The following is a 57,671-nucleotide window of genomic DNA, read 5'->3' on the forward strand; positions in this document are numbered from 1 at the left end:
CTCACGTGTGTTGCGACACAGAATACAAGCGCTTCTATGACATCAAATACAAAGAAGTCAACAGGAACCAGCACAAACGCGCACTCGCACTTACTGCCCGTAAATTTGCTAGATTGGTCTACAGTATGCTGAAGACTAATCAGCTATACAAAGCTCCTGTTTCAAAGTAGTAAATACTACTTTAGGAGTTAACGCCCTGTTTTTTTGAAACAGTACGGCAGGGCTTAGGCGGTCGTTCTTTCTTTTTTGAAAAATAACCAAAAAGAAAGGGACTTTTCAAGATTTTTCATCTTGACATATCACCGCTAGACTATTTCTAAATCTTATTTAAAAGCCTTTTTAACATTGCTTGATAATCTGCCAACTGCGATTGCGAAAATCCATGTGAGAGCCATTGCAAGAAGTAGCAAGGTGAAGGTTTCGCGTCTGCTGTAAAGCTGTATATCGTAATGTCTGAAAAGCAAAATAATTATCATGTGATGAACTAAAATTATATTCCAACTGATTCCGGAAATGTAGGTTATCCACTTGTAGGATTTCTTTTCAGGTGATATATCCACATCTCTGATAGCTATAAACATTGCAAGTGACCAGATGGCACATACAACCTCGAAGGCTTTTGCTGGAAGCACATCCACAAAGGCTGTGTAGCCTGCGATTAACAGGTATATAAATATTACCACTGAAATAACAGTGCCGATGATTCTAAATGATTTTGAGATTTCCTTGTGACCAACTAAATCATAGAGCAGCATTCCTATATAGAAGTACAAAAGTACAAATAATGGATTGTGCTCTACCTGAATTGGGAATGGATTATTTATAAATAACAGACATCCGCTCCAAATAATCAGCAGTGCTAAAAGGATATATTTAAATTTTTGCATAAGCTTTGCCAATAATGGGAAAAGCAGATAACAAAGTACTATGCAGGACATGAACCACTCGCCTATAAGGTAAAAGCCAAGGCCTCCGCTCATTTCCTGAACAAGTGCATCCACACCAAGTATCGTAAATACGAACATATACATTGGTGAGGTTGAGCCTGCTGCAACGTTATTTACTGCAAAGTAGGCAAGAAACATTATCGTATATGCGATATAAAATGGGATATATAATCCTTTGAAACGTCTACGGTAATAATCCTTTAAAGGCAGCTGGCTTTCCTTATTGTACATAAGTGCATAGCCTGAAATTATAAATAAAAACAAGCTGGCTGGGCGTGCCCAAAGATTTGCGAAATAATTAAGAGATGGCATCAGAGGATCTGTTCCCTGAGCCAGATTAATATATTCGATACAGAAATGATATAAAAAAATAAAAATGACACCGATATCGCGGAGGATATCAAGGCCGATGATTCTTTTTTTCATGTATACTCTCCTAGGATTATTGTTCTAGTTAAGTATATATAAAATTCAATTTGTTAGCAACTTTGTAAAGACACCTCATCCGCCCCTAAGGGGCACCTTCCCCTCAAGGGGAAGGCTTTTTGTTTATACTGTTTCTACGTTACGAGTTGCAATTACGTCTACGCCAGTGCCACAGACATCTTTTACTACTACATCACCGATGTGGATTGGTGCATGCATTACTGCTGCATCTATTTCTCGCATTACGGCGTTGATTTTATCCTTTGGAATGTTGCTTGCAGTTTTTACTGATACACGTGGTTTATCTCCACCAAGTATAATTGCTGTTGAAGTAACTGTTCGCTCTGGATGGGTTACCTCGTTTCTAGCATATTTATCACCAATGCCGCAGGTGTTTCCTGTTACTGAAACCACCTCACCGTTTTCTAATTCTACTGTTATCTGACATCCCATTGGGCAGCCGATACAGGTTAACTCTCTCTTTTCCATTATCTTCGCCCTCCTTTTACTCGTTCTCAATCTTTACTGTGATTTTCTTTAATCCTGGCTTTTCGGCAAGCTTGTCCTTAAGAAGGATTACCTGCTCCATTTCGCCTGGTGCCATGATTCGTTTTTTGTTATGCATTACTCTTTCATCATCGAAGTAAACGCTTACGTAGGAATCCTTGAATACTGCTCCTACTCTGAATCTTACTGTGAGCTTGTCGTCCATTCTATCTACATCGATTGTAGATGGAACTGTGTAGCGGGCACCTTCTGTTGCAACAATTTCGATTTCATTTGAAGAGCCTTCTGCAAGCTCGCCCTTGATAAATTTGGCAGCATTCTTACCTGCTCTATCCGCTTCCTCTGAAACGTAATCAACAAGGTCATGTACGTGAAGTACGTTGCCGCAGGCAAATACGCCTGGGATATTAGTTTCAAGGGATTCGTTTACAACTGGGCCGCTTGTGATTGGGCTCATCTCTACCCCTGCATTTCTTGAAAGCTCGTTTTCTGGAATGAGTCCACAAGAAAGAAGCAAAGTATCACAGGTGTATCTTTCTTCCGTTCCTGGAATTGGCTTTCCGTGATTATCAACCTGAGCAATGGTAACAGCTGTAAGATGCTCCTTGCCCTCGATATCTACAACAGTGTGGCTAAGCTTAAGTGGAATGCCAAAGTCATCCAGACACTGTACGATATTTCTCTTTAATCCACCTGAGTATGGCATAAGCTCAGCAACAACCTTTACCTTTGCTCCCTCAAGTGTCATACGACGAGCCATGATAAGTCCGATATCACCAGAGCCCAGGATTACCACCTCGCGGCCTGGCATGTAGCCTTCGATATTAACAAGGCGCTGGGCTGTACCTGCAGAAAAGATTCCTGCTGGTCTGTAGCCTGGAATGTTTAAGGCTCCTCTTGGACGCTCACGGCATCCCATGGCAAGGATAACTGCGCCAGCCTTGATCTGATACATTCCGTCCTCACGGCTCATAGCTGTTACAACTCTATCCTCAGAGATGTCCATTACCATTGTGTTTAATTTATATTCGATTTTTGCATCCAATACTTTTTCAATAAAACGATATGCATATTCTGGACCTGTAAGCTCCTCCTTGAAGGTGTGAAGACCAAATCCGTTATGAATGCACTGATTTAGGATTCCTCCTAATTCCTTGTCTCTTTCTAAAATAAGAATCTTTTCAACACCAGCATTTCTTGCTGATACTGCGGCTGCGAGACCTGCTGGGCCGCCGCCTACGATTACGATATCATAATTTGTCATTAGTTGTTGCCTCCCTTCTGATTCTTGGTGCGTTCCATTACGATATTTGAACGTCCACCACTCTTTGTAATCTCCTCATAAGGAAGACCTAATTCTCTGTGGAGAATTTCCATTGTCTTTGGAGAGCAGAAGCCTGCCTGACATCTTCCCATACCAGCACGTGTTCTTCTCTTTACACCGTCAAGAGAACGTGCGCCAAGTGGTCTGTGGATAGCGTCTAAAATTTCTCCCTCTGAAATTGATTCACATCTACAAATAATATTTCCATAAGCTGGATTTTTCTTAATTAATTCATTTCTTTCTTCAACTGAAAGGTCTGCTGGGTTCATTACGTCCTTTCTTGTGCTAATCCAATTAGCCTTTTTTGAAAGCCCCATCATATCCTTCAACATATTTCCTACCATCTCACCGATTGCTGGAGAAGATGTTAGGCCTGGAGATTCGATAGCTGCGCAGTCGATGAAGTGTGGTGCTCCTTCTACCTCGCCAATGATGAATTCGTGTCTTGCCTCGTGAGCACGAAGTCCTGCAAATGATGTGATAACCTTTCTCATAGGAAGATTCTTTACGTGGTCATTTGCCTTTGCGATTAAATCTCCAATACCCTCTGCTGTTGTATTTGTTCCTTCCTTGTCGTCAATATCAATAGCAGTTGGTCCAACAATAAGGTTGCCATGAACAGTAGGTGATACAAGTACGCCCTTACCAAGATTTGTTGGCTGTGGGAAGATTGTATGTGATACATGAGTGCCAACCTCTTTATCAAGCAAGCAGTAATCACCTCGTCTTGGGATGATTTCGATTTTATCATCGTCCTTGCTTACCATGTTGTGGATTACTCCCGAATAAACACCTGCTGCATTAACAACATATTTTGTTACATACTCGCCATTGTTGGTGCGAATATGCCATAACCCTTTTTCATCTTTTTTAACGTCTTCGACCTTAGTATTAAATCTGAAATCAACACCGTTCACGTTAGCATTTTCAGCCATTGCAATGTTTAGCTTGAATGGGCAGATAATGCCACCTGTTGGTGCAAGTAAAGCTCCTTCAACATTATCAGAAAGGTTTGGCTCAAGTTCCAAAGCCTCCTCGCGAGTTAGGATTTTCATATCCTTAACGCCGTTTTTGATTCCTCTGTCGTAAAGGTCCTGCAGTCCTGATAATGCTTCCTTGTGAATGCATACAACCATGGAACCATTTCTTTTGAATGGGATGTCCAAATCTCGGCAGAGGTCATCCATCATTTCATTTCCACGTACATTCAATTTTGCCATCAATGATCCTGCAGCTGCGTCAAAGCCTGCATGTACAATTGCTGAATTAGCCTTTGATGTTCCTTCGCAAACATCCTCACATTTTTCTAGAACACAGACATTTGCTTCATATCTTGAAAGCTCTCTTGCTATTGCGCTGCCAGAAACGCCTGCGCCTATGATTATGACATCATACAACATAATTTAATCTCCTAACTTTAAAAATTATTAAGAAAAAAGGAGTCAGAAATTAGACGCATCTCATCATGCGTTCAATACCGACTCCAATCCTCAGTGTATACAATAGTTTAGTTTTAAAATGGTTCCAGTATTGAATACTGAAATACTTATATAGGTTGATAAAAAATGGTTAACTTTTTAGCCAAACATCTGAGCTGCTGCAAGTGCATTGTAAAGAAGTGATGCAACAACACCGCCGCAGATAGGTGCTACAGCTGGAATCCATCCATAGCTCCAGTTTCCATCTTTCTTACCAAAGTTAGGTGCAAGGCATAGATAAGCAAGACGAGGAGCTGTATCTCTTGCTGCGTTCATTGCGTATCCTGTAAGACCGCCAAATGAAGCACCGCAAGCTACGATTACACCATATACAAGAATCCAAACTGTTCTGTCTTCGCCGGCTGGAATAAGTGCAAGTGTAAACACAAGCACGAATGTAGCGCAAAACTCAGAAGCAAAGTTCTTAACCTGATTTGGAATAGATGGTGCTGTACAGAAGCATCCGCGTACTACTGCATCATCAGCTGTCTCTCTAATATGATCGCCATAAAGGAAAATAAGGATGGCTGCACCTATGAAACCGCCAAGCATCTGAGCAACAATCTGTCCTGGAACTGTGCTCCAGTCACCAGATCTGATTGCAAGACCGATTGTAACTGCTGGGTTAAATGCTGAAGGGCATCCTGTAAAATTGCTCATTGCAAAGGCAGGAACCATAACTGCCATTCCCCAACCGATAAGGATGTGAACTGCTCCGCCGCCCTTGAAACCAGATTTATTCAAGGAAACGTTACAGCAAACACCGTCTCCAAGTAAGACAAGTAAAATAGTACCAATAAATTCTCCCAAATATACTGACATATACATTTACCCCCTGATATTTAGTTTTTTTATTAACTACGCGCCCTCATCAGTCACCTTCGGTGACAGCTTCCCCCAAAAGGGGAAGCCTATTACTCCTTAGCCCATCCGCGGGTTGCGGCTACAGCTTGTGACCAGCCTTTGATGCACTTGTTACGTGTCTCATCTGGCATCTCTGGTTTGAATTCTTTATCAACTGCCCAGTTCTTAATAACGTCTTCTTTGCTCTTCCAGTAGCCTACTGCAAGACCTGCCAAGTATGCAGCACCCATAGCTGTTGTTTCTACGCAGCTTGGACGAAGTACGTTAGTGTTGATAATGTCTGACTGGAACTGCATCAAGAAGTTGTTGTTTGATGCACCACCGTCAACCTTAAGTGATGTAAGATGCTTTCCAGAGTCAAGCTCCATAGCATGAAGTACATCATAGGTTTGATATGCAAGTGATTCAAGTGTTGCTCTGATGATGTGATATTTGTTAACACCACGAGTAAGACCTGTGATTGCTCCACGTGCGTATGGATCCCAATATGGAGCACCAAGACCTGTAAATGCAGGTACAACGTAGCATCCGTTTGTATCCTTAACACGAGTTGCGAAGTATTCTGAATCTGGTGAAGAATCAACAATCTTTAATTCATCACGAAGCCACTGGATAGCAGCACCAGCAACGTATACAGAACCTTCAAGTGCGTATGTAACCTTACCATCTAATCCCCAAGCGATAGTTGTAAGAAGGTCGTTCTTAGAGAAGATTGGCTTGTCACCTGTGTTCATAAGCATGAAGCAACCTGTTCCGTATGTGTTCTTTGCCTCGCCTTCGTTGTAGCAGGTCTGTCCGAAAAGGGCTGCCTGCTGATCACCAGCTGCGCCAGCGATGCGAATTGGGCCACCGAAGAACTCTGGGTCAGACTCACCATAGATGCAGCTAGAAGGCTTAGCTTCTGGAAGCATGCTCTTTGGAATATCAAGAATCTGGCAAAGCTCATCATCCCACTCAAGCGTATTAATGTTAAATAACAATGTTCTTGAAGCGTTAGAGTAATCTGTAACGTGTACCTTGCCCTTTGTAAGCTTGTAGATTAACCATGAATCTACAGTACCGAAGCAAAGCTCACCTTTTTCCGCTCTTTCTCTAGCACCTTCAACGTTGTCCAGAATCCAACGGATCTTTGTTCCTGAGAAGTATGGATCAAACTTAAGACCAGTCTTCTGCTGGAATTTTTCAACGATTCCTGGAATCTTTCCCTTCATCTGCTCAGCAAAATCTGCTGTACGACGGCACTGCCAAACAATAGCGTGATGTATTGGCTGTCCTGTTGCTCTGTCCCAAACGATAACAGTCTCACGCTGGTTTGTGATACCGATTGCTGCGATATCTTCTGCTGTAGCGCCAACCTTCTGCATAGCTGCACGTGCTACAGAAAGCTGTGTCTGCCAAATTTCGTTTGCATCATGCTCAACCCAACCTGGCTGTGGGAAGTACTGAGTGAATTCCTTCTGTGCAACAGAGCACATCTCGCCTTTTTCGTTGAAAAGGATACATCTGTTACTTGTTGTTCCGGCATCCAATGCCATTACGTATTTTGCCATTATTACTCCTCCTTCTTTGCCCTATGGCTATTTCAAGTTATATGGAGTTAGGGAACGCAACTAAAGCTGCCATACATCCTCGTTAGTGGTTGATACGGCCAGCACCCCATTATTTAGTGCATTCATTACATCATCTCTATCACTGATAAGCCCTCCTGCCAAAACGGGAACGCGGCTAACTGCATTCACCTTTTTGATTATCTTTGGAAGCACTATTCCAGGTAGGATTTCGATGACATCTGGCTGAGATATTCCATGACGATCCTGCTTTTCTATATTTACAAGAGCCATGCTGTCAATTACGAAATATCTAAGCACTGTGTATAAACCTAACTCCTTTGCCCTTCCGATGAGGTTCCCCTTTGTGGTTATAATTCCATCCGCCTTGGTATTATTCTTAATAAAGTCGACTGAGATTTCTTTTGTATTATTCAGACCTGTTATAAGGTCTAAATGTACCATTGCGATTTTCCCTGAATCCTTAATTCGTCCCACGATATTTGGTATCGTGCAAACGTCCCCATATAATATAAAGATTATTTCACAATCTGTTTCAATGGCTTTTTCTAATCCTTTGTCGTCCTTTATGGCTGCAATTACTGGATTAGCCTCCAGCTTTTCGATGAAAGCTCTATGCATTATTTATACTCCTTTAAGATACCCCTATCTCCTAACTATAGGCACAAAAAAAGAACATGCCTATAGACCAAAGAGCTCATCTCTTTCTCACAGCCACATTCTCATCTCTCACGGGCATTTATTAACTTTTGTAAATACATAATACCCCAAACATGGGTAAATTTCAACATATTCTTTTTACAAATTAGTCGTTTTCTGTACACATTCACTATTTTTGTAATCTTTCAATAAATATATGACAAGCATTAACTACAGTTTGCACAAAAAAACTCCCCACTTATGTAGGGAGTAATATGCCTCATATTTTATTTCTGCGCATCAGTAATTGCGCGGTATAAATCCTCGTATTCCTCAAATGCGGGAATATCAGGATATGCCTTTTTAATCTCATCTGTGCTTCTAAATAAGAAGCCAGCCTTTGAATTTTCAATCATGCCAAGATCGTTATAGCTATCACCGCTAGCAATTGTTTCAAAGCCACAAGACTGAAGTGCCTTTACTGTAGTAAGCTTACTCTTATCACAGCGCATTCTATAGCCTGTAATCTTACCATCTGCAGAAACCTCCAGCTCATTGCAGAAGATGGCAGGATAGCCAAGCTTTTTCATTAGTGGCATTGCAAACTGTGAAAATGTATCGCTAAGAATTATTACCTGGCCATTAGCTCTTAGCTTATCTAAAAATTCCTTTGCGCCTGGAAGCGGATTAATCTTTTCGATTGTAGCCTGAATTTCCTTTAAGCCAAGGCCATGCTCATTCAAAATATCAATACGATACTTCATAAGCTTATCGTAATCTGGCTCGTCTCTTGTAGTCTTCTTAAGCTCAGGAATGCCTGCGGCCTCCGCAAATTCGATCCAGATTTCTGGAACTAAAACTCCCTCTAAATCTAAACAAGTAATATACATAACATCTCCAAGTCCGCATTAATTACGTAGACAATCATTATTTCACTACGCTCATCTAACATGATTCGCTTTAGTAAAATAATAATTGTCTACTATTAATGCTCATCTAAAATTTACAGTTACCAAAATACTTCCTAGAAGAAACGGATGACGCTTTTTACGCCGCCGAGGGCTGCTTTACGCTCGGCGAATTCAGCTTCTGTCATTTCTTCGGTGATGAAGGCTGTTTCATCATCAAGGTCTAAATCTGTATAATGTACGTTTTCGAATTCGTTTTCTATATTAGACTGAAGTGCTGATGTGCGGACGAAATATTTAAAGCGTTGCTCATTTGGATTTGCAAGCTCTATTTTTTCGTTTGCCCAACCAATTCTTACATGCTTATCTGTATTTCTTGCAAGGAATACTAAGTCACCTACAACTGCTGATGCTGTAGGAAGCGCACCTGCTCCGGCGCCGTAGTAGAGAGATTCTCCAAGCATATTGCCGATAACAGCAACTGCGTTCATAACCCCTGAAACATGGTAAAGCATCTGCTCTGGCTTAACCAAGAATGGCGCTACCCTACATGAATAGGTATCGCCCTTTTTAGCGCTTCTTGCTACCAGCTTGATGCTATAGCCCATAGATTTAGCATATTTAAAATCTGTAGCTGTGATTTTACTAATGCCCTCTGTTGGGATGTCTTTATAATCAACATTCTTTCCAGTGACGATTGATGTAAGTATAGCAATCTTGCGGCAGCTGTCATGACCTTCCACATCAGCTGTAGGGTCTTTTTCAGCGTAACCTAGGGATTGTGCTTCTGATAGGATTTGGTCGTAATCACTTCCAAACTGTTCCATATTAGTAAGCATGTAATTGGTTGTACCGTTACAGATAGCATCTATTTCCTCGATAACATCACCTGTAAGGCAAGCTGTAAGTGTACGAATAATAGGAATACCACCGCCAACAGCTGCTTCAAATACGAAATTAGTACCGTTATCCTTAGCAACCTTCATCAGCTCGGCGCCCTTATCTGCTACAAGTGCCTTGTTTGATGTGGTAACCGATTTACCAGACTCAAGCATTGCTTTCACAAAAGTAAATGCAGGCTCAACGCCACCCATTGTCTCAACAACCAGCTTTACATCCTTATCTTTTGCGATAACCTTATAATCCTTAACAAAGCAATCCTTGTGTGGGTCATCAGGGAAATCTCTTAAGTCTAAGATGTATTTTAAATCCAACTCTTCACCAAGTCGCTCTTTAATTATGTCCTTGTTGGTATCTAAAACCTTTGCTACACCGGAACCAATAGTTCCATATCCCATAATTGCTACTTTCATGTTGTCACTCCCTTGCTAAAATTTTTACGTAATGAACACCTTCCACATTTTCTATTGCACTAACCAATTCAGCATAATCAACTCCTGTTTCAGGAATCTTAACTGATAATGTCAATGAAGCTGAGCCTCCAATGGGAACACTTTGGTGTATTGTCAAAATGTTAACCTTGAAATGAGCGATTTCATCAAGAACTCTGGATAGAATTCCAGGCTCATCCAGCAATTGAATAACCACATTGACAGTTTTACCCTTTGTGTCCTCATGAAAAGGATCAATATCATCTTTGTACTTATAGAAAGAACTGCGACTAATCCCAACTAATTCAGTTGCTTCCTGGACAGAGCATTTCTTTTCTTCTATAAGCTTTTTGGCTGCAACAACCTTTAATAGTACATCAGGTACAGCTTTTTCCTTTAATACATAATATGTTGTTTTATCCGCCATAATCCCTCCGTAGGTGTCTTTCCCACAAATACATTTGTATTTGTTCAGAAGATAATACCATTTATTGAATTTTAAAGCAAGTTAATCTGCATCCATTTCTCCACGATCTGGACAGCCAAGCGATAGCCACTTAAGATATGCATTCATAAATGGGGTAACTTTACCATCTAATACTGCATCTGCATTACCAGTTTCCTCGCCTGTACGTAAGTCTTTAACCATGGTGTAAGGCTGAAGTACGTAGGAGCGAATCTGATTGCCCCAACCGATTTCTGAAACCTCTCCACGGATTCCGCTTGCCTTTGCTGCATTTTCTTCCTGTTTTAGTAGAAGAAGCTTTGTCTTCAGCATTTGCATAGCTTTGTCTTTATTTTGATGCTGGCTTCGCTCGTTCTGACAAGTAACCACAATTCCTGTAGGGAAATGTGTAATACGAATAGCAGAGCTTGTTTTATTGATATGCTGACCACCAGCACCTGATGAACGATAAGTATCTATACGAATATCCTCATCCTTTATTTCTACATCAACATCCTCTTTGATATCTGGCATTACATCACATGATGCAAAGGAAGTTTGTCTCTTGCCCTGAGCATTAAATGGAGAAATTCGAACCAGACGATGAATACCTTTTTCAGACTTGAAAAAGCCATAGGCATTTTCGCCATTAATCTGGAAGGTTACAGATTTGATTCCTGCTTCATCACCTTCAAGATAATCCAATTCCTCTACCTCAAAGCCCTCATCGGATGCCCAGCGACTATACATTCTATAAAGCATTTGTACCCAGTCGCAGGCCTCTACTCCGCCTGCCCCTGAATGCAGGGTAACGATTGCATTATCGCCGTCATATTCGCCTGACAAAAGAGTCTTCATTCGAAGCTTATCTAACGAATCTTCAAATTCTTCAAGCAAAAGACCAACTGTATCTACAATTTCTTGGTCCTCTTCCTCATTGCCAAGCTCTATATAATCTTCTATTTCCTTATATAATTCTTCAATTTTATCAATTACAGCCACGTCGTCCTTCATGGACTTAAGTTCCTTCATTTTGGCGGTAGATGTGGTTGCATCTGTCCAAAAATCAGGAGCTTCCATTTCACGCTCTAGTTCTTCTATACGTGCTTTTTTGGCTGCGACGTCAAAGTGAATCCCTCACTTCCGTCATAGAATTCTTTTGCGACAATAGTCGCTGTTTGAACTGATCAAGTTCTATCACGAAATCACCTCTTTCCTCGCCTGTTATGTTCTCAAGCTACCCTAGTCTTTGGCTCGCCTGTTACGCTCTCAAGCCTTAGTATTACACGCTCGACTAGATGTCTCGCTTAGTAATACTAATGCTTGATAGCTACAGGCTACTTATAATACTTAGAGCTTGATAGCTACAGGCTATTTATACATGCTTAGATGCTTGGTAGCTACAGGCTATTTATACACACTTAATTACTTGATTACTGCGGGCTATTTTATATGTATACGTTTTAAAGATGGACTATTGTTTTGACAATACCTCGAGTGCCTTTTGGATTTGGTTGTCGAGGGTTACGTCGTATTTGTCCTCTGGGCCGCCCTGGAATTCATATTCTAATTCGATGTCTGGGGCGATGCCTTTACCGTGGATGCACTCACCACTAGGAGTATAATAGGTCTGTGTTGTAAGCTTTACAGCTGAACCATCACTAAGTGGAATGGTTGATTGAACAATTCCCTTACCGAAGGTATTGGTTCCAATAATTGTTCCATATTTGAAATCTCTTATGGCGCCTGTAAAGATTTCTGCTGCAGAAGCAGTGTTCTCATTTACAAGTACTGTCATAGGAATTGATTTATAGCTTGAACCTTTAGAGGTGTAATCCTCACGGTTGCCATCTTTATCCATTGTGTAAACAACAGTTCCTTCTGGAAGCAGGTAATCAAGCATGTCGACCACAGAATCAACTAAACCTCCGCCGTTATTTCTCATATCAAAAATTACAGACTTCATTCCTTGATTTTCGAGGTCCTTATAGGCTTCAACGAAATCATCATAGGTGTGTTCTGTAAACTGAGAAACTGCAATATAGCCAACATTACCTTCTAGCATTTGGTGCTCAACAGTAGGTGTAGCAATGGATGCTCTGGTGCAGGTAAGCTCCATCTCCTTGCCATCTCTGAAAATAACAAGCTTTACATCTGTTCCTTCTTCACCACGGATGTGCTGAACAAATTCATCCAGATCCTCATCTACTGCAAGATTACCGTCCGCTGATACAATGCTATCTCCTGCAACAAGTCCTACCTTTTCAGCTGGTGTATTAGCATACACCTTTGTAATAGTAACCTCGCCTGACTTTATATCCTTTTGAAGTAACGCACCAATTCCGGCGTAGTTACCTGTCAAGGTCTGCATTAAATCCTTGTACTCTTCTTCAGTGTAGTAAGCAGAATATGGATCATCCAGGCTTTCAACAAGACCGGCATAAATGCCATCTACCATAGCCTGCTTATCGATATCTTTATAATAGTAATTATTTAGAATATAAATCAATGTCTCTAGCTTGCTGGCAGATTTACCTGAGATTAAATTCTGGCCCTCTGGTAATTTGTCTTCGTTAATAGCTTCGATAACATCTGCCGAAGCATCATCTATCTGTCCAGTTTTTTGAGTAGCAACTACAAATAATATAGCCACAACTACCACAGCGCCAAGCAGCATACCAATGATTAAGCTTAAAATAATTGGGCCCTTTTTGGCTTTTGGCTGAATCTCTGATGTAACGTTCAAGTCTAATTCTTCGTTCATTTTTATGCCTCTCTATTTCTCTATAATAGTGACAAAGTGCCAAAGCATACGCCAAGGCACTTACAAATCTCATATATTATACTAAACTCTAAGATGTTTATGCAATGTCACTCTAGATCCAATCCATCCAATGCCGATACCGAGTACAAGTGATATTGGAACCAGGGTTCTGAATATAGTTTCAATTGGAATGAAGGTTACCATGTTACTTAAGAAATTAAATTCGCTGGCAGCATAGCTGATAACCTTTCCGTATATAAAATAAAGCAATATAAGCGGAATAGCAGAACCGATTAAACCAATGAAGATACCTTCAACAACGAATGGCTGTCTAACGAATGCATCTTTTGCTCCAATAAGCTTCATGATAGCTATTTCCTCACGGCGAACAGAAATACCCACCATTACTGTATTACTAATAAGGAACACAGAAACTGCAAGAAGTATAACGACAATCGCCATTGATACGATAGTAATCGCTTTATTAATATCAGTAAGTGTCTTTGCGGCAACCTCTGATTTATTAACCTGTCTAACTCCATCCAATCCCTCAAGGAAGGATACTAAGGTAGACTGCATAGAAACGTCACTAAGATAAATTTCGTAGTTTGCTGAATTAGCAAGTGGATTATCATCTGCGAAGCCAGCAGCTAAGGCTGGATTGTCTCCGAAATATTCCTTTTGATAATCCTCCCAGGCCTGTTCTGCTGAAATGTAATCGTAGCTAGAAACCTCTGGTCTTTTGGAAATTTCTTTTCCTATTTCTTCGATACGAGCCTTTGTGGTTCCTTCATTGAAGAAAACAGTAACAGCAACTCCCTCTTCAGCTGTCTTTACCATGGATTGAAAATTAGTTCCTAATGAATAAAAAATACCAAATAAGAATATACATGCAGTCATGGTAGCTATTGATGCAAGGGAAAACATTTTGTTTCTCCATACATTCTTAAGTCCCTGACCTATGTTGTATAAATGTGTACTAATCTTCATAGTCATCACCTCCAACGTCGCTGACTACCACGCCTTTTTTAATGGTGATAACCCTTTTATTCATTGCTCTGACGATTTCCATATTGTGAGTAACTACAAGTACTGTAGTGCCTCTTTGATTGATTTCGTCAAGAAGCTTCATAATTTCCCAAGTATTATCGCTATCAAGATTTCCTGTAGGCTCATCTGCCAAAATAATCTTTGGCTCATTAACCAGCGCCCTTGCTATAGCTACACGCTGCTGCTCTCCACCTGATAACTGACTAGGGCGAGATTTATATTTAGCTGCCAATCCTACCAAAGAAAGGATTGTAGGAACCTTCTTTTTGATATCTCTATTAGAAGACTCAACTACCTTCATTGCGAACGCAACATTTTCATAAACATTGCGGTCTGGAAGCAATCTAAAGTTTTGGAATACAACTCCAACATTTCTTCTGTACATTGGAATCTTTTTGTGTGTTACCTTCTTTAAATCCTGTCCATTAATATATATTTTGCCTTTTGTAGGCTCTAGTTCCTTAAGTAATAATCTAATAAGTGTTGATTTACCAGAACCACTGTCACCAACGATAAAAACAAACTCGCCCGGATCAATATGAATAGTCACATCTTCTAAGGCTGGCTTGCCAACCTCGTATGACTTACTAACGTGATCTAATCGTATCATTAAAACTTCTCATCCTCCATGTATTTCATGTACTTAACAACCATGAGTGCGATTTTAAATGTAATAGCATCCTCAAAGACTCTCAAATCAAGTCCAGTACTCTTCTCCAGCTTATCAAGACGATAAACTAAAGTGTTACGGTGTATGTATAGCTGTCTTGATGTTTCTGAAACGTTAAGACTGTTTTCGAAGAACTTTGCAATAGTAGTAAGTGTCTCTTCGTCGAAATCATCAGGAGACTTATTATCAAAAATCTCAGATATAAACATTTTGCAAAGAGGAATAGGAAGCTGATAAATAAGACGTCCTATACCAAGTGCTGAGTAAGCAATGATTTTCTTGTCGCTAAAGAAGATTTTACCAACATCCATTGCCATATTAGCTTCTTTATATGAACGAGAAACTTCTTTTATTTCTCCTACAACTGTTCCATAAGAAACTCTAATATTCTTAGAATCTTTATCATGGAAGGCATCGATAATAACTGCTGCAATCTTTTCAACATCATCATAGGTGTCGTTTTCGCCTAATTCCTTAACGACGATGATATTATGCTCATCAACTGCAGTAACAAAATCCTTTGTCTTGCCACCAAATACTGAACGCACTCTATCAAGCTCATCCCCGTCCTTATCTGGACCAACTTCTACGATCATAACTACTCTTCGAGCATTGATATCCACATGAAGCTTCTTTGAGCGATTATAGATATCCACAAGAAGTAAGTTATCTAATAGAAGGTTCTTGATGAAGTTATCCTTATCAAATCTTTCCTTATAGGCAATCATAAGCTCCTGAACATGAAGAGCTGCAATTTTACCTACAGTCGAAGCTTCCTCGTTATCACCATGGGCAAGAATAACAAACTCCAACTGGGAATCATCAAACACTTTGAAGAAATGATATCCAAGTGCGACCTGGCTATCTGCCTCGGATGCTGCAAAAACTGCAACTGCATCGGAAAGCTGAGCTGTATCATTAAATGTAGATGCACATACTACACCTTCTGAATCAGTAATAGCTAAGTCTATTTTCGTAAGCTGATGTAAACCTTCTATTGTGTTTTGCATGATTTGATTAGAAATCATATAGATTACCTCCTAGTTTTATAGGCAATATTAACAATGCTTATACTGTTTTTTGCATACAAATTCACATAACCTATGCCCATTTTAATATAAATAACCAAAAAAGGAAATAGTAAACTTATATTTATTTATGCAAATTCACAAGTCACAATATATTTAGATAATCGTGAAGATTTTGTGAAATAATCTCCAATAAAAGATATTGTCTGATAATACACGCAAATTTTCGTTTGCTGATTCTCACTTTTAAAGTCAAGCAAATTTAGCAATTTGCCCACTTTTGTCTAATTGGAACAAAACATTCGTTTTTATAAATTGTGGATAACTCCGCCTCAACGTTCACATTTTTTGTGGATAAAGTGGATAAACGGTTTACAAGTCCTATTTTACGCACAAGTTTTATACACTATTGTTGAAAAAATATTTCATTTCCACACTTCTGTAAATTATACCCATTTTTAACTATCAGTTTTTTTGTGCACTTTTCTACTAAATTGTCGTAGACTATTTCATATTATTTTCTGACAATTTATCATACTTTATACTAGATATTACTAAATGCCCATTGTATCTTTTCTCAATCGTTTTCGTAACGTTTACGAAAAATCAATGTAAAAACACCCCAATCGTAAAAATGGCGCCGCACTCAGCGACGCCATTGATAAGCTTATATTAGAATATTCTTCTGATAGAAAGAATCTGCTTATAGTTAACATTTGAATATGTGATACCAGTTCTCTTGTTAGATGCATGAAGTAATGTTCCATTACCAGCGTAAATACCAACGTGACCAGAATAGCATACGATATCACCTGGCTGCATTTCGTCATAAGAAACACCATAACCTACGCTACGCATTGCGCTAGATGAATGAGGAAGACCAACACCAAATGCTGAGTAAACGCTCATTACGAAACCAGAACAATCAGTACCACCTGTAAGTGAAGAACCTCCGTATACGTATGGGTTACCAACGAACTGTGCACCATAGTTAACAACTGAGCTTCCGTTTGAACCAGAAGGAGCTGAATAATGCTTTCCTTCTGAGCTGCCTGATGACTTTGAAGAAGACTTTGCAGATGCTGTTGCCTTTTCTGCTGCTGCTCTAGCTGCCTTCTTATCAGCCTCTTCCTTAGCAAGACGAGCTTCCTCGTGTGCCTTAGACTCAGCTACTGTGAATTCTGTAGAAATATCTACATAATCTGTACTGATGTAACCATCGCCTGCGTCACAAGAAACCTTAACCCAGCCTGAATCTACCATTGACTCATCGATGATTGTAAGATCATCGCCAAGTGGAAGTAAATCAATAACTGAAGAATCTGTGCTGGCTTCTTCTCTAACATATAATGTCTGAGTGTTAACTGTAGCAACTCTTCGTGACATTTCCTTAGCAAGCTCTTCATTACCCTGCACTACGAATTCGCTCTTAACGTATCCTGTTACATCACCAGATGTGATGCAAACCCAAGTACCATCTTCAGCCTCAACTGTTTCTGAAACTGTACCTGCAGATTTGTTATAAAGCTTTCCAACGTATTCGCTATCAGCTGATGCGCTTTCGCGGATGTAAACGTAATTATCAACCTGAGCGATTGCGATATTAGCGTATGGATTTTCTGCTGTAGCAACCCACTCTGATTCATTTTCTGCTAACTGTGTTTCAGCTGCGATAGCTGTTGCGTTAGCAAGCATATCATTAACTGAAAGCTGTGCGCCTGCAAATGCTGTGTAGTTGGTAGTCTCAAGGACACCTGTTGCACTAGAAAGAGCACTGACACCTGATGTAGCTCCTGCTGCATCTGAGCAAAGTGAAAGGCTAGATGCAACAACGCAAGCAGCAAGCGTATAACTAACAGTCTTTGTAATCTTTGAATTCATTTTGTAAAAAAACCTCCGAATTTGTTACAAACTTATTACAACTGTTGTAATTATATATTTTAACAGTATATATGTCAAGCTTTGAATTTTCCTTGCTTTTTTAACAAGGATTCCCCCATTGAGATTTGTAACAATTTAGTAAACTTATTGCATTTAAAAATATTTTTGTATCGATGTAATAGCATTAGCACCATCGGCTGTTGCTGTAATCACCTGTCTCAAAGATTTTACGCGAACATCTCCAGCAACATAAATGCCCTTTGCAGATGTAGCGCAGTTCTCATCGGCAATTATATAACCGCTGTCATCCATATCAACTAAACCCGAAACAAATTCTGTGTTAGGAACTGTTCCTACAGCGATAAATATTCCTTCAACCTTTAACTCAGTTTTTTCTTCAGTGACTTTGTTTTTGATTGAAAGAGAATCAACCACTGTCTCACCATTTATGGATTCCACTACAGTGTTATATATTATTTCAATATTGTCTGCAGCCTTAACCTGTTCCTGCAAAACCTTGGCACCTCTGAATTCATCTCTTCTATGAATCAGATATACCTTCTTGCAGAATCTGGAAAGATAAATAGCATCTTCAAGTGCTACATCTCCTCCACCTACAACAGCAACTGTTTTTTCCTTAAAGAAAGCACCATCGCATGTAGCGCAGTAAGAAACACCCATGCCAGATAATTCTTCCTCACCAGGGCAGCCAAGCCTCTTATTAGAAGTGCCTGTTGCTATAATCACATTCTTGCAGGTGAAGGTCTGCTTTTTGGTAATAAGCTCCTTTGTATCTCCATTATCTACAATAGAAGAAACTCTTCCTCTAGCAAACTCAACCCCAAGCTTATCGCAGTGATTTTTCATAGCATCTGCAAGCTCCTGACCTGATGCTCCAGGAAAGCCTGGGTAATTATCTATTTCATAGGTGTTAAGAATCTGTCCGCCGCTGAGTGAGCTGGTATTTAAAACAAGGACATTTAGCCCTGCACGCTTTCCGTAGATTCCTGCAGTAAGCCCTGCTGGGCCGGCTCCTATAATTATTACATCATAAATCATAACCATTCTCCGAGAATATTATTTGATAGCTATTGCCTCAGCCTCTAATAACACATCCTTTGGGATGCGGGCAACTTCGATGCAAGAACGAGCAGGGAATGGTTCTGGGAAGTATTTCGCATATACTTCGTTAATAGCTGCAAAATCATTCATGTTCTTAATAAATACTGTAGTCTTGACAACATTAGCCATAGATGTTCCAGCAGCCTCTAAAAGTGAGCTCATGCTCTTGAATACTCTGTCTGCCTGTGCTGCTGCACCTTCTGGAATCTCTCCAGTGGCAGGATCAACTGGAATAATACCAGATGTGTAAACCATACCATTAACTTCAATGGCCTGTGAATATGGGCCAATTGCCGCAGGTGCTGATGTTGTTGAAATAACATTTTTCATAAGTGTACCCTCCTAAAGCTTTCTAATTTTACCATCGTTAAGAGAAATAAGTCTTTCTTTATAAAGTCTTCCGATTGCTCTTTTGAAAGCAGCCTTTGAAAGTCCTGTCTCTCTTTTTATAACTTCTGGAGATGCCTTTTCAGAGAAAGGTAATACTCCAGCATAGCTATCTAATAAATCGAGAATAGCCTTTGCATCATCCTCCATTTGAATGTATGCCTTATCACGAATAGTAACATCACATTTACCATCTTCCTTGATACCTGTGATTCTTACCATTAGTACATCACCAATTTTAAATTTGCTAACATCCTCATGTCTTGGAATCATAGCTGAGTATTTATCCTCAAGTGCTACGAAGGTACCAAAATCATGTCCGAATTCGTAGATTCTGGCCTCTACCTCATCACCTACCTGATATGGTGGCTTTTTAGAAAGCATTTCATAAAGGCCCTTCATGCTGGCACATAGTCTTTCACTTTTATCGATATATACTCTGACTAATATTTCATCGCCCTCTGATGGCTGCTTTGTCATTTCCTTGAAAGGAAGGAATAAATCCTTTTCAAGCCCCCAGTCCAAAAAGGCACCTACCTTATTGAGCTGGCTGACAGTAAGCACGCCCATCTGCCCAAGCATAAGCTTTGGTGTAGATGTGGTAGCAATGAGTCTGTCCTTAGAATCCTTGTATACGAATACATTTATTTCATCTCCGATAGAAGCATTTTCTGGGACCTGCTTTTTAGGAAGCAATACCCTTTCTTCTCCATCTGATAGATATACTCCGAATTCTACCTTTTTTTGTATTTTAAGCTTTTGAATTTCACCTAATTTCATTATTTGTACTCCACTATTGTAAATACTTCATCATCCTTTTTAAGGACAACCTGATAACCTGTTTCTAATTTTACCAAATATACATCTAATTCATCAAATAATAATGCAGCTTTTTTATAGCTGATATCAATGCTTGAGAATCCTTCCTCTGGCAAAAATCTACGTGTCACATCTATATAGAAAGAATTATTCATGTGGCCGTTTGTGTCGATATAATTCTCTCCTACTGTAAATGTCCCAACCTTTTCTCCTTCTTCATTGTAATGAAGCTTAGGCCGTCTAAATTCGAAAGCAGGTCTATCTGGATCTTCAGGATAAGCTGCTATCATCTTTTCATTAATACGAGCGGGACGTAAATTTTTGATATCCATTAATACCCAAAGAGAATCAGCGTAAACCAAAACCTCTCCGGCCTCATCACATATTGTATAAATACGTCTGGCCATCATGCCTCTGACCTGATATGGATATGTGGTAATCTTAATTTTTTCCAAATACTTTGGCAATCTATTGATATGTATTTCGTAGCTTGTAACAAACCAACCTCTATCCAACGGAGCAAGATAGTTAACTCCAACTCCCGCATCATCAGAATGGAAGCAACTACAATCCTGCATATAATTAACAAGACTAAAATATGTCAGATTAAGATTTGAATCTACCTCACTATAGCTAACTCGGTCTGCGTATTGATACATATCATAACTCCTATGTCATATTGCATTTATATATGAAAAAAGACCTAAGCACATTCATGCTTAGGTCTAGCTGGCCCACAAGGATTCGAACCTTGAAATGACGGAGTCAGAGTCCGTTGCCTTACCATTTGGCGATGGGCCAATGTGTCTTGTTTGTTACCGCTTTGCCGCGTCAACGAATGTTATTATAAGGCCTACTTTTGAAAAACGCAAGCACTTTTTTGAAATTTTTTTAAAAAATTAAAAGAGCGCCGTTTAAAATATCGTACTTAACCTCGTCATCCCACGTAATTTGGGCGTTTCCAGCAGTTTTGTCTGCTACAACTTTTGAAAAATTTTCTATCATTTCAACTGGAACTACAGATGAAATTACAACATCTGCTCCAAAATCTGTATTAAGAATTGGCAAATTATTTTCCCTAAGCACATATTCAATTTTGCCATATCCGTTATAGTCGGTTTTAATTGTACATGGTCTTCCATCTTTTGGTTCTAAAATTTTACATTCTTTGAGACCTTCCTGTACCGCCTGCTGATATGCTCTGACAAGTCCACCTGTACCAAGAAGAACGCCACCAAAATATCTGGTGACAACTACTACACAGTTATGGATGTTTTCTCTGAGCAATACGTCTAGCATTGGACGTCCTGCAGTCTGGGCTGGCTCGCCATCATCATTACATCTGGTGATTTCGTTGTTTTCTCCTATTACAAATGCAGAGCAATTATGTCTGGCATCCCAATATTCCTTTTTTATTGCGGCAATAAATGTAATTGCCTCTTCTTCTGTTTTGGCAGGTGAGACATGGGCGATAAATCTGGATTTCTTCTCCTCGATTTCTCCTACGCCACCTTCATATATTATTTTAAAGCTCTTATTTTCCATAGGTTTATTATAATTGATAATTTTGGTATAATGAAGTCTAAATTGGAGGTTATTATGAATTACGGAAAAGAAAACGCGGCTAAGCAATCCGCTAAACTAGCTGGACGTAAGAAGCGAAAACGCCACAGTGCCAGTCTTGCTATTATTCGTTTGGCACTTATTTGCATCGTTTCTGTGTTCCTAGGCGGTGGCATATTTGCTTACCTCTATGCAAGAAATTTGATAAACCAGTTACCAGATGTATCTACTATAGATATTTCACCAACTGGCTATATGAGTAAAGTTTATGATTCAGATGGAAATGAAATCGAAACCCTGGCTTCAACAGGTGCCAATAGAACCTATGTTACTCTTGATCAAATTCCAGAAGATTTGCAGCATGCTTTTGTTGCAATCGAAGATTCTCGTTTTTACGAGCACAATGGTATAGACCCACAGGGTATCTTACGAGCTGCTATGGACGGTGTTTTAAATGGCTTTCATTTTTCACAGGGTGCCAGCACACTTACCCAGCAGTTACTAAAGAACAATTATTTCACCACCTGGACATCTGAACACACCAAGATGGACAGTATCAATCGAAAGATTCAGGAGCAATACCTGGCAGTTCAATTAGAGAAGATTGTTCCAAAATCTACTATATTGGAAAACTACCTTAACAGTATCAACTTGGGACAAAACACTTTAGGTGTTGAGGCAGCTGCTGAAAGATACTTTAATAAATCAGTTTCAGATTTAACTCTTTCAGAGAGCGCAGTAATTGCAGGAATCACACAGAATCCATCACGCTACAACCCAATTACTCACCCTGAAGATAATGCAAAACGTCGTAAAAAAGTTCTTGGTGATATGTTAGACCAGGGCTACATATCTGAAAGCCAATACGAAGAAGCTTTGGCAGATGATGTTTACGATAGAATACAGGTGCTTAACACAGCACTTGCTACAACATCTACTTCTTATTTTGTAGATGCACTTACAGATGAAGTTGTAAATGATTTGGAAGAGCGCTTAGGCTACAGCGAGTCCGAGGCTTACTCCTTCCTTTATTCAGGTGGTTTATCAATTTATTCCACACAGGATTCAGCAATCCAAAATATTGTTCAAGAAGAAATTAACAACACAGCTAATTACAAAAACATCGAGAAGATTTCCTTCTCTTACAGATTAACTCTTAACAAGGCTGATGGCTCAACAGCAAATTATTCAGACATCACAATGTTGAATTACATTAAGGCCAGCAGCTCACGTTCTAATCTGGAATATGACACTGAAGAAGAGGCTGCAGCTGCCATTGAGGAATATAAAGCTGCTGTTATGGAAGAGGGAGACACCGTTGCCGGTGAATCAGTCACATATACTCTTCAGCCACAGGCTGCTATGACAATCATGGATCAGACAACAGGACATGTAGTTGCTATGGTAGGTGGTAGAGGCGATAAAACGGCCGCTAAGACACTTAATCGTGCTACAGGTATTACAAGACAGCCTGGTTCTACTTTCAAGATTATTGCCTGCTATGCAGCCGCACTTGATGCTGGTGGCATGACACTTGCTTCAGTTGAAAATGATATGCCAACTACATACGCTGATGGCACATCACTTAAAAACTACAACAATAAATACCTTGGCTGGACCAACATCAGAACAGCCATTACTAATTCAATTAACGTTGTTACTGTAGAGGTTATTCAGGATATCGGCACAGGCCTTGGTTATCAATATGCCAAGGATTTAGGTATTACTACATTATCTGATAAAGATAACAATGCAGCCCTTGCTCTTGGTGGTATCACAAAGGGTGTTACAAACCTTGATTTGACTGCTGCCTATGCCACAATCGCAAATGGCGGTGAATACAATCAGCCAATCTTCTATACTACTGTTGTAGATCATCAGGGAAATATAATTCTTGATAACAGAGAAAACGCTTCTAGACAGGTATTAAAGCCTACAACAGCATGGTTACTTACAAGTGCCATGAAGGATGTTATGACATCTGGTACAGGTACTGCTGCTAATTTTGATGGCATGACCGTTGCTGGTAAGTCTGGTACAACTACTAAAAACAAAGACACTGTATTTGCCGGCTTCACACCATACTATACAGGCGTCATTTGGGGTGGATATGATGACAATACACCTCAAAGCTATACAACTTACTCTAAGGTGATTTGGAAGGCCGTTATGAGCCGAATTCACCAAGGATTAGCCCAAAAGGATTTCACAATGCCTAGCGACATAGTTGCTTGTCAGGTATGTAGAAAATCTGGAAAGCTTGCAATTAATGGAGTATGTGACCACGACCCTAGAGGTTCAATGGTTTACACTGAATATTTTGAAAAGGGTACTGAGCCTACTGAGACTTGCGATAAGCATTATTTAGGATATGTTTGTACTCAGTCCCACATGTTTGCTAATTCAACCTGCCCTAACTATGGCGGCGTATTCATTGTAGATGGCGCCCCTGGTTCAGAAGATGAGCCATTCTCAGTTAATGCGGCAACCTTCGGACAATATTGTCCACTTCATCCTGGCGAACCTCTTCCTAACTCAGGACAGATTGGTGGCGGTGAATCCGCGGAAGGCGAAGGCAAGATTGAAGTTATCGGTGGTGACTAATATTAGGTATAAAAACCCCCCGTAGGTAACAAGCTATAATAAAACCCTGCTTCACATTTTAGTGATGCAGGGTTTTTATTATGCTTGTGACCGTAACGAGGTGTTTTTTAATTTCATTAGACCTCGAAGATCATATCGCCGTAGCTTGGCATTGGCCAAGAATCCTTGTCTACAATCATTTCAAGAGCATCTACTGGAGCACGAAGGGCTTCCATAGCCTTTACTACTTCGTCGTGATAGTAGTTAGCCTTCTCACAGCTAGAAGCTTTCATGGTGTATGCCTTCTCGTTTGTTTCCTTGAGATTTACGAGGGCTTCCTTTGTTTCCTTAAGATAGTTAGATACCTTAATTAAAAGCTCCTTCTGAGTGCTTACATCGGCCTCAGGGCAGGCATCTGCAATTGTGCCTATAGAAAGTCCAAGTTCTGTAGCATAGCTTATTACAGCAGGAATAATCTGCTTAGAAGCCATATCTATCATTGTACGAGCCTCGATATTGATTGACTTAATATACTGCTCGTATTCGATTTCTGCACGTGATTCAAGCTCTACCCTTGAGAATACCTTAAACTTCTCAAACATAGAAACTGTAGCATCTGTAGTAAGTGCTGGAATAGCCTCAACAAATGAATTGATACTTGGTAAGCCTCTCTTTTTAGCTTCCTCAATCCACTCATCTCCGTAGCCGTTTCCGTTAAATACGATACGCTGATGAGCTGTTGCAAGCTTCTTAATCATATCATGAACTGCAACATCGAAATCTGCTGCCTTTTCAAGCTCATCACATGCTTCGCAAAGAGCTTCTGCCATGATTGTATTAAGAACTACGTTTGGCTCTCCAACTGAATCCTGTGAACCTACCATTCTGAATTCAAACTTATTTCCTGTGAAAGCAAAAGGTGATGTACGGTTTCTATCTGTAGCATCTTTTCTGAAATCTGGAAGAGTTCTAACACCTGTATCAAGCTTTTCGCCCTTCTTTGATTTTGTAGCTGTTCCTGTAGAAATAAGCTGTGTTAAAACGTCCTGTAGCTGCTCGCCAAGGTAAACAGAGATAATAACTGGAGGTGCTTCATTACCACCAAGTCTTTGGTCATTTCCAACATCTGATGCTGACTCACGAAGCAAATCAGCGTGAAGGTCTACTGCCTTAAGAACAAGGCAAAGTACCAATAAGAACTGTATATTCTCATGTGGTGATTTGCCTGGCTCAAATAGGTTGATTCCATCATCTGTTACAAGTGACCAGTTGTCGTGCTTTCCTGAACCATTTACACCAGCAAATGGCTTTTCATGAAGAAGGCACTGTAAACCATGACGGTTAGCAACCTTTCTAAGAGTCTCCATAATAATCTGATTATGGTCAACTGCAACATTACACTGTGCATAGATTGGAGCTAGCTCGTGCTGTGCAGGAGCAACCTCGTTATGCTGTGTCTTTGATGATACACCAAGCTTCCAGAGCTCTATGTTTACGTCACGCATATAGGCCTCAATACGCTCTGGAATAGCACCGAAGTAATGGTCGTCCATCTCCTGTCCTTTAGGAGGCATAGCGCCAAATAATGTGCGTCCTGTGTACATCAAATCTTTTCTTGCGAGATACATTTCACGATCAATCAGGAAGTATTCCTGCTCGGCACCAACTGAAGGAGTAACGCGCTTTGATGTGGTATTTCCAAATAATCTAAGTAAACGAATAGCCTGCTCAGATAAAACCTCCATTGAACGAAGCAATGGTGTCTTCTGATCAAGAGCTTCACCGGTGTACGAACAGAAAGCTGTTGGGATACAGAGTGTGGCACCTGCAGCATCCTGTCTAACAAATGCTGGAGATGTTGGGTCCCATGCTGTATAGCCTCTAGCCTCAAATGTGGCTCTAAGTCCGCCTGAAGGGAATGAAGAAGCATCTGGTTCACCCTTTATAAGCTCCTTACCAGAAAAGCTCATTAGAACCTTTCCGCTTGGAAGTGGTGCTGAAATAAATGAATCATGCTTTTCAGCAGTAATGCCTGTAAGTGGCTGGAACCAGTGTGTGTAGTGGGTTGCTCCCTTTTCAATGGCCCACTCCTTCATTTCGTGTGCAATAACATCAGCAGTCTCTAAATCAAGCTCTTCACCTGCAAGGATTGTCTGCTTCAGTTTCTGATAAGTCTTCTTTGGGAGACGCTCCTGCATAACGCTGTCGTTGAATACATTCTCTCCAAAGATATCTGCCACATTAAAAAATTCTTCCATGTATTGTAGTATCCTTTCCCATAACATATATAAAGAAAGACAATCAGCAAGATTTCCCACCGATTGTCTTTCCATAGTTCAACTAAAAGCTAAACCGACAAATCGGCTTAGGCCTTTCCAACTGAACCAAAAAGTTCCATCTTTTCTTTAACTGTAGCCTTGATAGCATCTGTACCAGGAGCAAGAAGCTTACGTGGATCAAATCCCTTACCTTCAAGATCCTTACCTGCCTCAATGTACTTACGTGTTGCATCAGCAAATGAAAGCTGGCACTCTGTATTAACGTTAATCTTTGAAACACCAAGCTCGATAGCTTTCTTAATCATATCAGCTGGGATACCTGTACCACCGTGAAGAACGAGTGGCATAGCACCTGTCTTCTGCTGAATAGCATCAAGTGTCTCAAATGAAAGTCCCTGCCAGTTTTCTGGGTACTTACCGTGGATGTTACCGATACCAGCTGCAAGCATATCTACGCCAAGATCAGCGATTGTCTTGCACTCGTTAGGATCAGCACACTCGCCCATACCTACAACGCCGTCTTCCTCGCCGCCGATTGAACCAACTTCGCACTCGATTGAAAGTCCAAGACCATGAGCTACGTTAACAAGCTCTGTAGACTTTGCAAGGTTCTCCTCGAATGGATAGTGTGAACCATCAAACATGATTGATGTGAAACCAGCCTTAATGCACTTGTAGCATCCTTCGTATGTACCGTGATCAAGGTGAAGTGCTACAGGAACTGTAATACCAAGCTCCTCATCCATAGCGCGAACCATAGCTGCAACTGTACCAAAACCTGTCATGTACTTACCAGCACCCTCAGAAACACCAAGGATTACAGGAGAGTTAAGCTCCTGAGCTGTAAGAAGAATGGCCTTTGTCCACTCAAGGTTGTTAATGTTAAACTGACCAACTGCATAGTGGCCTGCTTTTGCTTTATCAAGCATTTCTTTTGCAGAAACTAACATAAATTATTCCTCCATATATGCGTATTAGGTTCTGTAATTAGAACCCCATCTAACCGAAATTTTAACATAATGAATATTTCTATTCAATAGCTATTTCTAAGGCTCCCTTTTCATCAATGATGGAAACCGCCTTGTGATTACCGCCAAATTCACCATCTAAGGTCCATGGCACCTCTTCACTACAGGTGAGCTTTATATTTGAAGTTTGGAATGAATATACCATGTCTGAATCAGGGATAATGCCTGTCATGAAGCCGATTATCTCGTTTAATTCCATAGGGTTTTTAGGCATTCTGATGAGAGTAACTTCGAAAACTCCATCATTTAAACCTATATCTCCTCTGATGATTCCCTGGAAACCACCTACGGATTTTGAATTGGTAATCATTCCATAAATAAATTCATCATAAACAACATTGCCATCATATTCCACCTGCATTCTGAAGGATGGAATATCCCTAAGTTGCTTTGCTCCTTCGATGATATAAGCTGCGTGTCCTAAAACATTTTTCATATCCTGTGGTGTAGCATAGGAAACTTCTGTAAAAATACCAAATGCAGCTACATAAACAAATGAATCCGAATTAAAATTTCCTATATCACATGGGAAAAGATTATCGGATACACTTATATGAGCTGCATTCAACATATTCTTATCGATACCAAGAGAATTACCGAAATCGTTAGTCGAACCAGCTGGTATATACCCTATAGGCTTTCTTTGGTCTACAGGTAATTGCATCATTCCTGTAACCACCTCGTCTAAGGTACCATCACCACCAGAGCAAACGATTCTATCAAATTCCTTAGCTCTTTCAATTGTCTGTACGGTAGCATCTCCGCCAGATTGTGTTATATGTACACTAACCTGGTAGCCTGCCTTAACCATAATGTCTAGGATGTCAGCAAGATGTTCTTTTATTTGTCCCTTTCCTGAGCGTGGGTTAACTATAAATAATAATCTCTTTGACATATTATCCTCTTATATAAATTATTTTGTAAGGAAATCAGAAAGTTCAGCTACTGCCTTCTCTTCATCATCACCACTTGCATCAATAACCACTGTAGAACCAGATGCTAAAACTAAACTCATCATTCCCATGATACTTTTGGCATTAACCTTTTTCTCATCCATTTCGAAATAGATTGAGCTAGCGAACTGATTAGCTAACTGCACCAAATGTGCGATTGGTGTAGCTTCCATTGAATTTGACATCTGGATTGTAACTTGTTTTTGCATGACTTCCTCCTGAAAAACTAAAACCTATGCTGGCCTATCTGTATTCATCTGCTATTTTTGCCAGCTTTTTCAATCGATGATTCACTCCCGATTTTCCAATAGGTGGGTCCAAATACTGACCTAAAGAACCTAGGGGCGTATCCGGATACTCCAACCTGACTGCTGCAATCTCCTGAAGGGGCTGTGGAAGATTATCCAAGCCAAGCCTTTCTTCTATTAGGTTGATATCCTCTATCTGCCTAACCGCTGCGCTAACAGTCTTTCCTATATTGGCCGTTTCGCAATTTACCTTGCGATTAATAGTGCCTCGCACTTCTTTTACTACGCGAATGTTTTCAAGCTCCATTACGGAATGGGCCGCTTCCATTACCCTAAGAATTTCGACTATCTGTGCGCCTTCCTTAAGGTATACAACGTATTTGCCAGTACGGCAAACGTATTTGGCCTCAACCTCAAATACATTCATGGCCTTTACAAGCTGTACAGCCTGTGATTCCTGATTGCAGACTATTTCGAAATGATATCCCTTATTAGGATCTGAAATAGAACCTGCCACCAAAAATGCCCCGCGAATAAATGAACGCTTACAGCATGGTTGCTGAATAAGCAAATCATTTACCTTTGAACAGTCTTTATTTAGCTTAACCATTTTTATGGTCTCTAAATAGACATCAGCCGAAAGTGCTGTGACATCTTTCCCTATATTACGTGTTTTATTTAATAAAGTAAAGACTTTTCTTAATAATGCATCATCTGAAATACTTTTGTGTATATCATTACCTAGCATTAGAAAAATCCCAGCGAGCTCTGCTATAACACAATGTCGGCTCTTTGGGATTATTGAAAAAAGTTCTTCTTTGACATCTTTTGAAAACGACAATTACTTTCCTCTCAACGCATCCTTCCCAATATCTCGATGCTCTATTTTAAGTCCGTAAGACTCGTCACTGTTAAGTGCATTAAAGATTTCATCAGCCAGGCAAACACTTCTGTGCTTACCACCTGTACAGCCTACTGCTATTACCAGCTGATTCTTTCCTTCTTTTATGTAATTAGGTATTAAGAATTTAATTAAATCGGTGGTCTTCTCAAGGAATATCTGAGCCTCATCATATTTGAGTACAAAATCCTTGATAGGCTGATCATTTCCTGTAAATGGACGAAGATCTGTATCATAGTATGGATTTGGTAAAAATCTAACGTCGAATACTAAATCAGCATCCTCTGGAATGCCATATTTGAAGCCAAAGGAAATGATTGTTACAAATAAGCTCTTATAATCTACATCATCTACGAAAATTTTCTCAAGCTCTGCTTTTAGCTCTCTGGTAAGAAGATGTGTAGTATCTATAACATAATCAGCTTCGTCTCTAAGGAAGCCGATTGACTCTCTTTCTTTAACAATACCTGCAGCGATTCTCTCACGACCTGATAATGGATGATTACGTCTAGTCTCCTTATATCTTTTAATAAGGACATCATCCTCAGCATCAAGAAAAAGTATAGAAAATTTCTTGTTATCGTTATCCAATTCCTGCAAAATATCCGGCAAAAGCTTCATGGATCTGCCGTTACGAACATCAATACCCACTACAATTTTCTCATCAAATGCGCCGTTTTCAGCCAACTCCACTACGCTCTTGAGCAATTGTATAGGCAAATTATCCACACAGTAATATCCCATATCTTCTAGCATTTTAAATGCAGTACTTTTGCCTGCTCCTGACATTCCTGTGAGAATTAATAAGTTCAATTGATGTCCCTCCCTATAATTCTTACCTCTGGGGTAAGATGAACTCCGAATTTATTGAAGACAATATCGTCTACATTATGCATAAGCTTAAGCACATCTGCTGCAGTGGCATTGTCCTTATTTATTACAAAGCCGCAATGCTTTTCTGAAACCTGTGCTCCGCCTACACTATAGCCTCTAAGGCCCGCATCGTCAATAAGCTTTCCAGCAAAATACCCCTCTGGACGCTTAAAGGTTGAACCAGCGCTTGGAAAATTCAAAGGCTGCTTTGCCACACGCTGGCTTCTGATTTCATCTATTTTAGCCTTTATTTCGGTCTTATCGCCTGGCTGAAGCTTAAGGACAACCTGTGTTACATAGCCGCCCTTCTCCATAAGTGCTGAATGTCTATAAGACAAATCAAGCTCTTCTGGATTTAGCACCTGTTCTTTTAAATCAGCTGTTAATACTGTGACTGATTCAAGAACATCCTTTATTTCGCCACCGTAGGCCCCTGCATTCATATAAACAGCTCCGCCCAAGGTGCCTGGAATTCCTGATGCAAACTCTAGACCTGTAAGACCAGCATCTGCTGCAGCATTTGCAACTGTAGATAACAGTGCTCCTGCTCCAACAACAATAGTGTCACCACTGACTGTGATTTCACCTGATTTCTTGCCTAGTGCAACAACAACGCCCTCAATTCCTGCATCTGAAACCAAAAGATTACTGCCATTACCAATAACAGTAAAAGGCACATCCTCCTCTTTTAAAAAGCGGAGGATGCCTGTAATATCACTATAATCTGGCTCTACATATATATCTGCAGGGCCACCAATCCTAAAGGTGGTATGTGCCTTCATTGGCTCGTTGCAAAGAACAACGGACTGTGGAAAGCTTTCAGCTAATTTCTTTGCAATTGCTGCGTATTTCTCATTAAGCATACTTAATAAACGCCTCGTATCCTAATAATGCTTCGTATAAATCAACCTTTGAAATGATTTCACATGGTGCATGCATTGAAAGAACTGCAACACCTGAATCAATAACCTGCATGTTGTAGTTGCCCATAATGTAAGCGATTGTTCCGCCGCCACCCTGGTCTACCTTACCAAGCTCTGCTGTCTGCCAGCAAACGTTATCCTTGTCCATGATAGCGCGAACTTCACCAACGTACTCTGCGCATGCATCATTTGAACCGCTCTTTCCTCTAGCGCCTGTGTATTTGTTGAATACAAGACCACGTCCAAGGTAAGCTGCATTGTTCTTTTCAAATGCTGAAGCATAGTTTGGATCAAGTGCTGCAGAAACATCTGATGAAAGAACCTTTGAATTTGTAAGAGCGCGACGGAGCTTAAGCTCTGAATAGTCTCCTACACAGTTGTAAAGTTCAGCTAAAGTATTCTCGAAGAACTTAGACTGCATACCTGTTGCACCTACTGAACCGATTTCTTCCTTATCAACAAGAAGTGCACAAGCTGTCTTGTTAAGCTTCTTTGTTGTGTTTGCAAGTGCCATAAATGAAGGGTATGCACATACTCTATCATCGTGACCGTAGCCTAAAATCATAGAGCGGTCAAAACCGAAATCACGTGCTGGTCCTGCTGGAACAACTTCGATTTCTGCAGAGATGAAATCCTCTTCCTCAATATCGTACTTATCCTTGAGAAGCTTAAGGATGTTCTTCTTAACAGATTCCTTTTCCTTCTCACCCTTCTTATCGAAGCCAGGAATGCTTCCAACGATTACGTTAAGGTCCTCGCCTTCAACAACCTTAGCACCCTTTTTATCCATCTGGTCTGCTGCAAGGTGGATAAGAAGATCAGAAATACCAAATACAGGATCTGACTCATCTTCACCAACGTTTACATTAACAACCTCGCCAGTCTTCTTTACAAGAACGCCATGAAGGGCAAGTGGAATAGTAACCCACTGATACTTCTTAATTCCACCATAGTAATGTGTATCAAGAAGTGCCATATCTGTATCTTCGTAAAGTGGATTCTGCTTTAAATCCATTCTTGGGCTATCAATATGAGCGCCAAGGATATTTAAACCATTTTCAAGTGGCTCTGTTCCGATGTTGAACATTGCAAGCATCTTGCCCTTATTTACAGCATATACTCTATCGCCTGCCTTAAGCTTTTTGCCCTTAGCAATTACATCATTTAAATCTAAATAACCAGCTTCCTTAGCCTTTTCAACGAAGAATTCTACACATTCTCTTTCAGTCTTGCACTGTGAAAGGAACTGTCTGTATTCCTCACCAAATTCCATAACCTTTTTTACATCTTTTTCAGATGTATACTTGCTCCATGCGTTTTTACGTTCCATAAATCTAAAACTCTCCTGTTAACCATTTATATTATTTTGAACTCGTCTATATAGCTCCTCTGCCGCATTATATCCCATCTTCTTCTGACGATGGTTAACTGCTGCAGCTTCGCAAATGATAGCGAGATTTCGTCCTGGTCTGATAGGTAATGAATGACATGTAACATCGATACCAAGGATATTCATGTATTCATCTGTCATACCTAAGCGGTCATATTCTTTTTCCTTTGACCAATCTTCAAGCTTGATTACTAAATCAATTCTCTGCTCGTCCTTTACAGCCTCAACACCATAAAGAGACTTAACATCGATAATACCAATACCTCTAAGCTCAATCAAGTACTGAGTGATAGAAGGTGCTCTACCATATAATCTTTCGTTGTTTGGACGACGGATTTCAACCACATCGTCAGATACAAGTCTGTGGCCTCTTCTGATAAGCTCAAGTGCTGCCTCAGATTTACCAATACCTGACTCACCTGTGATAAGAAGACCTTCACCGTAAACATCCACCAAAACACCGTGAATTGTTGTATATGGGGCGAAATCCATGTTAAGAGAATAAATGAGTGCTGACATAAACTCTGATGTAGCACGATCAGTACCAAGTACAGGGATGCCTGCCTTGGCAGCTTCTTGTAATATAACATCCTCTGGCTTTTCGTCTCTACAATAAATCACACAAGGAATATCATAAGAGAAAAGCTTTGCAAAACTCTCCGCTTTTTCTTCATCAGTCTTTTTTGACAAATATGCAGTTTCAACGTTTCCGATTACCTGAATACGGCTTGGCTCGAAATGTTCATAGAAACCGTGTAGCTGAAGAGCAGGTCTGTTAACATCAGCAACTGTGACCTTTTTCTCCTCCAAGTTTAAGTCTGGAGTGTAATTTGTAAGATTAAATCTTTCTTTTACTGTATCCACTGTGACAAATTTGTTTGCTGCCATAAAAACCTCCTCTTTCTATTAAAATCTTTACCTATTGTACTTCATTTTCCGTTGAATTAATAGGGTGAAAGTAATTGTATACATTTTCTGCTGCCTCTTTTGACATAGCCTCAGTGTCCATTAAATCTTCGATTGAGGCCTGCGCCATTTTTTCTGCAGAAACATATTTTTTCATAAGGGCTTTTCTACGTTTTGGGCCGATTCCAGGAATATCATCTAAGAAGCTGTGTACCTGGCCTTTGCTGCGAAGACTTCTGTGATATTCGATGGCGAATCTATGGGCCTCATCCTGAAGCCTGGTGATAAGCTGAAAACCCTCGGAATGAGTATCTATTGGAAGCTCCATATCCTTGTAATAAAGGCCTCTGGTTCTATGGTGGTCATCCTTTACCATACCTGCGATTGGGATATGAAGGCCTAATTCTGCCATAACCTGCTGTGCAATATGCACCTGACCCTTGCCACCATCCATCATGATAATGTCAGGGAATTTGGTGAAGCTGTCCTCTATCACCCCACCGTTTTCCTCTAGCTCCTCGATACCGTGCGAAAAACGCCTTGTAAGGACCTCATGCATAGATGCATAATCATTTGGACCTTCTACAGTTTTAATCTTGAATTTGCGGTAATCTGAGCGTTTAGGCTTGCCTTTCTCAAAGACAACCATCGAGCCTACCGACTGGAAGCCAGAAATATTGGAAATATCGTAAGCCTCCATTCTACTTGCCCCTGGCAGATTAAGAAGGTCGGCGATTTCCTTCATGGCGCCGATTGTTCTGCCTTCTTCTTTTTTGATTTTCTCTCTATCCTGGTCAAGCACCATCTGAGCATTTTTAGCGGCAAGCTCTACAAGCTTGTGCTTGGTGCCGGCCTTTGGTGCCTTTAGATATACTCTGGCTCCCTTTTTGCTGGTAAGCCAGGTCTCTATCAGATTGGCTTCTGCCATATCAAATTGAACAAATATTTCTCTTGGAATGAAAGGTGTTCCCGTGTAGTAATCCTTCAGGAAATATTCCAGTAAATCCTCATCTGTATCATCTACTCGGACATTAATAAAGAAATGCTCGCGACCTATCATCTTGCCACCACGGATAAAGAACACCTGAACTACCGCATCCTCCTTGCCCTTTGCCATAGCAATGATATCTCTGTCCTCGCCATCCAGCTGTGTGGCCTTTTGTCGTCCTGCACAGGCCTTTACAGATTCAATCAAATCCCTGTAGATGGCAGCCTTTTCAAAATCCATATCCTCAGATGCTTTTAGCATCTTTTCCTTAAGGTCTTTTATGGTGTCGAAATAATCTCCGTTTAAAAAGTCGATTACCTTATCTACGTTTTTACGATACTCCTCCTGTGGCACATTTCCCTGACAAGGACCAAGACATTGACCGATGTGATAATTAAGGCATGGTCTGGTTTTTCCAAAATTCTCTGGAAGCTTTTGATTGCAGGTACGAATTTTATAAAGCTTTCGAACCAAATCGATGGTATCGTGAACAGCACCTGCCGATGTGAATGGGCCAAAAAATTTGCTGCCATTCTTTTTCATCCTTCTGGAAAACAGCACCCTAGGATAGGCTTCTGTGACGGTGACCTCAATGTATGGGTAGGTCTTGTCATCACGTAGCATTGTGTTGTATTTAGGACGATATTCCTTAATTAAATTACATTCTAAAATAAGAGCCTCAAGCTCAGAATCTGTGACAATAAATTCGAAGTAATCGATATTTGCCACCATCTGCTTTTTCTTGAGTCCCTCATCGTGACTAGGCTGAAAATACTGTCGCACTCTATGGCGAAGGGACAGCGCTTTTCCTACATATATGATTTCATCGTTTTTCCCGTGCATTAGATAAACTCCCGGTTGGTCCGGGAGTTTACTAAGATCTTCTTCAGTTACCATAAATTACTCATCAAAAATGTTATCAGTTACTACATTGTTTGGATCATCTAGAAGACTGCTACCAGCTTCAAAGAAATCTGATTTATCATCCTTCTTTTCATCAGGCTCAGGGATTCCCTTAATCTCTCTAAAGATTTTCATGAATTCCTTACCTGTAATTGTTTCGTGTTCAAACAGATAATCTGAAATCTTATCTAAGCTTTCCATATTCTCTGTAAGAAGTTCTTTTGCCTTTGCGTAAGCATCTGTAATCATAGCAAGAACTTCGTCATCAATCTGAGCTGCTGTGTTCTCACCACAGATAAGGGATGCTCTGCCGTCCAAATACTGGCTCTCAACAGTAGCAAGCCCCATCATACCGAACTTATCTGACATACCAAAGCGAGTAACCATTGCTCTGGCAATCTTTGTAGCCTGCTCGATATCATTAGCTGCGCCTGATGTGTATGTGCCGAACTTGATATCCTCGGCAGCACGTCCACCCATGTAAGTCACTATCTTGGCAATAAGCTCGTCCTTTGTTTCAAGGAACTTCTCCTCCTCTGGAGTCTGAAGTGTGTAACCAAGCGCACCCATGGTACGTGGAACAATTGTAATCTTCTGAACTGGCTCTGCATCCTTCTGAAGAGCTGATACAAGAGCGTGACCAACCTCGTGATAAGAAACGATTTTGCGTTCCTTTTCACTCATGGCTCTGTCCTTCTTTTCCTTGCCACCTACGGCAACAAGCTCGAAGGCTTCAAATAAATCCTTCTGTGTAACGTATTTTCTCTTTGCCTTAACAGCGAGGATAGCTGCTTCGTTAATGATATTGGCAAGGTCTGAACCTACAAGGCCAACTGATGCAAGTGCAAGTGCATCCAAATCAACAGATTCATCCATCTTAACATCCTTTGAATGTACCTTAAGGATTTCAAGACGGCCCTTCTGATCCGGCTTATCAACGATGATACGTCTATCGAAACGACCTGGTCTAAGAAGTGCCTTATCAAGTACTTCTGGTCTGTTTGTAGCTGCAAGAATAAGAAGACCCTTATTAGAATCAAATCCGTCCATCTCTGAAAGGAGCTGATTAAGTGTCTGCTCACGCTCATCGTTTCCGCCGCCGTAATGAGCATCACGGCTCTTACCGATGGCATCAATCTCATCGATGAATACGATACAAGGTGCTACCTTCTGTGCCTCCTTGAAAAGGTCACGTACACGTGATGCACCAACACCAACGAACATCTCTACGAAATCTGAACCTGCAAGTGAGAAGAATGGAACTCCTGCCTCACCAGCAACTGCCTTTGCAAGAAGTGTCTTACCTGTTCCTGGAGGGCCTACTAAAAGAGCACCCTTTGGAAGCTTAGCACCGATTTCAGTGTATTTCTTAGGATTGTGCAAGAAATCTACCATCTCCTGAACAGATTCCTTTGCCTCATCCTGACCTGCTACATCCTTGAAGGTGATACCTGTAGAACGCTCCATGTTGTAAAGCTTGGCATTTGATTTGCCAACACCCATAGGGCCGCCGCCCATCTTTTTCATGAAGAAGCCTAAAAGTACCCAAAGCAATACCAGTGGCAATACAAATGACAAAATATTATAAATTATCGCTGCTGTAGAATCTGAAATTGTTCCATCGATATCCACCTTGTGGGATTTTAAAAGTGGAAGCAATTCATCATCTCTAATGTATGCAGTGTATAGCTTTGTCTGCTGTGTTTGGCCAGCGCTTTCATAAAACTGCTTTAATTTCTTTTCTTCCTCTTTGGACAAGCCATAGGTTTCGCCCTCATTCAAAGTGATATTTATCACATCATCCTTGAAATTAACCTCTGCAACCTTATCCTCCTCAACCAAAGTTAAGAATTCAGTGTATGTAATCTCCTGATTAGGCGAGGTTCTAGCCCCCTTATACATCATACTGGTAAAAAATAACGCTACCAATACTAATATTCCTAATGTATAAAAAGGCTGACGATTATTCTTCTTGTCTCCACCATTTTGATTATTATTATTTTCGTTCACATCTGCCTCCGATTAAACTAAAATTTCATATTCTAATTTATCATAAATGGCCGAAAAAGTAATGGTTTTAATAAAAATTTTATACATATAAATAAAGATTCCTGCTTTCTAGAAAAACAAGAATCTTTATTATTAAAAACTTAGTAATTTACTTTGATAATATCTCGGTGTCATTGGTGAACTCTGTACCAGAAACCTCTTCAAATTTATGAAGTAAATCCTCGATGGTAAGATTTTTCTTTTCCTCACCACTAATATTTAGGATTACTCGGCCTTCATTCATCATAATAAGTCGATTTCCATAATTAATGGCATCACGCATATTGTGGGTTACCATCATAGCTGTAAGGTTGTGCTCTTTAATCAACATGTCTGTAATTTCAAGCACCTTTGCTGCAGTCTTTGGATCAAGAGCGGCGGTATGCTCATCCAAAAGCAATAGCTTTGGCTTTTGAATGGTAGCCATAAGAAGAGTCAATGCCTGTCTTTGTCCACCAGAAAGCAAACCTACCTTGGCAGTGAGTCTATCCTCAAGGCCCAAATCAAGCTCTTTTAGCATCTCGTGGTATTTAGCCCTCTCACTCTTTGTCACGCCCCAGCCTAAGCCTCTAAGCTTACCTCTTCGGGCTGCTAAGGCCATATTTTCATCTATCTGCATATTTGCAGCGGTTCCTGTCATTGGATCCTGGAATACTCGGCCCAAATATTTTGCACGCTTGTGTTCCGGAAGACCTGTAACATCTATTCCATCGATTTCGATTTTTCCACCATCTACAGGCCAAACTCCTGCAACTGCGTTAAGGAATGTGGATTTACCTGCACCATTTCCACCAATTACTGTGCAAAACTCGCCTTCTTGAAGGTTAAGGGTGGCGCCGTTCAGTGCAACCTTTTCATTTATTGTACCTGGATTGAAGGTCTTTTGTAGGTTGAAAGCATTAAGCATTGTTCTGACCTCCTCTCTTTGCAGCCTTTTTAAAGGAGCTGTTTACTTTGCCCTTCAGATATGGAACTGCAAGGAATATAGCAACGATAATAGCTGTAAATAGTTTCATGTCGTTTGCTGGCATCTTCAGCCATAGTACGATTGCTATAAAGATGTAATAAAGGATTCCGCCCAATACTACAAAACCTAGTGACAAGGCGAAATTGGATTTTTTCTTAAATAAAGCTTGGCACAATACATCACCAATGATGATAGATGCAAGGCCAATTACAATCGCGCCTCGGCCCATATTAACATCAGCGTTACCATTGAACTGTGCAAATAACGCGCCTGAAAAAGCAACGATTGCATTTGATATAACAAGTCCAAAGGCCTTCATCACATTGACGCTGATACCCTGAGCTTTTGCCATCGCTGGATTTGTACCAGTAGCTCTAAGGGCACTACCCATTTCTGTTCCAAAATACCAATACATGACAGCAATTATAATGACAGCAATCACAAGAACTGTAATCAGCGCATCATTCTTATATCTTAGGGATACGGCTAAGTTGTATTTATCAACCGATATTGGTGTGTTTGGTTGATTGTTCGCTATTCGCAAGTTTATAGAATATAAGGCAAGCTGAGTCAAAATACCTGCCAAAATATCAGGTATGCCAAAAACAGTGTGTAGCACACCTGTAATCAGCCCTGCCAATGCCCCTGCAATAAAGGCTAATAGTAATGCCAAGCCCCATGAGTGACCTGATATAATTACCATCGCAGCAACCGCTCCTCCAGTAGCGAAGGAACCATCCACCGACAAATCTGCGAAATTCAATAATTTAAATGTAATGTAAATTCCTAATGCCATAATTCCGTAAATAATTCCCTGTGCAACGGTACCCGGCATTCCTGCTATTAATGTTTCAATCCCCATTTTAAACTCCAAAGAGCAAGGCCGAAGCGACCTTGCCCCAATTATTTTTATTTTCTAGTTAGTCCATTTCAATTGCTACATAATCATCTGGCAATGTAATGCCAAGCGCTTCAGCAATCTTTGGATTATATTCCTTTGTAAATTCAGTAGCATATTGAATATCAAATGTAGCTGGATCCTTTCCATTTACAAGGATTTCGTAAGCCATAAGGCCTGCGTTATATCCTATATCGTAATAAGAAATGGAAAGTGTAGCTAAACCACATCCTTTACAAATTCCTTCTTCACCTGCGATAATTGGTACCTTCGCTGTTACTGCTATGTTGTTGATTGTCTCGGCTGCATTTGCTGCAACATTATCTGTAGGTACATAAAGTACATCGCTAGAACCACATGCTGACTGTACTACTGTTCCTACATCTGCTGAATCAGCAAATGTGTAATCTGTTACATGGTATCCATAGCCTTCAAGATATTCAGTAATCTTCTTAGCCTGATATAATGAATTCTTCTCACCTGAGCAATAAATCAAGCCTACTTCCTTAGCATCTGGGAATAAATCATGTAACATTTCTGCCTGTCCATCCAGCGGAGCCAAATCAGATGTACCTGTTACGTTTACACCTGTTGCTCCATTCCAATCCTCAATGTCTAGTGCTGTTGCATAATCAGTGATTGATGTTGCAACTATTGGAATAGAATTTGTTGCTGTTTCGCTGGCCTGAAGTGCTGGTGTAGCATTTGCCATAATCAAATCAACATTATCTGATACGAATGTATTTGCAATTGTTGCACATGTTGCGTTATCGCCTGAAGCATTTTCTAATGTGATGTTAACGTTGGCGCCCAGCTTCTCCTCTAATGCATCAGTAAAACCTTCTGTTGCTGTATCGAGAGCAGGATGCTGTACCAGCTGAATAATACCTACATTATAGACTTTTGCATCATCATTTGTTTCGGTAGTCTCTTCTGTGCTCGCTGTAGCAGCTTCTTTTTCTTTCGCGGCGTCTGTTCCGCATGCCACAAGTGACATCGCAAGTGTCAAAGCTATAATCGAATTTATTACTTTCTTCATAGCGACCCCTCCTAGTTTATTTAATGTGTACACTTTAGCACTTTTATCTGCTAAAGTCAAACAGTATTATTTAAGGAGTCCGAAGACTCCTTAGTTTATAAATGATGTATGTATTCTCCATTAAACTTTTTATCAAGCTTATTACAGCAATAGTATAGTCCCGGCACTAAAAAGATTACGGCAAATAGCCATGCCACCGGGCTGGCCCAAATCGCCCCCTTGAAGCCAATCATAGGAACGAAGGTAAATGCGACCAAAATTCTGGCTATCATTTCCATTACACCTGAATATATAGCGAAGGTTGAAAATCCCATTCCCTGTATAGCAAACCTGAAGATATTTACTCCAGCAAGCAGGGTGTAGGTTATACCATTTGCTAGTAAAAACATCATAGCTTGTTCAATTACAATATCTGTTGAGGTAAATAATCGCAATATATATCTACCAGCAAAAACTAGTACCACAAAAATAAATATAGCATAGATTGTTCCGATAAGTTGTGCTGTCCATACACCCTTTTTAACTCTTGGAATATTTTTCGCACCCACATTTTGACCTGCGTAAGTTGCCATGGTACCACCAAGAGCATCAAAAGGGCATACCACAAACATCGAAACCTTTGCACCAGCTGTCATTGATGCTACTGCTATTGTACCCAGGCCATTTACAGCTGTCTGCAATATAACCGAACCAATTGCGGTAATGGAATACTGTAACCCAAATGGAATTCCCATAGATATTAATACCTGACTATGATGCTTTCCAAGCTTCAAATCTTCCTTCTTTAATTTTAGAATTGGGAATTTTTTCTTCATGTAAATCAAACAACTGCAGCCAGCTATGAACTGAGAGATAACTGTTGCAAGGGCTGGTCCATCAACGCTCATTCCCAATAGTATAATAAAAACAATATCTAAAACTACATTTATTCCTGCTGCCATTATAAGGAAATATGTAGGTGTCTTGCTGTCTCCCAAGGAACGCATTATTCCGGCAGTGAGATTATATAAAAAGGTAACTGGTATACCAAAAAATATAATAGATATATAGGAATATGCTAAATCTAAAATATCAGTTGGAGTCTGCATAATAATAAGTATTTGATAGCAGAAAATACTCACAACAGTTGTTATAACAACAGCAAAGATTGCAGACATCACAATAGAATTTCCCACAAATTTACGCATGGAGTCATAAGATTCTGCTCCAAATCTTTGTGCAACTGGTATGGCAAAGCCTGAACATATACCCATGCAAAAACCGTTAATTAAAAAGTTTATGGACCCAGTTGATCCAACAGCAGCAAGCGCACTGTCTCCCAAAGTTTGCCCAACAATTATTGTATCCACCAAATTATACATCTGCTGAAACAGTAATCCTGCAAGCATAGGAATAGAAAAGCCAAGAATTAAGCCTAGAGGATTCCCCTCTGTCATTTTCTTTGTTTTATCAGCTGCCATAATATACCCTCATAATCTTTCTTCTTATGTCCTAATATTACATCAGATTTTATAATAATGATAGTGTAATATTTTTAGATTATACTAAATTATTTTGGGATAATGTATAAACTCAAAAAAAGAGCTAAGACAAATGTCTTAGCTCTAATCAGCTATAATTAAACTAACTCAAGAACAACTTCCATAGCTGCATCGCCCTTACGTGGTCCGATCTTTACGATACGTGTGTAACCACCCTTGCGATCAACATACTTTGGAGCGATCTCATCAAATACGAAGTTAGCCATGTCAACCTTATGTGTTTCGCTCTTCTTTGCACCCTTAGCTGTAGGTGTGTAAAGAACCTGCATCATCTGACGACGAGCGTGAAGTCTTGAAGGAGAATCCTTCTTAATCTTCTTATCTACTGTATCATATACAGTAACCTTCTTGCCATCAACTACTTCCTTAACTCTCTTACCATCTTTGTCCTTACGAGCAACCTTAGCCTGAACTGTAACTTCTTCGAAGTTATCCTTTTCCTTAACGCCAAGTGTAATGATGTGCTCTGCAAGCTTTCTTACTTCCTTAGCCTTAGCTTCAGTTGTAACGATCTTGCCGTGATAAAGAAGCTCAGTTACCTGATTTCTTAAAAGAGCCTTTCTCTGTGATGATGTTCTGCTTAATTTTCTGTACTTTGCCATTTTGCTTTCCTCCTTAAAACATGCCGCAGGTGCTCATCGGTCTTACCCCGCAACTCTGGTGATGGAAAGTATACACGGATGTGCTCATCGGTCTTATCTTCCATGCATTATTTCCTGGTTATAACTTAAAAACTAGTCTTCAAGCATTCTGAGTGAAAGACCAAGTTCACTAAGTTTCTGTTCTACTTCTTCCATAGACTTGCGACCAAGGTTACGTACCTTCATCATATCCTCTGGGGACTTATCGCAAAGTTCTGCTACTGTATTGATACCAGCTCTCTTTAAGCAGTTGTATGAACGAACTGAAAGCTCAAGCTCATCAATGCTCATTTCAAGAGTCTTACCTGTTGTATCATCAGGCTTATCAGCGATAACGCTGAGATCCTGTGCAGCATCTGAAAGATTAACAAAAAGATTTAAATGCTCGCTGAGTACCTTTGCTGCCATTGATACAGCCTCATCAGGACCCATTGTGCCGTTTGTATATACATCAAGTGTAAGCTTATCATAATCAGTAACCTGGCCTACACGTGTGTCTTCAACAGTCATATTTACACGCTCAACTGGTGTGTAAATTGAATCTACAGCAATCTTACCAATTGGTGTGTCAGGTGTCTTGTTCTTATCAGCAGATACATATCCACGATTCTTTGTGATTGTAAGCTCCATGTAAAGCTTGCAGTCATTTCCACCATTAAGATGAGCGATAACAAGATCTGGATTGATAATCTCAATATCAGAATCAACCTGAATATCAGCTGCTGTAACTACGCCTTCACCCTCGAACTCAATGTATGCTGTCTTTGGCTCATCAGAACTACTATTGTTTCTAATAGCCAACTCCTTAATATTCATAACGATTTCAGTAACATCTTCCTTAACTCCAGGAATAGCACTGAACTCATGAAGGACGCCTTCAATCTTAATCTGGCTAACTGCAGCACCTGGCAGAGACGAAAGCATAATTCTACGAAGTGAATTACCAAGTGTTATACCATATCCTCTTTCAAGAGGTTCAACAACGAATCTGCCGTATTTTTTGTCCTCAGAAATCTCTGCGATTTCAATATTTGGGTTTTCAAAATTTAACACTACATTGCCTCCTTAAAATATTTAATAGACTCTAAAAAACAGAATATTTGACAATATTCTGTATCTTTGCTTACTGCCGCATAGTAAAATTGTAACAAATCGCACTTATACAAGCAAGCTTGTATAAGTGCTTTTTGTAAACTTTCACTAAATTTTATTATTTTGAATATAACTCGACGATAAGCATCTCGTCTACAGGAACATCAATCTGCTCTCTATTAGGAAGCTCTTTAACTGTACCCTTAAGGTTCTCAGCATCAACCTCAACCCACTCAGGAGTTGTTCTACCAGCTGTAACCTCTGTAATATCCTTAAATCTCTGAATGCTCTTTGACTTCTCGCGAACTTCGATAACGTCTCCAGCCTTCACAAGATATGAAGGAATATTTACTGGCTTACCGTTTACAAGGAACATCTTGTGATCTACAACCTGACGAGCTTCTCTTCTTGTACGAGCGAATCCCATACGGAATACTACGTTATCAAGACGGCTCTCAAGCATAGTCATAAGGTTTTCACCTGTCATGCCCTTCATACGATCTGCCTTCTCATAATAATTACGGAAAGGCTTCTCAAGTACGCCATAGATAAACTTAGCCTTCTGCTTCTCCTGAAGCTGAAGAGCGTACTCAGACTTCTTTCCTCTTCCTCTATTCTTTTGTCTGTGTGACTTCTTATCATATCCTAAAAATGTAGGATCTAAATCAAGAGATCTACATCTTTTAAGAACTGGTGTCTTATTAACTGCCATTAGATTTCCCTCCTAATTAGACTCTTCTACGCTTTGGTGGACGACATCCGTTATGTGGAACTGGAGTAACATCCTTGATTGTAAGAACCTGAACGCCGTTTGCATCGATTGCTCTGATTGCAGCTTCACGTCCTGAACCTGGTCCCTTTACGAATACATCTACACTCTTTAAACCGTGAACTAATGCAGCCTTAACTGCAGTCTCAGCTGCCATCTGAGCAGCATAAGGAGTAGATTTCCTTGAACCTCTAAATCCTAGACCACCAGCACTTGCCCATGAAAGAGCATTACCCTGAGCATCTGTAATAGTAACGATAGTATTATTGAAAGATGCCTGAACATGTACCTGTCCGTGTTCAACGTTTTTCTTTACACGCTTTTTTGTTGTCTTCTTTGCAACTTTAGCCATAATTAAACTAACCTACTTTCTTTCTATTAAATATAATTACTTCTTCTTATTTGCTACTGTACGCTTTGGACCCTTGCGAGTACGAGCGTTTGTCTTAGTCTTCTGTCCACGAACAGGAAGACCCTTTCTATGACGGATTCCTCTATAGCATCCGATTTCCTGAAGTCTCTTGATATCAAGGGCAACTTCTCTTCTAAGATCACCTTCTACAGTCATTGTCTCATCGATAACTGTGCTGATTTTCTTTACTTCATCGTCAGTTAAATCCTTAACACGTGTGCTAGGATCAACACCAGCTGCCTCAAGAATCTTGTTTGAGCTTACTCTACCAATTCCGTATATGTAAGTTAAACCAATTTCAATTCTCTTGTCTCTTGGTAAATCTACACCTGCAATACGAGCCATGTGTGTTTACACCTCCATAAAAATTCTACTTTAATTAATAACGATACGAGTAATACAGCTCCGATCGCTCGGCCTGAAATGTGTGTATCCCCATATCTGGAACATATTGGCCTCGGTATGATAGGCCTATTTATTATGAACAGCCTAAATTAGATACTCTTTAGACTGCAGCCGCACATAATAAAATGCTTCATAAACAATGTCAAATTAACCCTGACGCTGCTTATGCTTTGGGTTTTCGCAGATAATACGAATGCTACCCTTTCTTTTGATGACCTTGCACTTCTCGCACATAGGCTTTACAGAAGATCTTACTTTCACAATGTTCCTCCTTTCCATGCCCTTTTTTCAAAGGTTGTGGTCAATCTTATTTGAACATTCTAAAAACGTCCGCTTAATAGTATAGCGACCGTTTTAATGTATGTCAACACATTTTTTATTTATCTCTCCAAATAATTCTTCCCTTAGAAAGATCATATGGACTCATTTCAATTGTTACCTTATCACCAGGTAATATTCTAATGTAGTTCTGTCTAAGCTTACCACTGATGTGAGCAAGAATCTGATGACCATTTTCAAGCTCTACCTTAAACATTGCGTTTGGAAGCTTCTCAACAACTACTCCTTCTACTTCGATAACATCTGCCTTAGACATTTCCGTTCCTCCTATTATAACTTTTAAGAATTCTTTTAATTTTGACATCATCTAGTGTTTCAAGGGAACCAACCTCTTCAAGCACTTCTGATGGAATATTTTTTATAAGCTGTAAATGAATTTTCTTTTTCTTTTTAGGCTTTGATATTGTTTTTGTAGTGCCATTGGCAAGGAAAAGATATATATCTTCTTCTGTTAGGACTACATAAACTTGATTCTTATCATGCCCAGCTTTAGATTTTGCTAAAATCAAATCCATTTATTTCCCTCCGGGTTAGCAAGTTCTGTTGGTGTTAGAGTAAGAATCTCTGGAGCACCATCTGTAATTACGATTGTGTTTTCATAATGTGCTGAAAGCGACTCATCCATCGTAACAACAGTCCATTCATCATCCATCCATGCAACATCAGGACTACCTGCATTTATCATAGGCTCAACAGCTAAAGTCATGCCAGCCTTAAGCAAAGGTCCTCTTCTAAATGGACGCTTAAAATTAGGAATTTCTGGTGCTTCATGAAGACTTGTTCCAATTCCATGGCCAACCAAATCTCTTACAACACCATATCCAAAACTCTCTGCATAAGAACCAATAGCACCTGATATATCGTAAAGACGATTTCCAGCAGTTGCATATTTCATGCCTTGGAAAAAAGATTGGCGAGTTCTTTCTATAAGAAGCTTTGCCTCCTTACTTATCTCTCCAACAGGTACTGTTCTTGCTGCATCTGAATGATACCCTTTGTATAAAACCCCTGTATCAAGACTAACGATGTCTCCGTTTACCAGTATATGGTCATCTGTTGGAATACCATGAACTACCTCATCATTAACAGAAACACATACACTTGCTGGATATCCATATAATCCCTTGAAGTTTGGCTCACAACCAAAGCTCCTTATTACTTCTTCGCCAAGCTTATCCACATCTAATGTGGACATACCTTCGTGAATCTCTTTAGCGAGTGTCTCATGGACTTGAGCAAGGATTTTACCAGCTTCTCGCATTAATTGAATTTCTTCTTCAGTTTTAATAGTAATAACTTCTGACATCTTAAGCTCCTAATATAGAAGTGATATCCTCAAATACCTTTTCCATCTCTTGTGTACCATCAACAGATTTAAGAATACCCTTTTTGCTGTAGTACTCAATTAATGGCTGTGTCTGATCATGATAAACATCAAGTCTCTTCTTAACTGTTTCTGGCTTATCATCATCTCTTAACACAAGTTGGCTACCACATGTATCACAAACGCCTTCCTTCTTAGGTGGAATAGAAACGATATGATAAGTAGCACCGCAATTTAAGCATGCTCTACGACCTGACATTCTGTTGATGATATTCTCATCAGGAACATCTACATCTATAGCATAATCCATAGCCTGGCCAATCTTTGTTAAAGCTGCATCAAGTGCTTCTGCCTGTGGAATTGTTCTTGGGAATCCATCTAATACAAATCCGTTTTTTGCATCATCTTGTGCAATGCGGTCCATTACAAGATCACATGTAAGTTCATCTGGAACAAGCAAACCTTGATCCATGTATTCCTTTGCTTTCTTGCCAAGCTCTGTACCGTTTTTAATGTTAGCGCGGAATATATCACCTGTAGAAATGTGAGGGATAGAATACTTTGAAGCTATCTGCTTAGCCTGAGTTCCTTTGCCTGCACCAGGTGCACCTAACATAATAATCTTCATAAATAAACCCTCCTGCGTGTTAATTTAAATAAAGATATATTTAAGCACATTAAGAGATACGCAATATGCGTATCTCTCTAAAGTGCTAATGATTATTAGTCATTTAAAAATCCCTTGTAATTACGTACCATCATCTGAGATTCAACCTGCTTTATTGTCTCAACGATAACACCAACAATAATGATGATTGATGTACCACCAAATGAAACACTTGCTCCAAGTAAACCATTAAAGATGATTGGAAGTAAAGCCACTATTGAAAGACCTATTGCTCCAATAAATATTACATGTCTTAATATAGCTGTAAGATAATCGGATGTAGGCTTTCCAGGTCTAATACCTGGAATAAATCCTCCTGAGCGCTTTAAGTTTTCTGCAATCTCCAAAGGATTAAAGGTTATCTCTGTATAGAAATATGCAAATCCAATGATAAGCAATACATATACAAGAGCACCGATTGAATAAATCCAGTTTGCTGGGCTGAACCAGTTAGACTGATTCATTCCATTAAGAATCTTGCCCCAGAATCCCTGGACACCATCCTTGTCAAATAGCTGAACAAGCATAATTGGTGTCTGAAGTAATGACTGTGCAAAGATTACTGGAATAACACCAGCTGTATTAACCTTCATTGGGATAACTGATGAGTTTCCACCCACCTGTCTTCTTCCCTGAATTTTATTTGAATACTGTACTGGAATTCTACGTTCTGCGCTTTGTAGAATAACTACAAATACTACTAAAGCTACGATAATTGCTGCAATAATAATTGCTGCAAGTGTTGCTTTTGGAACTGACTTTCCAGCCATATACTGCTCATAGAGCTTTGTTAAATCTGCAGGAATACGGCTAATAATATTGATAGTAAGAACTATTGAAATACCATTTCCGATACCCTTTTCAGTAATTCTCTCACCGATCCACATAAGTACTGCAGAACCAGCTGTAAGAGAAGCTACTACAAGCACATAATTAATGTATGGAACTGAATAAGATACTAAGTATCCGCTTCGTCCAAATCCAATTGCCATAGCAATTGATTCACCTAACGCCAACGCTATTGTAAGATAACGAGTAATCTGCGTCATCTTCTTTCTGCCTTGCTCGCCATCACGCTGCATCTCTTCTAATTTAGGAAAGGCAATTGTGAGCAACTGCATTATGATAGAAGATGTAATGTATGGTGTAATATTGAGTGCAAAAACAGACATAGCTGAAAATGAACCACCAGTGATTGAATCAAAGAAATTCAAAGCACTGTCGCTATTCTCAAATAAACTTGCAAATGCACTACCATTGATGCCAGGCACAGGAAGTAAACTTCCTAGCCTAACAACAATAAGCATTATAAATGTAAAACCAATTCGTCTTCTTAAATCTTTTATTTTGAAAGCATCGCGTAGTGTCTGAAACATTAGATCACCTCTACTGTTCCGCCTAAGGCTTCAATTTTCTCCTTTGCGCTAGCGCTGAATGCATTTGCCTGCACATTGAGCTTCTTTGTAAGCTCACCACCGCCAAGGATCTTAACGCCATCACGCGCATTCTTAATGATACCGCTTTCGATAAGTGTATCAACAGTTACAGTAGCACCATTATCAAATCTCTCTAAGTAAGAAACATTGATACCAACGATTTCCTTTGTATTTCTATTCTTGAAACCACGCTTAGGAAGACGTCTGTATAAAGGCATCTGTCCACCTTCGAATCCAAGTCTAATGCTTCCGCCTGAACGAGCCTTCTGTCCCTTATGACCCTTACCAGCAGTCTTGCCATTACCTGAACCATGTCCACGGCCTCTTCTGAAATTATCGCTATGCTTTGAGCCTTCTGCTGGCTGTAAGTTAGATAAATCCATTATGGCACCTCCTTCTATTAAATTTCTTCAACTTTTACTAAGTGATTGACCATTCTAAGCATTCCGCGAACGCTGTCGTTGTCAGGAAGCTCAACAGTCTTATTGACCTTTCTAAGGCCAAGTGCTTCTACAGTCTTCTTGTTCTTAGGAACAGCACCGATTGTAGACTTTACGAGTGTTACTCTTAACTTCTTCTCTGCCATTTATCTTTCCTCCTTAAGCAAGAATGTCTTCAACCTTCTTGCCACGAGCCTTAGCTACTTCTTCAGGTGACTTAAGAAGCTTAAGTCCTTCGATAGTAGCAAGTACAACGTTCTGCTTATTTGATGATCCAAGTGACTTTGTACGGATATTTCCGATACCTGCAAGCTCACATACGGCACGTGCTGGACCACCAGCGATGATACCAGTACCTTCTGGAGCCTTCTTAAGAAGTACAGAAGCGCCTGTGTGCTTTCCTTGAATATCGTGTGTGATACTGTGGTTGTTATCAAGCTTAACTGTAATAAGCTTCTTCATAGCATCTTCCTTACCCTTGCGGATAGCTTCTGGAATTTCAGCTGCCTTGCCAAGTCCAGCGCCAACGTGTCCGTTCTTATCGCCTACTACAACAAGAGCTGTGAAACGCATGTTACGTCCACCCTTAACAACCTTAGTTACACGCTTAATTTCTACAACCTGCTCAGTTAACTCTAACTGGCTAGCGTCAATGATTTCACGTTTCATGTGTTCTCCTCCTAGAATTCTAATCCAGCTTCTCTAGCTGCATCTGCTAAAGCTGCAACCTTGCCGGCATAAATGTAACCACCTCTGTCGAAAACGACTTCCTTGATTCCCTTTTCCTGTGCCTTCTTTGCAATAACTGTACCAAGCTTTGTAGCAGCTTCTACGTTATTTGTCTTAGCAAGATCTGCCTTAACGTCAGCGTCAAGAGTAGATGCTGAAACGAGTGTATTTCCACATGTATCATCAATAACCTGAACATACATGTGATTGTTGCTTCTGAACACTGCAAGACGTGGTCTTTCTGCTGTACCGGCTAGAGTGTTACGAAGTCTTCTATGCTTTGTCTGGCGAATTATTGATCTAGATTTCTTACTTACCATTTTACATTCACTCCTTTACTATTTCTTACCGGTCTTACCGACTTTACGTCTAATAACTTCATCAGAGTACTTAATACCCTTACCCTTGTATGGCTCAGGTCTTCTCTTATCTCTGATGTTGGCAGCGTACTGACCAACCTTTTCCTTGTCGATACCCTTGATGATAATTTTATTTCCGTCAACTGTTGACTCAACACCCTCTGGATCTTCCATCTCAACTGGATGAGAGTAACCAAGGTTAAGAGTAAGCTTCTTACCAGCCTTTGATGCTCTGTAACCTACACCGTTAACTTCAAGAGTCTTCTCATAGCCTGTTGTAACACCAACAACCATGTTGTTGATAAGTGTTCTTGTAAGACCGTGTAAAGACTTCATCTTCTTTAAATCATTAGGTCTTGTAACAACAACTTCTGCACCCTCGAGCTTAATATCCATCTCAGATGGAAGAGTTCTCTCAAGAGTACCCTTAGGACCTTTTACAGTCACATGATTATTTTCTGCAATCTCAACTGTAACACCAGCTGGAACTGCGATTGGCATTCTTCCTATACGTGACATGCCCGTACCTCCTTAAAATATGATGTATGTCCGGCTTCTATAACCGGGTTATACTTTTAGGTAATTAGTTACTTGTTTGGATATGATTACCAAACGTATGCAAGAACTTCGCCACCAACCTGAAGCTTACGAGCTTCCTTATCTGTGATGATGCCCTTGTTTGTTGAAAGGATAGCGATACCAAGTCCACCTAAAACGTATGGGATATCGTCCTTACCAGCATAAATACGAAGACCTGGCTTAGAAATTCTCTTAATACCAGAAATAATCTTCTCGTTCTTGTTTGCACCGTACTTTAATGTAACACGGATATCCTTGAAGTTACCATTATCAACGATGTCGTACTTTGTGATAAATCCTTCATCTACAAGAATGTCTGCAATTGCAACCTTCATCTTTGATGCAGGAACATCTACTGTATCATGTTTTGCAGTATTAGCATTACGGATTCTTGTAAGCATATCTGCTATTGGATCACTCATTGTCATGATGCAATTTCCTCCTAATTTTCAATCTGTGCTCGCTTAAATTACCATGAAGCTTTCTTAACGCCAGGAATCTGTCCCTTGTAAGCTAATTCACGGAAACATACTCTACAAATACCATACTTTCTAAGGTATGCATGTGGACGACCGCAGATTTTGCAACGACTGTACTCTTGTGTAGAGAACTTTGCTTTGCGCTGCTGCTTAACTTTCATTGACTTCTTTGCCATAACTTTCCTCCTATGCTTCCTTAGCGAAAGGCATGTTGAATAAACGAAGTAATTCTCTAGCCTCTTCATCTGTCTTAGCTGTAGTTACGAAGATGATATCCATACCACGAGTCTTATCAATCTTATCGTACTCGATCTCTGGGAAGATGATCTGCTCCTTAATACCAAGGGCATAGTTTCCTCTACCATCGAATGAATTAGGATTTACACCTCTAAAGTCACGTACACGAGGGAGTGCAAGATTGATGAGACGATCTGCGAACTCATACATCTTTTCTCCACGAAGTGTAGTCTTACAACCAATTGCCATACCTTCACGAATCTTGAAGTTAGCAACTGAGTTCTTTGCCTTTGTTGTAACTGCCTTCTGGCCTGTAATCATTTCCATATCCTTGACTGCAGACTCAAGAAGCTTTGCATTGTCCTTTGCTTCGCCAACACCCATGTTGACTACGATCTTGTCGATCTTAGGAACTTCCATAATATTCTTGTATCCAAACTTCTCAACCATTGCTGGTACGATCTCATTAAGATACTGATCTTTTAATCTACTCAACGAACTGTTCTCCTTTCTTCAATTAGTCAATCACTTCGCCAGTCTTCTTAGCGAAACGGACTTTCTTATCTCCGTCCATCTTAAAACCAACACGTGTAGGCTGACCCTTGTGAAGTAACATAACATTTGAAGCATCGATAGGAGCTTCCTGCTCGATGATACCACCTGCCTGGTTAGCCATGCTAGGCTTAACATGACGCTTAACCATGTTAACACCTTCAACTGTAACGGTGTTATTCTTCTTATCTACAGCGATAACTTTACCTTCGTTCTTTACATCGCCACCGGCAATGACACGAACTGTATCGCCCTTTTTAATTTTCATTGTTGCCATTCTACTCTTCCTCCTACAATACTTCTGGAGCGAGAGAAACAATCTTCATGAACTGCTTCTCACGAAGCTCTCTAGCTACAGGTCCAAAAATACGAGTTCCTCTTGGAGTCTTGTCATCTTTGATGATGACTGCAGCATTTTCATCAAACTTGATATAAGAACCATCTTTACGACGGGCACCTTTAACTGAACGAACAACTACTGCCTTAACAACGTCACCCTTCTTTACAACGCCACCTGGTGTTGCATCTTTAACGGTAGCAGTAATTACGTCGCCGATATTGGCATATCTTCTTGTAGATCCACCCATAACACGGATAACAAGGATTTCCTTTGCTCCTGTATTATCGGCTACCTTTAATCTACTTTCCTGTTGTACCATTATAGTAGCCTCCTTTAATTATTTTGCTCTTTCGATTACTTCTACAAGTCTCCATCTCTTATCCTTAGAGAGTGGTCTTGTCTCCATAACCTTTACAGTATCTCCGATGTGAGCGTCGCCGTTCTCATCGTGAGCCTTAAGCTTATATGTCTTCTTAACGATCTTGTTGTAAAGTGGATGCTTTACATTGTCACGGATTGCAACAACGATTGTCTTATCCATCTTGTCGCTTACAACAACACCTGTACGTGTTTTTCTTAAGTTTCTTTCCACGTCTTTGTTCTCCTTTCAAATAGTTAAGATCCAAAACTAATTATGCGTTCTTCTCAGCTTCTGTGATAACAGTCTGAATACGAGCGATGTTACGACGAACCTCACGGATTCTTGCTGTATTGTCTAACTGATTTGTAGCATTCTGGAATCTTAAGTTGAAAAGTTCTTTCTTAGCTTCTACGAGCTGAGCATTAAGCTCTGCTACTGAAGTGTTCTTTAAATCTTCTACGTACTTTGTATTCTTCATTATGCTTCACCGCCTTCTAAATCCTCACGGGAAACTATCTTGCACTTGCAAGGAAGTTTATGTGTAGCGAGACGAAGTGCTTCTCTAGCAACTTCCTCAGATACTCCTGAGATCTCGAATAATACACGGCCCGGCTTAACAACAGCTACCCAATATTCAAGTGTACCCTTTCCTGAACCCATTCGAGTTTCAGCAGGCTTTGCAGTAACTGGCTTGTCTGGGAAAATCTTGATCCAAACTTTACCACCACGCTTAATGTAACGTGTCATAGCGATACGAGCTGCTTCGATCTGGTTAGACTTGATCCAAGCTGGCTCCATTGCAACGATACCATACTCACCGTATGAAATCTTGTTTCCTCTTGAAGCTTTACCAGCCATGTTTCCACGGAACTGTTTTCTATGCTTCGCTCTCTTTGGCATTAACATATTATTCGGCTCCTCCTTCCACATTCTTCTTCTTTGGAAGTACTTCACCCTTATAGATCCATACCTTTACGCCAACCTTACCATAAGTAGTGTCAGCCTCAGCGAATCCATAATCAATATCAGCACGGAGTGTCTGAAGTGGAATAGTACCTTCGTTGTAAGACTCGCTACGTGCCATATCAGCACCACCAAGACGTCCTGAACAGCTTGTCTTGATACCCTTGATGCCAGTCTTCATTGCTCTTGACATGCAAGACTTCATTGCTCTACGGAAAGATACACGGTTCTCAAGCTGACCTGCAATGTTCTCAGCAACAAGCTGTGCATCACGATCTGGTCTCTTGATTTCCTTGATATCTACAACAAGCTTATCGCTTGTCTGCTTCTGGAGCTCTGTCTTAATCTTGTCGATTTCAGCGCCGCCCTTACCGATAACTACGCCAGGCTTTGCTGTATAAACTGTAACCTTAACTCTACCAGCAGCACGCTCGATTTCGATCTTTGAAACGCCTGCAGCATAAAGCTTCTTCTTAAGAAATTTTCTGATATTATAGTCTTCAACTAAGTAGTCTGAGAAGTTCTCGCCCTCAGCATACCACTTAGAATCCCAGTCCTTAATAACACCGACTCTTAAGCCATGAGGATTAACTTTCTGTCCCATGTTTTGCCTCCTTAATTTTTCTGATCAAGCACAACTGTGATGTGGCTCATTCTCTTCTCGATTCTGTAAGCTCTACCCTGTGCTCTTGGTCTGATTCTCTTCATTGTAGGTCCCTTGTTTGCGTAGCACTCAGCTACAACAAGATCCTTACGATCTAAGCCGTTATTGTTCTCAGCGTTTGCAATAGCAGACTTAAGTAATTTCTCTATTACACTTGAAGCGTATCTTGGATTGTACATTACGATAGCAAGTGCTGTATCAACATCCTTACCACGAATGGCATCAAGTACGAAACAAGCCTTCTGTACTGACATTCTAGCATAAGATAACTTTGCTGAAGGTCTTGTATCCTTTACATCGTTTCTCTCACGTTTAATTTGAGATCTATGTCCCTTAGCCATGATTAAAACTCCTTTCTGTTAATTAGCGTACCTTTGACTTCTTTTCGTCCTTACCGTGACCTCTGTAGGTTCTAGTAGCAACGAACTCACCAAGCTTATGTCCAACCATGTCTTCTGTGACATATACTGGAACGTGCTTTCTTCCGTCATGTACTGCAATTGTATGTCCAACCATCTGTGGGAAGATTGTAGAACGACGTGACCATGTCTTGATAACTGACTTGTCGCCGTTTGCGTTCATAGCGTCAACCTTCTTTAATAAGCTTGCATCAGCAAATGGTCCTTTTTTTAATGAACGTGCCATGTGTATCCTCCTTACTTGATTGCTCTACCATCGCGTCTTCTTACGATGAGCTTGTTAGACTGCTTATGTTTCTTTCTAGTCTTGAGACCAAGAGCAGGCTTGCCCCAAGGTGTACATGGGCCTGGACGTCCGATAGGAGCGCGGCCCTCACCACCACCATGTGGATGGTCATTAGGGTTCATAACAGAACCACGAACTGTAGGTCTGATACCCATGTGTCTCTTACGACCAGCTTTACCAATCTTAACAAGGTTGTGATCACCGTTACCGATAACACCGATAGATGCGCGGCAGTTAAGAGGTACCATTCTCATTTCGCCTGAAGGAAGACGAAGTGTTGCATACTTTCCTTCCTTAGCCATGAGCTGAGCTGAGTTACCAGCTGAACGAACAAGCTGTCCGCCACGACCTGGATAAAGCTCGATATTGTGAATAAGTGTACCAACTGGGATCTTCTCAAGTGGTAAGCAGTTACCAACTCTAACTTCAGCGTCAGCACCGTTCATAACTGTCATGCCGTCTGTAAGACCAGCTGGAGCAAGGATGTAAGCCTTCTCACCATCTGCGTAGCAGATAAGAGCGATGTTAGCTGTTCTGTTTGGATCGTACTCGATACCAATAACCTTTGCAGGAATTCCATCCTTATTTCTCTTGAAATCGATAAGTCTATATTTCTGTCTGTTACCGCCACCGTGATGTCTAACGGTAATCTTACCCTGATTGTTACGACCAGCGTGCTTCTTTAATGAAACAACAAGTGACTTCTCTGGAGATGTCTTTGTAATCTCAGCGAAATCTGAACCAGTCATATTTCTTCTAGAAGGTGTATATGGGTTATATGTCTTAATTCCCATTTTTGTTCTCCTTTCATGTACTCGTTTATTATCGCGCTCGACTGCGCATACACTAATTTACTCTTGCCTTTAGGCTATATTTTAAAGACCTGAGAAAATTTCGATATCTTTGCTATCAGCTGTAAGCTGTACGATAGCCTTCTTTGTCTTTGCTGTCTTTCCGTAAGTCATTCCACGTCTCTTTGTCTTGCCATCAGCGTTCATTGTGTTAACTGAAGCAACCTTTACTCCGTCGAACATCTTCTCAACAGCTTCCTTAATCATAGTCTTGTTAGCTTCTGGATGAACTAAGAATGTGTACTTCTTCTCAGCCATAGCGTTCATTGACTTCTCTGTGATTACAGGCTTTAGGATTACGTCATAATATTGTACATTTGCCATTATGCATATACCTCCTGAATCTGATCTACAGCAGCCTTTGTAACAACTACTGTGTTGTACTTAAGGATGTCATAAACGTTGATTGTGTTTGTAAGAGCTGTCTTTACTGTAGGAATGTTCTTTGCAGACATAACTACGTTCTTGTCATTTGTATCAAGAACTACAAGTGCCTTTTCAACGTTAAGGTTTGTAAGAACCTTTGCAAAATCCTTTGTCTTAATCTCATTTAACTTAAGCTCGTCAACAACGATAAACTTGTTCTCGTTAACTGCAGAAGTGAGAACTGACTTAAGAGCTGCTCTCTTTTCCTTCTTATTGAGCTTAAATGAATAATCTCTTGGTGTTGGAGCGAATACAACGCCACCACCTGTCCACTGTGGAGATCTTGTAGAACCCTGTCTTGCATGACCTGTTCCCTTCTGTCTCCAAGGTTTTCTACCACCACCAGAAACCTCAGAACGTGTCTTAGCTTTCTGTGTTCCCTGACGGTTATTTGCAAGCTGCTGGACAACTGCCATGTGAACTAAATGCTCGTTAATCTCAACTGCGAAGATGCTGTCGTTAAGATCCATGGTGCCAACTTCTTTGCCTTCCATATTGTATACGGATACTTTAGCCATCGCTAAGCTCCTCCTTTCCTATCGTAAGATTACTTTCCTGCTTTAACTGACTCTTTGATTGTTACAAGAGACTTCTTTGGTCCTGGAACAGCACCCTTTACTAAAAGCAGATTGTTTTCAACATCAACACGTACAATTTCAAGATTCTGAATTGTAACTCGTGTTCCGCCCATCTGACCAGGCATTCCCTTGC

Annotated in this window: 68 protein-coding genes and 1 tRNA gene (1 of these 69 running past the window's edge); 1 reads left to right on the plus strand and 68 read right to left on the minus strand. The window is 40.2% G+C overall.

The window, feature by feature from the left end; genetic code table 11:
• Positions 1–323: 323 nt before the first annotated feature.
• The 22 genes from BM097_RS06505 to BM097_RS06610 form a co-directional block, all read right to left on the minus strand.
• Positions 324–1,373, minus strand: coding sequence for an acyltransferase family protein (locus BM097_RS06505; protein ID WP_090547158.1), 1,050 nt, complete (start codon positions 1,371–1,373; stop codon positions 324–326).
• Between the two features lie 123 nt (positions 1,374–1,496).
• Complete coding sequence (locus tag BM097_RS06510) at positions 1,497–1,862, minus strand: DUF1667 domain-containing protein (RefSeq protein WP_090547159.1); 366 nt, start codon at positions 1,860–1,862, stop codon at positions 1,497–1,499.
• A gap of 16 nt (positions 1,863–1,878) precedes the next feature.
• Positions 1,879–3,144, minus strand: coding sequence for an NAD(P)/FAD-dependent oxidoreductase (locus tag BM097_RS06515; protein ID WP_090547160.1), 1,266 nt, complete (start codon positions 3,142–3,144; stop codon positions 1,879–1,881).
• Positions 3,144–4,601 carry an NAD(P)/FAD-dependent oxidoreductase gene (locus BM097_RS06520; RefSeq protein WP_090547367.1) on the minus strand — a complete coding sequence of 486 codons (1,458 nt, stop codon included), beginning with the start codon at positions 4,599–4,601 and terminating at the stop codon, positions 3,144–3,146. The genes BM097_RS06515 and BM097_RS06520 overlap by 1 nt, the downstream gene beginning before the upstream one ends.
• A gap of 180 nt (positions 4,602–4,781) precedes the next feature.
• Positions 4,782–5,504 (minus strand): MIP/aquaporin family protein, encoded by a 723-nt coding sequence (locus tag BM097_RS06525; protein ID WP_090547161.1) that lies wholly within the window; start codon positions 5,502–5,504, stop codon positions 4,782–4,784.
• Between the two features lie 92 nt (positions 5,505–5,596).
• Positions 5,597–7,096: a glycerol kinase GlpK gene (gene glpK / locus BM097_RS06530; RefSeq protein ID WP_090547163.1), complete on the minus strand. Its 1,500-nt coding sequence runs from the start codon at positions 7,094–7,096 to the stop codon at positions 5,597–5,599.
• Positions 7,097–7,156: 60 nt separating this feature from the next.
• Positions 7,157–7,735: a glycerol-3-phosphate responsive antiterminator gene (locus tag BM097_RS06535; protein ID WP_090547165.1), complete on the minus strand. Its 579-nt coding sequence runs from the start codon at positions 7,733–7,735 to the stop codon at positions 7,157–7,159.
• Positions 7,736–8,040: 305 nt separating this feature from the next.
• Positions 8,041–8,643: a bifunctional phosphoserine phosphatase/homoserine phosphotransferase ThrH gene (gene thrH / locus BM097_RS06540; RefSeq protein WP_090547168.1), complete on the minus strand. Its 603-nt coding sequence runs from the start codon at positions 8,641–8,643 to the stop codon at positions 8,041–8,043.
• A 134-nt stretch (positions 8,644–8,777) separates the two neighbouring features.
• On the minus strand, positions 8,778–9,974 hold the full coding sequence (locus tag BM097_RS06545) for a homoserine dehydrogenase (RefSeq protein WP_090547170.1): 1,197 nt from the start codon (positions 9,972–9,974) through the stop codon (positions 8,778–8,780).
• Between the two features lie 4 nt (positions 9,975–9,978).
• The gene (locus BM097_RS06550; RefSeq protein ID WP_090547172.1) at positions 9,979–10,419 is read right to left on the minus strand and encodes an ACT domain-containing protein; all 441 of its coding nucleotides are present in this window, start codon (positions 10,417–10,419) and stop codon (positions 9,979–9,981) included.
• Between the two features lie 81 nt (positions 10,420–10,500).
• Positions 10,501–11,638, minus strand: a protein-coding gene (gene prfB, locus BM097_RS06555; protein WP_143084964.1) for a peptide chain release factor 2 whose coding sequence is annotated in 2 segments (ribosomal slippage) — positions 10,501–11,562 and positions 11,564–11,638 — 1,137 coding nt in all. Because the reading frame shifts where the segments join, the coding sequence is not laid out codon by codon here.
• Between the two features lie 273 nt (positions 11,639–11,911).
• The gene (locus BM097_RS06560; RefSeq protein ID WP_090547179.1) at positions 11,912–13,201 is read right to left on the minus strand and encodes a S41 family peptidase; all 1,290 of its coding nucleotides are present in this window, start codon (positions 13,199–13,201) and stop codon (positions 11,912–11,914) included.
• Between the two features lie 81 nt (positions 13,202–13,282).
• Positions 13,283–14,191, minus strand: coding sequence for a permease-like cell division protein FtsX (ftsX, locus tag BM097_RS06565; RefSeq protein ID WP_090547182.1), 909 nt, complete (start codon positions 14,189–14,191; stop codon positions 13,283–13,285).
• A complete protein-coding gene (gene ftsE / locus BM097_RS06570) occupies positions 14,181–14,861 on the minus strand; it encodes a cell division ATP-binding protein FtsE (RefSeq protein WP_090547184.1) in 681 nt (226 codons plus the stop codon). The genes ftsX and ftsE overlap by 11 nt, the downstream gene beginning before the upstream one ends.
• Positions 14,861–15,949 carry a PucR family transcriptional regulator gene (locus tag BM097_RS06575; protein ID WP_090547187.1) on the minus strand — a complete coding sequence of 363 codons (1,089 nt, stop codon included), beginning with the start codon at positions 15,947–15,949 and terminating at the stop codon, positions 14,861–14,863. Before BM097_RS06575 ends, ftsE begins: the two co-directional genes overlap by 1 nt.
• Before the next feature lie 672 nt (positions 15,950–16,621).
• Entirely contained in the window at positions 16,622–17,830 is a 1,209-nt protein-coding gene (locus BM097_RS06580; protein ID WP_090547190.1) for a C40 family peptidase, read from the minus strand.
• A 153-nt stretch (positions 17,831–17,983) separates the two neighbouring features.
• Positions 17,984–18,895: a thioredoxin-disulfide reductase gene (trxB, locus tag BM097_RS06585; protein ID WP_090547193.1), complete on the minus strand. Its 912-nt coding sequence runs from the start codon at positions 18,893–18,895 to the stop codon at positions 17,984–17,986.
• Positions 18,896–18,907: 12 nt separating this feature from the next.
• Positions 18,908–19,282 carry a RidA family protein gene (locus BM097_RS06590; RefSeq protein ID WP_090547195.1) on the minus strand — a complete coding sequence of 125 codons (375 nt, stop codon included), beginning with the start codon at positions 19,280–19,282 and terminating at the stop codon, positions 18,908–18,910.
• Between the two features lie 12 nt (positions 19,283–19,294).
• Positions 19,295–20,119, minus strand: coding sequence for a CvfB family protein (locus BM097_RS06595; RefSeq protein ID WP_090547199.1), 825 nt, complete (start codon positions 20,117–20,119; stop codon positions 19,295–19,297).
• Positions 20,119–20,817 (minus strand): acyl-[acyl-carrier-protein] thioesterase, encoded by a 699-nt coding sequence (locus tag BM097_RS06600; protein WP_090547202.1) that lies wholly within the window; start codon positions 20,815–20,817, stop codon positions 20,119–20,121. The genes BM097_RS06595 and BM097_RS06600 overlap by 1 nt, the downstream gene beginning before the upstream one ends.
• A gap of 70 nt (positions 20,818–20,887) precedes the next feature.
• Positions 20,888–20,959 (minus strand) — tRNA-Gln (locus BM097_RS06605).
• 90 nt (positions 20,960–21,049) lie between these two features.
• Complete coding sequence (locus BM097_RS06610; protein WP_090547204.1) at positions 21,050–21,703, minus strand: YigZ family protein; 654 nt, start codon at positions 21,701–21,703, stop codon at positions 21,050–21,052.
• A gap of 54 nt (positions 21,704–21,757) precedes the next feature.
• Here BM097_RS06610 and BM097_RS06615 point away from each other — a divergent pair, with 54 nt between their 5' ends.
• Positions 21,758–24,325: a transglycosylase domain-containing protein gene (locus BM097_RS06615; protein WP_090547207.1), complete on the plus strand. Its 2,568-nt coding sequence runs from the start codon at positions 21,758–21,760 to the stop codon at positions 24,323–24,325.
• Positions 24,326–24,441: 116 nt separating this feature from the next.
• Here BM097_RS06615 and BM097_RS06620 read toward each other — a convergent pair whose 3' ends face one another.
• From BM097_RS06620 to rplC, 46 genes are all read right to left on the minus strand, one after another.
• The gene (locus tag BM097_RS06620; protein WP_090547209.1) at positions 24,442–26,562 is read right to left on the minus strand and encodes a glutamine synthetase III family protein; all 2,121 of its coding nucleotides are present in this window, start codon (positions 26,560–26,562) and stop codon (positions 24,442–24,444) included.
• A 107-nt stretch (positions 26,563–26,669) separates the two neighbouring features.
• Positions 26,670–27,533: a class II fructose-1,6-bisphosphate aldolase gene (fba, locus tag BM097_RS06625; RefSeq protein ID WP_090547212.1), complete on the minus strand. Its 864-nt coding sequence runs from the start codon at positions 27,531–27,533 to the stop codon at positions 26,670–26,672.
• Positions 27,534–27,612: 79 nt separating this feature from the next.
• Complete coding sequence (locus tag BM097_RS06630; RefSeq protein ID WP_090547215.1) at positions 27,613–28,506, minus strand: diacylglycerol/lipid kinase family protein; 894 nt, start codon at positions 28,504–28,506, stop codon at positions 27,613–27,615.
• Between the two features lie 18 nt (positions 28,507–28,524).
• Positions 28,525–28,773: an HPr family phosphocarrier protein gene (locus BM097_RS06635; protein ID WP_090547218.1), complete on the minus strand. Its 249-nt coding sequence runs from the start codon at positions 28,771–28,773 to the stop codon at positions 28,525–28,527.
• A gap of 34 nt (positions 28,774–28,807) precedes the next feature.
• Positions 28,808–29,653 carry a DNA-binding protein WhiA gene (whiA, locus tag BM097_RS06640; protein ID WP_090547220.1) on the minus strand — a complete coding sequence of 282 codons (846 nt, stop codon included), beginning with the start codon at positions 29,651–29,653 and terminating at the stop codon, positions 28,808–28,810.
• A complete protein-coding gene (rapZ, locus tag BM097_RS06645) occupies positions 29,654–30,526 on the minus strand; it encodes an RNase adapter RapZ (protein WP_090547222.1) in 873 nt (290 codons plus the stop codon).
• The gene (gene murB / locus BM097_RS06650) at positions 30,523–31,449 is read right to left on the minus strand and encodes a UDP-N-acetylmuramate dehydrogenase (RefSeq protein ID WP_090547224.1); all 927 of its coding nucleotides are present in this window, start codon (positions 31,447–31,449) and stop codon (positions 30,523–30,525) included. Before murB ends, rapZ begins: the two co-directional genes overlap by 4 nt.
• Complete coding sequence (locus tag BM097_RS06655) at positions 31,442–32,839, minus strand: aminopeptidase (protein WP_090547226.1); 1,398 nt, start codon at positions 32,837–32,839, stop codon at positions 31,442–31,444. The genes murB and BM097_RS06655 overlap by 8 nt, the downstream gene beginning before the upstream one ends.
• Positions 32,840–32,857: 18 nt before the next feature.
• Positions 32,858–33,787, minus strand: a complete 930-nt coding sequence (gene hprK / locus BM097_RS06660) for an HPr(Ser) kinase/phosphatase (RefSeq protein ID WP_090547228.1) — start codon at positions 33,785–33,787, stop codon at positions 32,858–32,860.
• A gap of 31 nt (positions 33,788–33,818) precedes the next feature.
• Positions 33,819–35,690, minus strand: coding sequence for an excinuclease ABC subunit UvrC (uvrC, locus tag BM097_RS06665; RefSeq protein ID WP_090547230.1), 1,872 nt, complete (start codon positions 35,688–35,690; stop codon positions 33,819–33,821).
• A 3-nt stretch (positions 35,691–35,693) separates the two neighbouring features.
• Complete coding sequence (gene ftsH, locus BM097_RS06670; RefSeq protein WP_090547232.1) at positions 35,694–37,706, minus strand: ATP-dependent zinc metalloprotease FtsH; 2,013 nt, start codon at positions 37,704–37,706, stop codon at positions 35,694–35,696.
• 148 nt (positions 37,707–37,854) lie between these two features.
• On the minus strand, positions 37,855–38,652 hold the full coding sequence (locus BM097_RS06675; protein ID WP_090547235.1) for an ABC transporter ATP-binding protein: 798 nt from the start codon (positions 38,650–38,652) through the stop codon (positions 37,855–37,857).
• Positions 38,645–39,574: an ABC transporter permease gene (locus BM097_RS06680; RefSeq protein ID WP_090547237.1), complete on the minus strand. Its 930-nt coding sequence runs from the start codon at positions 39,572–39,574 to the stop codon at positions 38,645–38,647. The genes BM097_RS06675 and BM097_RS06680 overlap by 8 nt, the downstream gene beginning before the upstream one ends.
• Before the next feature lie 58 nt (positions 39,575–39,632).
• The gene (locus BM097_RS06685; RefSeq protein WP_090547239.1) at positions 39,633–40,649 is read right to left on the minus strand and encodes an ABC transporter substrate-binding protein; all 1,017 of its coding nucleotides are present in this window, start codon (positions 40,647–40,649) and stop codon (positions 39,633–39,635) included.
• A 95-nt stretch (positions 40,650–40,744) separates the two neighbouring features.
• Positions 40,745–42,109, minus strand: coding sequence for an MATE family efflux transporter (locus tag BM097_RS06690; protein WP_090547241.1), 1,365 nt, complete (start codon positions 42,107–42,109; stop codon positions 40,745–40,747).
• 158 nt (positions 42,110–42,267) lie between these two features.
• Positions 42,268–42,792 (minus strand): bL17 family ribosomal protein, encoded by a 525-nt coding sequence (locus BM097_RS06695; protein ID WP_090547243.1) that lies wholly within the window; start codon positions 42,790–42,792, stop codon positions 42,268–42,270.
• A gap of 132 nt (positions 42,793–42,924) precedes the next feature.
• Positions 42,925–43,884, minus strand: coding sequence for a DNA-directed RNA polymerase subunit alpha (locus BM097_RS06700; RefSeq protein WP_090547245.1), 960 nt, complete (start codon positions 43,882–43,884; stop codon positions 42,925–42,927).
• A 157-nt stretch (positions 43,885–44,041) separates the two neighbouring features.
• Positions 44,042–44,635, minus strand: coding sequence for a 30S ribosomal protein S4 (rpsD, locus tag BM097_RS06705; protein ID WP_090547246.1), 594 nt, complete (start codon positions 44,633–44,635; stop codon positions 44,042–44,044).
• A 16-nt stretch (positions 44,636–44,651) separates the two neighbouring features.
• A complete protein-coding gene (gene rpsK, locus BM097_RS06710; RefSeq protein ID WP_015548335.1) occupies positions 44,652–45,044 on the minus strand; it encodes a 30S ribosomal protein S11 in 393 nt (130 codons plus the stop codon).
• Positions 45,045–45,080: 36 nt separating this feature from the next.
• Entirely contained in the window at positions 45,081–45,449 is a 369-nt protein-coding gene (gene rpsM / locus BM097_RS06715) for a 30S ribosomal protein S13 (protein ID WP_028242186.1), read from the minus strand.
• A 207-nt stretch (positions 45,450–45,656) separates the two neighbouring features.
• Positions 45,657–45,770, minus strand: coding sequence for a 50S ribosomal protein L36 (gene rpmJ / locus BM097_RS06720; RefSeq protein WP_004604068.1), 114 nt, complete (start codon positions 45,768–45,770; stop codon positions 45,657–45,659).
• A gap of 115 nt (positions 45,771–45,885) precedes the next feature.
• A complete protein-coding gene (infA, locus tag BM097_RS06725; protein WP_015548337.1) occupies positions 45,886–46,104 on the minus strand; it encodes a translation initiation factor IF-1 in 219 nt (72 codons plus the stop codon).
• Complete coding sequence (locus BM097_RS06730; protein WP_090547248.1) at positions 46,097–46,363, minus strand: KOW domain-containing RNA-binding protein; 267 nt, start codon at positions 46,361–46,363, stop codon at positions 46,097–46,099. The genes infA and BM097_RS06730 overlap by 8 nt, the downstream gene beginning before the upstream one ends.
• Complete coding sequence (map, locus tag BM097_RS06735) at positions 46,354–47,154, minus strand: type I methionyl aminopeptidase (RefSeq protein WP_090547250.1); 801 nt, start codon at positions 47,152–47,154, stop codon at positions 46,354–46,356. The genes BM097_RS06730 and map overlap by 10 nt, the downstream gene beginning before the upstream one ends.
• Position 47,155: 1 nt before the next feature.
• The gene (locus tag BM097_RS06740) at positions 47,156–47,800 is read right to left on the minus strand and encodes an adenylate kinase (RefSeq protein ID WP_090547253.1); all 645 of its coding nucleotides are present in this window, start codon (positions 47,798–47,800) and stop codon (positions 47,156–47,158) included.
• Between the two features lie 95 nt (positions 47,801–47,895).
• Positions 47,896–49,215 carry a preprotein translocase subunit SecY gene (gene secY, locus BM097_RS06745; protein ID WP_090547256.1) on the minus strand — a complete coding sequence of 440 codons (1,320 nt, stop codon included), beginning with the start codon at positions 49,213–49,215 and terminating at the stop codon, positions 47,896–47,898.
• Positions 49,215–49,658 carry a 50S ribosomal protein L15 gene (gene rplO / locus BM097_RS06750; protein ID WP_090547259.1) on the minus strand — a complete coding sequence of 148 codons (444 nt, stop codon included), beginning with the start codon at positions 49,656–49,658 and terminating at the stop codon, positions 49,215–49,217. Before rplO ends, secY begins: the two co-directional genes overlap by 1 nt.
• Before the next feature lie 17 nt (positions 49,659–49,675).
• Positions 49,676–49,861 carry a 50S ribosomal protein L30 gene (gene rpmD / locus BM097_RS06755; protein ID WP_015548343.1) on the minus strand — a complete coding sequence of 62 codons (186 nt, stop codon included), beginning with the start codon at positions 49,859–49,861 and terminating at the stop codon, positions 49,676–49,678.
• A gap of 13 nt (positions 49,862–49,874) precedes the next feature.
• Positions 49,875–50,384: a 30S ribosomal protein S5 gene (gene rpsE / locus BM097_RS06760; RefSeq protein WP_090547262.1), complete on the minus strand. Its 510-nt coding sequence runs from the start codon at positions 50,382–50,384 to the stop codon at positions 49,875–49,877.
• Between the two features lie 11 nt (positions 50,385–50,395).
• Positions 50,396–50,764, minus strand: coding sequence for a 50S ribosomal protein L18 (gene rplR / locus BM097_RS06765; RefSeq protein ID WP_090547264.1), 369 nt, complete (start codon positions 50,762–50,764; stop codon positions 50,396–50,398).
• Positions 50,765–50,782: 18 nt separating this feature from the next.
• The gene (gene rplF / locus BM097_RS06770) at positions 50,783–51,322 is read right to left on the minus strand and encodes a 50S ribosomal protein L6 (RefSeq protein WP_090547267.1); all 540 of its coding nucleotides are present in this window, start codon (positions 51,320–51,322) and stop codon (positions 50,783–50,785) included.
• 86 nt (positions 51,323–51,408) lie between these two features.
• Positions 51,409–51,810 carry a 30S ribosomal protein S8 gene (rpsH, locus tag BM097_RS06775; protein WP_028234420.1) on the minus strand — a complete coding sequence of 134 codons (402 nt, stop codon included), beginning with the start codon at positions 51,808–51,810 and terminating at the stop codon, positions 51,409–51,411.
• Positions 51,811–51,851: 41 nt separating this feature from the next.
• Positions 51,852–52,037 carry a type Z 30S ribosomal protein S14 gene (locus tag BM097_RS06780; RefSeq protein WP_028242194.1) on the minus strand — a complete coding sequence of 62 codons (186 nt, stop codon included), beginning with the start codon at positions 52,035–52,037 and terminating at the stop codon, positions 51,852–51,854.
• A 10-nt stretch (positions 52,038–52,047) separates the two neighbouring features.
• Positions 52,048–52,593 (minus strand): 50S ribosomal protein L5, encoded by a 546-nt coding sequence (gene rplE / locus BM097_RS06785; protein ID WP_028242195.1) that lies wholly within the window; start codon positions 52,591–52,593, stop codon positions 52,048–52,050.
• A 22-nt stretch (positions 52,594–52,615) separates the two neighbouring features.
• A complete protein-coding gene (gene rplX, locus BM097_RS06790) occupies positions 52,616–52,927 on the minus strand; it encodes a 50S ribosomal protein L24 (protein ID WP_090547270.1) in 312 nt (103 codons plus the stop codon).
• Between the two features lie 13 nt (positions 52,928–52,940).
• Complete coding sequence (gene rplN, locus BM097_RS06795; RefSeq protein ID WP_015548350.1) at positions 52,941–53,309, minus strand: 50S ribosomal protein L14; 369 nt, start codon at positions 53,307–53,309, stop codon at positions 52,941–52,943.
• 18 nt (positions 53,310–53,327) lie between these two features.
• A complete protein-coding gene (rpsQ, locus tag BM097_RS06800; protein ID WP_028234423.1) occupies positions 53,328–53,582 on the minus strand; it encodes a 30S ribosomal protein S17 in 255 nt (84 codons plus the stop codon).
• Positions 53,583–53,622: 40 nt separating this feature from the next.
• On the minus strand, positions 53,623–53,829 hold the full coding sequence (gene rpmC, locus BM097_RS06805; RefSeq protein WP_015548351.1) for a 50S ribosomal protein L29: 207 nt from the start codon (positions 53,827–53,829) through the stop codon (positions 53,623–53,625).
• Positions 53,829–54,257, minus strand: coding sequence for a 50S ribosomal protein L16 (rplP, locus tag BM097_RS06810; RefSeq protein ID WP_028234424.1), 429 nt, complete (start codon positions 54,255–54,257; stop codon positions 53,829–53,831). Before rplP ends, rpmC begins: the two co-directional genes overlap by 1 nt.
• 1 nt (position 54,258) lies before the next feature.
• The gene (gene rpsC, locus BM097_RS06815) at positions 54,259–54,918 is read right to left on the minus strand and encodes a 30S ribosomal protein S3 (protein WP_028234425.1); all 660 of its coding nucleotides are present in this window, start codon (positions 54,916–54,918) and stop codon (positions 54,259–54,261) included.
• An 11-nt stretch (positions 54,919–54,929) separates the two neighbouring features.
• Entirely contained in the window at positions 54,930–55,319 is a 390-nt protein-coding gene (gene rplV, locus BM097_RS06820; RefSeq protein ID WP_036947839.1) for a 50S ribosomal protein L22, read from the minus strand.
• Between the two features lie 22 nt (positions 55,320–55,341).
• A complete protein-coding gene (gene rpsS, locus BM097_RS06825; protein ID WP_028242197.1) occupies positions 55,342–55,623 on the minus strand; it encodes a 30S ribosomal protein S19 in 282 nt (93 codons plus the stop codon).
• Positions 55,624–55,634: 11 nt separating this feature from the next.
• Positions 55,635–56,477 carry a 50S ribosomal protein L2 gene (rplB, locus tag BM097_RS06830; protein ID WP_044938688.1) on the minus strand — a complete coding sequence of 281 codons (843 nt, stop codon included), beginning with the start codon at positions 56,475–56,477 and terminating at the stop codon, positions 55,635–55,637.
• Between the two features lie 81 nt (positions 56,478–56,558).
• Positions 56,559–56,858, minus strand: a complete 300-nt coding sequence (rplW, locus tag BM097_RS06835; protein WP_028248325.1) for a 50S ribosomal protein L23 — start codon at positions 56,856–56,858, stop codon at positions 56,559–56,561.
• Positions 56,858–57,478: a 50S ribosomal protein L4 gene (gene rplD, locus BM097_RS06840; RefSeq protein WP_090547273.1), complete on the minus strand. Its 621-nt coding sequence runs from the start codon at positions 57,476–57,478 to the stop codon at positions 56,858–56,860. Before rplD ends, rplW begins: the two co-directional genes overlap by 1 nt.
• Before the next feature lie 29 nt (positions 57,479–57,507).
• Positions 57,508–57,671: the 3' end of a 50S ribosomal protein L3 gene (gene rplC, locus BM097_RS06845; RefSeq protein WP_090420869.1), read on the minus strand. The gene runs 520 nt beyond the window's last position; 164 of the gene's 684 nt are visible here — the last part of the coding sequence; the start codon falls outside the window, past its right edge; it ends in the stop codon at positions 57,508–57,510.

This window comes from Pseudobutyrivibrio sp. OR37, assembly GCF_900113655.1.
Taxonomy (GTDB): domain Bacteria; phylum Bacillota; class Clostridia; order Lachnospirales; family Lachnospiraceae; genus Pseudobutyrivibrio.

Bases quoted from the DNA above. Each gene is read 5' to 3' on its own strand.
- BM097_RS06505 (WP_090547158.1), bottom strand. From the start codon at position 1,373: ATGAAAAAAAGAATCATCGGCCTTGATATCCTCCGCGATATCGGTGTC.
- BM097_RS06510 (WP_090547159.1), bottom strand. From the start codon at position 1,862: ATGGAAAAGAGAGAGTTAACCTGTATCGGCTGCCCAATGGGATGTCAG.
- BM097_RS06515 (WP_090547160.1), bottom strand. From the start codon at position 3,144: ATGACAAATTATGATATCGTAATCGTAGGCGGCGGCCCAGCAGGTCTC.
- BM097_RS06525 (WP_090547161.1), bottom strand. From the start codon at position 5,504: ATGTCAGTATATTTGGGAGAATTTATTGGTACTATTTTACTTGTCTTA.
- glpK (WP_090547163.1), bottom strand. From the start codon at position 7,096: ATGGCAAAATACGTAATGGCATTGGATGCCGGAACAACAAGTAACAGA.
- BM097_RS06535 (WP_090547165.1), bottom strand. From the start codon at position 7,735: ATGCATAGAGCTTTCATCGAAAAGCTGGAGGCTAATCCAGTAATTGCA.
- thrH (WP_090547168.1), bottom strand. From the start codon at position 8,643: ATGTATATTACTTGTTTAGATTTAGAGGGAGTTTTAGTTCCAGAAATC.
- BM097_RS06545 (WP_090547170.1), bottom strand. From the start codon at position 9,974: ATGAAAGTAGCAATTATGGGATATGGAACTATTGGTTCCGGTGTAGCA.
- BM097_RS06550 (WP_090547172.1), bottom strand. From the start codon at position 10,419: ATGGCGGATAAAACAACATATTATGTATTAAAGGAAAAAGCTGTACCT.
- BM097_RS06560 (WP_090547179.1), bottom strand. From the start codon at position 13,201: ATGAACGAAGAATTAGACTTGAACGTTACATCAGAGATTCAGCCAAAA.
- ftsX (WP_090547182.1), bottom strand. From the start codon at position 14,191: ATGAAGATTAGTACACATTTATACAACATAGGTCAGGGACTTAAGAAT.
- ftsE (WP_090547184.1), bottom strand. From the start codon at position 14,861: ATGATACGATTAGATCACGTTAGTAAGTCATACGAGGTTGGCAAGCCA.
- BM097_RS06575 (WP_090547187.1), bottom strand. From the start codon at position 15,949: ATGATTTCTAATCAAATCATGCAAAACACAATAGAAGGTTTACATCAG.
- BM097_RS06580 (WP_090547190.1), bottom strand. From the start codon at position 17,830: ATGAATTCAAAGATTACAAAGACTGTTAGTTATACGCTTGCTGCTTGC.
- trxB (WP_090547193.1), bottom strand. From the start codon at position 18,895: ATGGTTATGATTTATGATGTAATAATTATAGGAGCCGGCCCAGCAGGG.
- BM097_RS06590 (WP_090547195.1), bottom strand. From the start codon at position 19,282: ATGAAAAATGTTATTTCAACAACATCAGCACCTGCGGCAATTGGCCCA.
- BM097_RS06595 (WP_090547199.1), bottom strand. From the start codon at position 20,119: ATGAAATTAGGTGAAATTCAAAAGCTTAAAATACAAAAAAAGGTAGAA.
- BM097_RS06600 (WP_090547202.1), bottom strand. From the start codon at position 20,817: ATGTATCAATACGCAGACCGAGTTAGCTATAGTGAGGTAGATTCAAAT.
- BM097_RS06610 (WP_090547204.1), bottom strand. From the start codon at position 21,703: ATGGAAAATAAGAGCTTTAAAATAATATATGAAGGTGGCGTAGGAGAA.
- BM097_RS06615 (WP_090547207.1), top strand. From the start codon at position 21,758: ATGAATTACGGAAAAGAAAACGCGGCTAAGCAATCCGCTAAACTAGCT.
- BM097_RS06620 (WP_090547209.1), bottom strand. From the start codon at position 26,562: ATGGAAGAATTTTTTAATGTGGCAGATATCTTTGGAGAGAATGTATTC.
- fba (WP_090547212.1), bottom strand. From the start codon at position 27,533: ATGTTAGTTTCTGCAAAAGAAATGCTTGATAAAGCAAAAGCAGGCCAC.
- BM097_RS06630 (WP_090547215.1), bottom strand. From the start codon at position 28,506: ATGTCAAAGAGATTATTATTTATAGTTAACCCACGCTCAGGAAAGGGA.
- BM097_RS06635 (WP_090547218.1), bottom strand. From the start codon at position 28,773: ATGCAAAAACAAGTTACAATCCAGATGTCAAATTCAATGGAAGCTACA.
- murB (WP_090547224.1), bottom strand. From the start codon at position 31,449: ATGCTTAATGAGAAATACGCAGCAATTGCAAAGAAATTAGCTGAAAGC.
- BM097_RS06655 (WP_090547226.1), bottom strand. From the start codon at position 32,839: ATGGAACGTAAAAACGCATGGAGCAAGTATACATCTGAAAAAGATGTA.
- hprK (WP_090547228.1), bottom strand. From the start codon at position 33,787: ATGGCAGCAAACAAATTTGTCACAGTGGATACAGTAAAAGAAAGATTT.
- uvrC (WP_090547230.1), bottom strand. From the start codon at position 35,690: ATGGTAACTGAAGAAGATCTTAGTAAACTCCCGGACCAACCGGGAGTT.
- BM097_RS06675 (WP_090547235.1), bottom strand. From the start codon at position 38,652: ATGCTTAATGCTTTCAACCTACAAAAGACCTTCAATCCAGGTACAATA.
- BM097_RS06680 (WP_090547237.1), bottom strand. From the start codon at position 39,574: ATGGGGATTGAAACATTAATAGCAGGAATGCCGGGTACCGTTGCACAG.
- BM097_RS06685 (WP_090547239.1), bottom strand. From the start codon at position 40,649: ATGAAGAAAGTAATAAATTCGATTATAGCTTTGACACTTGCGATGTCA.
- BM097_RS06690 (WP_090547241.1), bottom strand. From the start codon at position 42,109: ATGGCAGCTGATAAAACAAAGAAAATGACAGAGGGGAATCCTCTAGGC.
- BM097_RS06695 (WP_090547243.1), bottom strand. From the start codon at position 42,792: ATGGCAAAGTACAGAAAATTAAGCAGAACATCATCACAGAGAAAGGCT.
- rpsD (WP_090547246.1), bottom strand. From the start codon at position 44,635: ATGGCAGTTAATAAGACACCAGTTCTTAAAAGATGTAGATCTCTTGAT.
- rpsK (WP_015548335.1), bottom strand. From the start codon at position 45,044: ATGGCTAAAGTTGCAAAGAAGACAACAAAAAAGCGTGTAAAGAAAAAC.
- rpsM (WP_028242186.1), bottom strand. From the start codon at position 45,449: ATGGCTCGTATTGCAGGTGTAGATTTACCAAGAGACAAGAGAATTGAA.
- infA (WP_015548337.1), bottom strand. From the start codon at position 46,104: ATGTCTAAGGCAGATGTTATCGAAGTAGAAGGAGTAGTTGTTGAGAAG.
- BM097_RS06730 (WP_090547248.1), bottom strand. From the start codon at position 46,363: ATGGATTTGATTTTAGCAAAATCTAAAGCTGGGCATGATAAGAATCAA.
- map (WP_090547250.1), bottom strand. From the start codon at position 47,154: ATGTCAGAAGTTATTACTATTAAAACTGAAGAAGAAATTCAATTAATG.
- BM097_RS06740 (WP_090547253.1), bottom strand. From the start codon at position 47,800: ATGAAGATTATTATGTTAGGTGCACCTGGTGCAGGCAAAGGAACTCAG.
- secY (WP_090547256.1), bottom strand. From the start codon at position 49,215: ATGTTTCAGACACTACGCGATGCTTTCAAAATAAAAGATTTAAGAAGA.
- rplO (WP_090547259.1), bottom strand. From the start codon at position 49,658: ATGGATTTATCTAACTTACAGCCAGCAGAAGGCTCAAAGCATAGCGAT.
- rpmD (WP_015548343.1), bottom strand. From the start codon at position 49,861: ATGGCAGAGAAGAAGTTAAGAGTAACACTCGTAAAGTCTACAATCGGT.
- rpsE (WP_090547262.1), bottom strand. From the start codon at position 50,384: ATGAAACGTGAAATCATTGACGCTAGCCAGTTAGAGTTAACTGAGCAG.
- rplR (WP_090547264.1), bottom strand. From the start codon at position 50,764: ATGGTAAGTAAGAAATCTAGATCAATAATTCGCCAGACAAAGCATAGA.
- rplF (WP_090547267.1), bottom strand. From the start codon at position 51,322: ATGTCACGTATAGGAAGAATGCCAATCGCAGTTCCAGCTGGTGTTACA.
- rpsH (WP_028234420.1), bottom strand. From the start codon at position 51,810: ATGACAATGAGTGATCCAATAGCAGATATGCTTACAAGAATCCGTAAT.
- BM097_RS06780 (WP_028242194.1), bottom strand. From the start codon at position 52,037: ATGGCAAAGAAGTCAATGAAAGTTAAGCAGCAGCGCAAAGCAAAGTTC.
- rplX (WP_090547270.1), bottom strand. From the start codon at position 52,927: ATGGCAACAATGAAAATTAAAAAGGGCGATACAGTTCGTGTCATTGCC.
- rplN (WP_015548350.1), bottom strand. From the start codon at position 53,309: ATGGTACAACAGGAAAGTAGATTAAAGGTAGCCGATAATACAGGAGCA.
- rpmC (WP_015548351.1), bottom strand. From the start codon at position 53,829: ATGAAGAATACAAAGTACGTAGAAGATTTAAAGAACACTTCAGTAGCA.
- rplP (WP_028234424.1), bottom strand. From the start codon at position 54,257: ATGTTAATGCCAAAGAGAGCGAAGCATAGAAAACAGTTCCGTGGAAAC.
- rpsC (WP_028234425.1), bottom strand. From the start codon at position 54,918: ATGGGACAGAAAGTTAATCCTCATGGCTTAAGAGTCGGTGTTATTAAG.
- rplV (WP_036947839.1), bottom strand. From the start codon at position 55,319: ATGGCTAAGGGACATAGATCTCAAATTAAACGTGAGAGAAACGATGTA.
- rpsS (WP_028242197.1), bottom strand. From the start codon at position 55,623: ATGGCACGTTCATTAAAAAAAGGACCATTTGCTGATGCAAGCTTATTA.
- rplB (WP_044938688.1), bottom strand. From the start codon at position 56,477: ATGGGAATTAAGACATATAACCCATATACACCTTCTAGAAGAAATATG.
- rplW (WP_028248325.1), bottom strand. From the start codon at position 56,858: ATGGCAAATGTACAATATTATGACGTAATCCTAAAGCCTGTAATCACA.
- rplD (WP_090547273.1), bottom strand. From the start codon at position 57,478: ATGGCTAAAGTATCCGTATACAATATGGAAGGCAAAGAAGTTGGCACC.